Source organism: Maricaulis sp., assembly GCF_048268525.1.
In the GTDB taxonomy this organism is placed as follows: Bacteria; Pseudomonadota; Alphaproteobacteria; order Caulobacterales; family Maricaulaceae; genus Maricaulis.
Genome location: NZ_JBLWVH010000019.1, coordinates 1 through 57,671, shown reverse-complemented (window position 1 = coordinate 57,671; position 57,671 = coordinate 1). Strand labels below are relative to the sequence as shown.

The 57,671-nt window shown below is 63.8% G+C and carries 46 protein-coding genes; 19 read left to right on the top strand and 27 right to left on the bottom strand.

Annotation, left to right across the window (positions count from 1 at the left end; genetic code table 11):
- Positions 1-65 precede the first annotated feature (65 nt).
- The 6 genes from ACN0X9_RS10870 (at position 66) to ACN0X9_RS10845 (ending at position 11,348) form a co-directional block, all read left to right on the top strand.
- Positions 66-1,487: an NAD(P)-dependent oxidoreductase gene (locus tag ACN0X9_RS10870; RefSeq protein WP_417487621.1), complete on the top strand. Its 1,422-nt coding sequence runs from the start codon at positions 66-68 to the stop codon at positions 1,485-1,487.
- Positions 1,484-6,013 carry a glutamate synthase large subunit gene (gene gltB, locus ACN0X9_RS10865; RefSeq protein ID WP_417487620.1) on the top strand — a complete coding sequence of 1,510 codons (4,530 nt, stop codon included), beginning with the start codon at positions 1,484-1,486 and terminating at the stop codon, positions 6,011-6,013. Before ACN0X9_RS10870 ends, gltB begins: the two co-directional genes overlap by 4 nt.
- A 109-nt stretch (positions 6,014-6,122) precedes the next feature.
- Entirely contained in the window at positions 6,123-6,650 is a 528-nt protein-coding gene (gene ppa, locus ACN0X9_RS10860) for an inorganic diphosphatase (protein WP_417487619.1), read from the top strand.
- Between the two features lie 218 nt (positions 6,651-6,868).
- Positions 6,869-8,614, top strand: a complete 1,746-nt coding sequence (locus tag ACN0X9_RS10855) for a pyridoxal phosphate-dependent decarboxylase family protein (protein ID WP_417487618.1) — start codon at positions 6,869-6,871, stop codon at positions 8,612-8,614.
- 135 nt (positions 8,615-8,749) lie between these two features.
- On the top strand, positions 8,750-10,639 hold the full coding sequence (locus ACN0X9_RS10850) for a ribonucleoside triphosphate reductase (protein ID WP_417487617.1): 1,890 nt from the start codon (positions 8,750-8,752) through the stop codon (positions 10,637-10,639).
- On the top strand, positions 10,587-11,348 hold the full coding sequence (locus ACN0X9_RS10845) for an anaerobic ribonucleoside-triphosphate reductase activating protein (RefSeq protein ID WP_417487616.1): 762 nt from the start codon (positions 10,587-10,589) through the stop codon (positions 11,346-11,348). The genes ACN0X9_RS10850 and ACN0X9_RS10845 overlap by 53 nt, the downstream gene beginning before the upstream one ends.
- A gap of 48 nt (positions 11,349-11,396) precedes the next feature.
- On the opposite strand, the gene ACN0X9_RS10840 is transcribed toward ACN0X9_RS10845, so the two are convergent.
- The 6 genes from ACN0X9_RS10840 to ACN0X9_RS10815 all read right to left on the bottom strand — a co-directional run bounded on the left by ACN0X9_RS10840 (position 11,397) and on the right by ACN0X9_RS10815 (position 16,801).
- Positions 11,397-13,040 carry a phytoene desaturase family protein gene (locus ACN0X9_RS10840; protein WP_417487615.1) on the bottom strand — a complete coding sequence of 548 codons (1,644 nt, stop codon included), beginning with the start codon at positions 13,038-13,040 and terminating at the stop codon, positions 11,397-11,399.
- A gap of 69 nt (positions 13,041-13,109) precedes the next feature.
- A complete protein-coding gene (locus ACN0X9_RS10835) occupies positions 13,110-13,499 on the bottom strand; it encodes a phosphate acetyltransferase (RefSeq protein ID WP_417487614.1) in 390 nt (129 codons plus the stop codon).
- Positions 13,496-13,903, bottom strand: coding sequence for a MaoC family dehydratase (locus tag ACN0X9_RS10830; protein ID WP_417487613.1), 408 nt, complete (start codon positions 13,901-13,903; stop codon positions 13,496-13,498). The genes ACN0X9_RS10835 and ACN0X9_RS10830 overlap by 4 nt, the downstream gene beginning before the upstream one ends.
- The gene (locus tag ACN0X9_RS10825) at positions 13,900-15,405 is read right to left on the bottom strand and encodes an acyl-CoA synthetase (RefSeq protein WP_417487612.1); all 1,506 of its coding nucleotides are present in this window, start codon (positions 15,403-15,405) and stop codon (positions 13,900-13,902) included. Before ACN0X9_RS10825 ends, ACN0X9_RS10830 begins: the two co-directional genes overlap by 4 nt.
- The gene (locus ACN0X9_RS10820; protein ID WP_417487611.1) at positions 15,402-16,196 is read right to left on the bottom strand and encodes an enoyl-CoA hydratase/isomerase family protein; all 795 of its coding nucleotides are present in this window, start codon (positions 16,194-16,196) and stop codon (positions 15,402-15,404) included. The genes ACN0X9_RS10825 and ACN0X9_RS10820 overlap by 4 nt, the downstream gene beginning before the upstream one ends.
- Positions 16,193-16,801 carry a TetR/AcrR family transcriptional regulator gene (locus ACN0X9_RS10815; RefSeq protein ID WP_417487610.1) on the bottom strand — a complete coding sequence of 203 codons (609 nt, stop codon included), beginning with the start codon at positions 16,799-16,801 and terminating at the stop codon, positions 16,193-16,195. The genes ACN0X9_RS10820 and ACN0X9_RS10815 overlap by 4 nt, the downstream gene beginning before the upstream one ends.
- 82 nt (positions 16,802-16,883) lie before the next feature.
- On the opposite strand from ACN0X9_RS10815, the gene ACN0X9_RS10810 reads away from it, so the two are divergent.
- The 3 genes from ACN0X9_RS10810 to ACN0X9_RS10800 all read left to right on the top strand — a co-directional run bounded on the left by ACN0X9_RS10810 (position 16,884) and on the right by ACN0X9_RS10800 (position 21,150).
- The gene (locus ACN0X9_RS10810) at positions 16,884-17,795 is read left to right on the top strand and encodes an alpha/beta fold hydrolase (RefSeq protein ID WP_417487609.1); all 912 of its coding nucleotides are present in this window, start codon (positions 16,884-16,886) and stop codon (positions 17,793-17,795) included.
- Positions 17,792-20,089: a TonB-dependent receptor gene (locus ACN0X9_RS10805; RefSeq protein WP_417487608.1), complete on the top strand. Its 2,298-nt coding sequence runs from the start codon at positions 17,792-17,794 to the stop codon at positions 20,087-20,089. The genes ACN0X9_RS10810 and ACN0X9_RS10805 overlap by 4 nt, the downstream gene beginning before the upstream one ends.
- A 110-nt stretch (positions 20,090-20,199) precedes the next feature.
- Positions 20,200-21,150 carry an alpha/beta fold hydrolase gene (locus ACN0X9_RS10800; protein ID WP_417487607.1) on the top strand — a complete coding sequence of 317 codons (951 nt, stop codon included), beginning with the start codon at positions 20,200-20,202 and terminating at the stop codon, positions 21,148-21,150.
- A gap of 17 nt (positions 21,151-21,167) precedes the next feature.
- Here ACN0X9_RS10800 and ACN0X9_RS10795 read toward each other — a convergent pair whose 3' ends face one another.
- Complete coding sequence (locus ACN0X9_RS10795; protein WP_417487606.1) at positions 21,168-21,533, bottom strand: BlaI/MecI/CopY family transcriptional regulator; 366 nt, start codon at positions 21,531-21,533, stop codon at positions 21,168-21,170.
- Between the two features lie 125 nt (positions 21,534-21,658).
- Between ACN0X9_RS10795 and ACN0X9_RS10790 the strand changes: the two genes are divergently transcribed.
- From ACN0X9_RS10790 to ACN0X9_RS10775, 4 genes are all read left to right on the top strand, one after another.
- Complete coding sequence (locus ACN0X9_RS10790) at positions 21,659-21,988, top strand: DUF4212 domain-containing protein (protein WP_417487605.1); 330 nt, start codon at positions 21,659-21,661, stop codon at positions 21,986-21,988.
- A complete protein-coding gene (locus ACN0X9_RS10785) occupies positions 21,985-23,685 on the top strand; it encodes a sodium:solute symporter family protein (RefSeq protein ID WP_417487604.1) in 1,701 nt (566 codons plus the stop codon). Before ACN0X9_RS10790 ends, ACN0X9_RS10785 begins: the two co-directional genes overlap by 4 nt.
- A gap of 10 nt (positions 23,686-23,695) precedes the next feature.
- Positions 23,696-24,466, top strand: a complete 771-nt coding sequence (locus tag ACN0X9_RS10780) for a DUF1295 domain-containing protein (protein WP_417487603.1) — start codon at positions 23,696-23,698, stop codon at positions 24,464-24,466.
- A 90-nt stretch (positions 24,467-24,556) separates the two neighbouring features.
- Positions 24,557-27,079 carry a hypothetical protein gene (locus ACN0X9_RS10775; protein ID WP_417487602.1) on the top strand — a complete coding sequence of 841 codons (2,523 nt, stop codon included), beginning with the start codon at positions 24,557-24,559 and terminating at the stop codon, positions 27,077-27,079.
- Positions 27,080-27,454: 375 nt separating this feature from the next.
- Here ACN0X9_RS10775 and ACN0X9_RS10770 read toward each other — a convergent pair whose 3' ends face one another.
- The 4 genes from ACN0X9_RS10770 to ACN0X9_RS10755 all read right to left on the bottom strand — a co-directional run bounded on the left by ACN0X9_RS10770 (position 27,455) and on the right by ACN0X9_RS10755 (position 33,404).
- Positions 27,455-27,934, bottom strand: a complete 480-nt coding sequence (locus ACN0X9_RS10770; protein WP_417487601.1) for a GFA family protein — start codon at positions 27,932-27,934, stop codon at positions 27,455-27,457.
- Between the two features lie 55 nt (positions 27,935-27,989).
- Complete coding sequence (locus ACN0X9_RS10765) at positions 27,990-31,238, bottom strand: error-prone DNA polymerase (protein WP_417487600.1); 3,249 nt, start codon at positions 31,236-31,238, stop codon at positions 27,990-27,992.
- Positions 31,235-31,651 carry an endonuclease domain-containing protein gene (locus ACN0X9_RS10760; protein ID WP_417487599.1) on the bottom strand — a complete coding sequence of 139 codons (417 nt, stop codon included), beginning with the start codon at positions 31,649-31,651 and terminating at the stop codon, positions 31,235-31,237. The genes ACN0X9_RS10765 and ACN0X9_RS10760 overlap by 4 nt, the downstream gene beginning before the upstream one ends.
- 70 nt (positions 31,652-31,721) lie before the next feature.
- On the bottom strand, positions 31,722-33,404 hold the full coding sequence (locus tag ACN0X9_RS10755; protein ID WP_417487598.1) for a DNA polymerase Y family protein: 1,683 nt from the start codon (positions 33,402-33,404) through the stop codon (positions 31,722-31,724).
- 845 nt (positions 33,405-34,249) lie between these two features.
- Here ACN0X9_RS10755 and ACN0X9_RS10750 point away from each other — a divergent pair.
- A complete protein-coding gene (locus ACN0X9_RS10750) occupies positions 34,250-34,939 on the top strand; it encodes an SOS response-associated peptidase (protein ID WP_417487597.1) in 690 nt (229 codons plus the stop codon).
- A gap of 10 nt (positions 34,940-34,949) precedes the next feature.
- On the opposite strand, the gene ACN0X9_RS10745 is transcribed toward ACN0X9_RS10750, so the two are convergent.
- The 12 genes from ACN0X9_RS10745 to hppD form a co-directional block, all read right to left on the bottom strand.
- On the bottom strand, positions 34,950-35,702 hold the full coding sequence (locus ACN0X9_RS10745) for a hypothetical protein (RefSeq protein ID WP_417487596.1): 753 nt from the start codon (positions 35,700-35,702) through the stop codon (positions 34,950-34,952).
- Positions 35,699-36,451, bottom strand: a complete 753-nt coding sequence (locus ACN0X9_RS10740; RefSeq protein ID WP_417487595.1) for a hypothetical protein — start codon at positions 36,449-36,451, stop codon at positions 35,699-35,701. Before ACN0X9_RS10740 ends, ACN0X9_RS10745 begins: the two co-directional genes overlap by 4 nt.
- Complete coding sequence (locus ACN0X9_RS10735) at positions 36,448-37,176, bottom strand: hypothetical protein (protein WP_417487594.1); 729 nt, start codon at positions 37,174-37,176, stop codon at positions 36,448-36,450. Before ACN0X9_RS10735 ends, ACN0X9_RS10740 begins: the two co-directional genes overlap by 4 nt.
- On the bottom strand, positions 37,173-37,910 hold the full coding sequence (locus tag ACN0X9_RS10730; protein ID WP_417487593.1) for a hypothetical protein: 738 nt from the start codon (positions 37,908-37,910) through the stop codon (positions 37,173-37,175). Before ACN0X9_RS10730 ends, ACN0X9_RS10735 begins: the two co-directional genes overlap by 4 nt.
- Positions 37,907-38,338: a hypothetical protein gene (locus ACN0X9_RS10725; protein WP_417487592.1), complete on the bottom strand. Its 432-nt coding sequence runs from the start codon at positions 38,336-38,338 to the stop codon at positions 37,907-37,909. Before ACN0X9_RS10725 ends, ACN0X9_RS10730 begins: the two co-directional genes overlap by 4 nt.
- Positions 38,339-38,424: 86 nt before the next feature.
- Positions 38,425-39,417, bottom strand: a complete 993-nt coding sequence (locus ACN0X9_RS10720; RefSeq protein ID WP_417487591.1) for a PhoH family protein — start codon at positions 39,415-39,417, stop codon at positions 38,425-38,427.
- Positions 39,418-39,421: 4 nt separating this feature from the next.
- Positions 39,422-41,248, bottom strand: a complete 1,827-nt coding sequence (locus tag ACN0X9_RS10715) for a hypothetical protein (RefSeq protein WP_417487590.1) — start codon at positions 41,246-41,248, stop codon at positions 39,422-39,424.
- A 201-nt stretch (positions 41,249-41,449) separates the two neighbouring features.
- Entirely contained in the window at positions 41,450-41,980 is a 531-nt protein-coding gene (locus tag ACN0X9_RS10710; protein WP_417487589.1) for a DUF4199 domain-containing protein, read from the bottom strand.
- 103 nt (positions 41,981-42,083) lie between these two features.
- Entirely contained in the window at positions 42,084-42,566 is a 483-nt protein-coding gene (locus ACN0X9_RS10705) for a response regulator transcription factor (protein WP_417487588.1), read from the bottom strand.
- Positions 42,559-44,394 (bottom strand): tetratricopeptide repeat protein, encoded by a 1,836-nt coding sequence (locus tag ACN0X9_RS10700; protein ID WP_417487587.1) that lies wholly within the window; start codon positions 44,392-44,394, stop codon positions 42,559-42,561. Before ACN0X9_RS10700 ends, ACN0X9_RS10705 begins: the two co-directional genes overlap by 8 nt.
- A 162-nt stretch (positions 44,395-44,556) precedes the next feature.
- Positions 44,557-45,090: a VOC family protein gene (locus ACN0X9_RS10695; protein ID WP_011642275.1), complete on the bottom strand. Its 534-nt coding sequence runs from the start codon at positions 45,088-45,090 to the stop codon at positions 44,557-44,559.
- Positions 45,091-45,099: 9 nt separating this feature from the next.
- Positions 45,100-46,179, bottom strand: a complete 1,080-nt coding sequence (hppD, locus tag ACN0X9_RS10690) for a 4-hydroxyphenylpyruvate dioxygenase (protein WP_417487586.1) — start codon at positions 46,177-46,179, stop codon at positions 45,100-45,102.
- 140 nt (positions 46,180-46,319) lie between these two features.
- On the opposite strand from hppD, the gene ACN0X9_RS10685 reads away from it, so the two are divergent.
- From ACN0X9_RS10685 to typA, 3 genes are all read left to right on the top strand, one after another.
- On the top strand, positions 46,320-46,907 hold the full coding sequence (locus tag ACN0X9_RS10685; RefSeq protein WP_417487585.1) for a MarR family winged helix-turn-helix transcriptional regulator: 588 nt from the start codon (positions 46,320-46,322) through the stop codon (positions 46,905-46,907).
- A 76-nt stretch (positions 46,908-46,983) separates the two neighbouring features.
- The gene (locus ACN0X9_RS10680) at positions 46,984-48,240 is read left to right on the top strand and encodes a cache domain-containing protein (RefSeq protein ID WP_417487584.1); all 1,257 of its coding nucleotides are present in this window, start codon (positions 46,984-46,986) and stop codon (positions 48,238-48,240) included.
- A 111-nt stretch (positions 48,241-48,351) separates the two neighbouring features.
- A complete protein-coding gene (gene typA / locus ACN0X9_RS10675) occupies positions 48,352-50,178 on the top strand; it encodes a translational GTPase TypA (RefSeq protein ID WP_417487583.1) in 1,827 nt (608 codons plus the stop codon).
- Between the two features lie 186 nt (positions 50,179-50,364).
- Here typA and ACN0X9_RS10670 read toward each other — a convergent pair whose 3' ends face one another.
- Positions 50,365-50,814, bottom strand: a complete 450-nt coding sequence (locus ACN0X9_RS10670; protein WP_417487582.1) for a hypothetical protein — start codon at positions 50,812-50,814, stop codon at positions 50,365-50,367.
- 729 nt (positions 50,815-51,543) lie between these two features.
- On the opposite strand from ACN0X9_RS10670, the gene ACN0X9_RS10665 reads away from it, so the two are divergent.
- Positions 51,544-52,323, top strand: a complete 780-nt coding sequence (locus ACN0X9_RS10665; RefSeq protein ID WP_417487581.1) for an SDR family oxidoreductase — start codon at positions 51,544-51,546, stop codon at positions 52,321-52,323.
- A gap of 90 nt (positions 52,324-52,413) precedes the next feature.
- Entirely contained in the window at positions 52,414-52,773 is a 360-nt protein-coding gene (locus tag ACN0X9_RS10660) for a hypothetical protein (RefSeq protein WP_417487580.1), read from the top strand.
- 119 nt (positions 52,774-52,892) lie between these two features.
- Here the strand turns inward: ACN0X9_RS10660 and ACN0X9_RS10655 are convergent, their stop codons facing one another.
- From ACN0X9_RS10655 to ACN0X9_RS10645, 3 genes are all read right to left on the bottom strand, one after another.
- A complete protein-coding gene (locus tag ACN0X9_RS10655; protein ID WP_417487579.1) occupies positions 52,893-55,625 on the bottom strand; it encodes a M16 family metallopeptidase in 2,733 nt (910 codons plus the stop codon).
- 111 nt (positions 55,626-55,736) lie between these two features.
- Positions 55,737-56,084: a zinc ribbon domain-containing protein YjdM gene (locus tag ACN0X9_RS10650; RefSeq protein ID WP_417487578.1), complete on the bottom strand. Its 348-nt coding sequence runs from the start codon at positions 56,082-56,084 to the stop codon at positions 55,737-55,739.
- A 95-nt stretch (positions 56,085-56,179) separates the two neighbouring features.
- On the bottom strand, positions 56,180-57,671 hold a 1,492-nt coding region (locus ACN0X9_RS10645), incomplete at its 5' end, for a hypothetical protein (protein WP_417487577.1).

The following is a 57,671-nucleotide window of genomic DNA, read 5'->3' as shown; positions in this document are numbered from 1 at the left end:
CGACTTGTGCACTTGCGAAGTCTGTGCTGCATTGGCGAACTTTCGACTTTGCCAAGGGGGCCGGATTGCTCAGATTTGTGGACATAGACCAGACCTATCCGGAAAAGCGCTCGGAAACCGAACGGCGTGAGGATTTCAACGAAATCTATCGCGCCTTCACCACCGAAGCCGCTGCCGGACAGGCCTCGCGGTGTTCGCAATGCGGCGTCCCCTTCTGCCAGTCCGGTTGCCCATTGCAGAATAATATCCCCGACTGGCTGATGCTGGCCGGCGAGGACCGCCTCAAGGAGGCCTACGACGCCTCGGCCGCGACCTCGACCATGCCCGAGATTTGCGGTCGCATCTGTCCGCAGGACCGTCTGTGTGAGGGGTCCTGCGTCGTCGAGAAGTCCAAACATGGCGCCGTGACCATCGGCGCGGTCGAGCAATACATCACCGACACGGCGTGGAAAGAAGGTTGGGTCAAGCCGCTCAAGGTCGGGCCCGAGCGCGGGCAGAGTGTCGCCGTGATCGGCTCCGGCCCGGCTGGCTTGGCGGCGGCCGAGCGCCTGCGTGAAAGCGGGTTTGAAGTCACGGTCTATGAACGCGCGGACCGGGCCGGTGGCTTGTTGATGTACGGCATTCCCGGATTCAAATTGGAAAAACACGTGGTCCAGCGCCGTATCGATCGCCTGGCTCGCGGCGGTGTCGAGTTCAAGCTCAATTTTGAAGTCGGGCGGGATGCCACGCTGGCCGATATCCGCAACGAGCATCACGCGGTCCTGCTGGCGACCGGAGTCTACAATGCCCGTACCCTGACCTGTCCGGGCTCCGGCGATGGTGTTCTGGCTGCACTCGACTATCTGACCCGTTCCAATCGCGATGATCTGGGAGATCCCGCCGCCAATGACAGCGTGCTGGACGCCAAGGGAAAGCGTGTGGTCGTGGTCGGTGGCGGCGACACGGCCATGGATTGCGTGCGCACGGCCGTGCGTCAGGGTGCAACATCGGTAACCTGCCTCTATCGTCGTGACCGCGCTAACATGCCCGGCTCGGCCCGCGAAGTGAAACATGCGGAGGAAGAGGGGGTCGTCTTTGAATGGCTCTCCGCTCCCCTTGCGGTGCTGACCAAGGGCGAGGCGATTTCCGCCGTCCGGGTGCAAGGCATGCGTCTGGGTGCACCGGATGCATCCGGCCGCCGCGCGCCGGAAGCGGATCCGGGCAAGACCTGGGATGTCGAGGCCGACATGGTGATCTCGGCCCTCGGTTTCACACCGGAAGATCTGCCGGACCAGTTTGATGCGCCTGACCTGTCAGTTCATCGCGACGGTCGGGTCGAAGCGGATCCGGATACCCGCATGTCGAGCCTGGATGGTGTCTTCGTCGCCGGCGACCTCCATCGCGGTGCGTCCCTGGTGGTATGGGCGATCAAGGACGGGCTCGATGCCGCGCACTCAATTGAATCCTACCTCGACAATCGCATGCGTGTACTGGGAGCGGCCGAATGACGAACAAGACCTGGTCCGAAGCCGCCTACCGCCAGGGGCTGGAAACCCTAACCGATGCCGGGCTGATCGATCCGCGCGACGAGCGCGACGCTTGCGGTGTTGGCCTGATCGCCGACATGAAGGGGCGGGCCCGCCGCGATATTGTCGAGCTGGCCATTGATGCGCTGAAAGCCGTCTGGCACCGCGGTGCCGTCGATGCCGATGGCCTCACCGGGGATGGCGCTGGTCTGCGGGTCGGTGTGCCGCAGGAATTCTTCAAGGCTGCCGTCGCCCGCACCGGCCACGAGCCCGAGCGCGGCGACGTCATTGTCGGCATGGTCTTCCTGCCGCGCACCGATTTTGCCGCCCGCGAACGCGCTCGCGCGATCATCGAGGCGGAGATCCTGCGCGAGGGGTTTGCCTTTTACGGCTGGCGCCAGCCGCCGATCGACACCTCGGTGTTGGGCGACAAGGCCCGCGCCACCTTGCCGGAAATCGAACAGGTCCTGTTCCGCGATCCGCGCAGTCGCGACAGCGAGGCCGTCGAGCGCGTCCTCTATATCGTGCGTCGCCGGATCGAGCGGAGGGCCCGCGAGGAAAATCTGCGCGATCTCTATGTCTGCTCACTGTCCTCGCGCGACATCATCTACAAGGGCCTGTTCCGGGCCGAGGACATCGACGCCTTCTATACCGACTTGCAATCGCCGGATTTCATCTCGCCTTTCGCGATTTTTCACCAGCGCTATTCGACCAACACCTTCCCGGAATGGCGTTTGGCCCAGCCCTTCCGCATGCTCGCCCACAACGGTGAGATCAATACGATCCGCGGCAATATCAACTGGATGAGGAGCCATGAGGTTCACATCGCGGAGACGGCCTTTGCTGATGTTGAGCGCGATGTGAAACCGGTCATCCAGCCGGGCGCGTCGGACAGTGCGGCGCTGGATCAGACATTCGAGATCCTGGTCCGGGCCGGTCGGTCGGCCCCGATGACCAAGACGCTGTTGATTCCGGAGGCCTGGTCCAAGCGATCCGACGTCATGCCGGAAAGCTGGAGCCGGATGTATGAGTATTGCAATGCGGTGATGGAGCCCTGGGACGGTCCGGCCGCGATCGCCGCTTTCGATGGCCGATGGGCAATCGCCGGGCTGGATCGCAATGGGCTGCGCCCGATGCGCTATGCGTTGACCGATGACGAGATCTTTGTGGCCGGCTCCGAGACCGGCATGGCGCCGGTTGATCCGGTCACCGTTACAGAGCGAGGCTCGATCACGCCGGGCCGCCTGATCGCGCTCGACATTGTCGAGGGCAGGTTCTTCCGCGAGCAGGACATTCTCAACGAGCTCTCCGAACAGCATCCCTATACGCGCTGGCTGGGCGAGATGGAGGATATCGAACCTGTTGTCGGCCCGGGAGCCGAGGACCAGTTGTTCGATGATGCCGACCGCACGCGCCGTCAGGCGGCCGCTGGTTTCACCTTCGAGAATATCGAACTGGTCATCAAGGCGATGGCCGAGGACGGCAAGGAAGCGGTCGGCTCGATGGGCGATGACGCGCCGCTGGCTGTGCTGTCGGAAAGCTATCGCCCGCTTTCGCACTTCTTCCGCCAGAACTTCTCCCAGGTCACCAATCCGCCGATCGACCCCTTGCGCGAGGGCCGGGTGATGGGTCTGAAGACCCGTTTTCGCAATCTGGGCAATATCCTCGGTCAGGGTGAGGCGAGGGCCAGTGTGCTGGTGCTCGACAGCCCGATCCTGTCGAACGGGAGCTATGACCGATGGCGGGACCATATGGGTGGCGCCATCAAGGAAATCGACTGCCTTCTGCCGGTTGCCAGCGCGACTGGTGACGGCCAGACCCTGAGGGCTGCGATTGACGATGTGATCCGCGAATGTGTCGCCGCCGTTCGTGACGGCGCGGCCCACCTTGTGCTGACCGATCACCGTCAGGACAGCGAGAATGCGGCGCTGCCAATGGTACTGGTCGCCGGGGCCGTCCACTCCACCCTGACGCGCGAAGGCTTGCGCAATTTCTGCTCGCTCAATGTGCGGGCCGGTGAGTGTTTCGACGCTCACTATGCCGCCGTGTTGATCGGTCTCGGCGCGACTACCGTGAACCCCTATCTCGCCTTCGACACGGTCACCGCCGGCCGTGAGACCGTGGGCGGCGAAAGCTGGGCCCGCGAGCGGGCCGGTCGCCTCAAGTCAGCGCTGGACGGAGGGTTGTTGAAAATCCTCTCCAAGATGGGGATCTCGATCATTTCCTCCTATCGCGGCGGCTGTAATTTCGAAGTGCTTGGCCTGTCGCGTGCTCTGATCGAAGCTTATCTGCCGGGCGTGGTCAGCCGGATTTCGGGGATCGGCCTGCCCGGTCTGGAAGTGCGGACACTCGATCTTCACCGCAAGTCCTGGAACGGAGAGGCGCGACTGCCGATAGGCGGTTTCTACCGCCAACGCTCCAGCGGTGACCGCCATGCCCTCAACGCACCCGTGATCAGTGCCCTGCAGTCGGCGGTCCGTGACAATGACCCGGCGGCGTGGAAGCAGTACGGCGCGGCGATCAAGGATCAGGGTCCGATCCATTTGCGCGACCTGATGGACATGCGTCCGGTTGGCCCGACAGTAGGCCTGGACCGGGTCGAGTCGATCAATGGTATCCGACGCCGCTTCGTCACGCCGGGCATGTCGCTGGGGGCGTTGTCTCCCGAGGCGCACGGAGCACTGAATGTTGCCATGAACCGGATCGGTGCGAAATCCGTCTCCGGCGAGGGCGGCGAGGACCCGGCCCGCTACAAGCCGCTGCCCAATGGCGACAACATGAATTCCGCGGTCAAGCAGATCGCGTCCGGTCGTTTCGGCGTCACCGCCCAGTATCTGGGCCAGTGCCGCGAGATGGAGATCAAGGTCGCCCAGGGCGCCAAGCCCGGCGAGGGTGGCCAGCTGCCCGGCTTCAAGGTCACGGAATTCATCGCCCGCATGCGCCTGGCAACACCGGGCGTCAGCCTGATCTCGCCGCCGCCGCATCATGACATTTATTCGATCGAGGATCTGGCCCAGCTCATCTACGACCTCAAGCAGATCAACCCGACCGCCCGCGTCGGGGTGAAGCTGGTCGCGGCCGCTGGCGTCGGTGCGGTCGCTGCCGGTGTGGCCAAGGCCAATGCCGACATCATCAATATCTCCGGTTCGGTCGGCGGCACCGGGGCCGCGGCCCTGTCCTCGATCAAATTCGCCGGTGGCCCGCTGGAGCTCGGCCTCGCCGAAGCACACCAGATGCTGTCGCTCAACGGGCTGCGCGAACGCGTCACCCTGCGCGCCGATGGCGGCATCCGCACCGGCCGCGATATCGTCATCGCCGCCATGCTGGGCGCCGAGGAATTCGGTGTTGGCACGGCGTCATTGATCGCGCTGGGCTGCCTGATGGTACGCCAGTGCCACTCCAACACCTGCCCGGTCGGGGTCTGTACCCAGGACGATGACCTGCGCGCGCGTTTCGGGGGCATACCGGATCATGTGGTCAACCTGATGACCTTCCTGGCCCAGGATGTCCGCGAGATACTGGCTGGCCTGGGGGCCACCTCGCTGGAGGATGTCATCGGTCGGGCCGACCTGCTCGACCAGGTTTCGCGTGGCTCGCAGGCGCTGGACGATCTCGATCTGTCGGCGATCATGTCGCGCGCCGATGCTGTCGAACGTCCGGCCCGTTCGACCCGAAATCACCGAAATGACGTCGCTCCCGCGCTTGATGAACAGATCATCCAGGATGCCGCGCCAGCCTTCGATCGCGGCGAGAAGATGCAACTGGACTATGGCGTCAAGAACACCGATCGTGCTGTCGGCACACGGACCTCGTCACAGATTGTCGAGCGGTTCGGCCCGGATGGCCTGGACGTTGACCATCTCACCCTGCGCCTGCGCGGCTCGGCCGGCCAGTCGCTGGGGGCTTTCTCGGCCAAGGGGCTGCGGATCGAGCTCGACGGTGATGCCAATGACTATGTCGGCAAGGGGCTGTCGGGAGCCAGCATCATCGTGCGGCCCTATGGCGGCGCGACCGAGGCCAATGAGGAACATGCCATCATCGGCAATACCTGCCTTTACGGCGCCACGTCCGGACGCCTTCTGGCGGCGGGCAGGGCCGGTCAGCGCTTTGGCGTCCGCAATTCCGGCGCCGACGCGGTGATCGAGGGTTGTGGCACGAACGGGTGTGAGTACATGACCGGCGGTACCGCCGTGATCCTTGGTCCGGTCGGCGACAATTTCGCGGCCGGCATGACCGGCGGTGATGTCTTTGTCTATGATCCGGAACGTCGCCTCGATGCCCGCCTCAACCGCGAGACCGTATTGGCGTTCAATCTTGAAGGCGAGGGCGAACGCCGTTGCCTGTCGATGATCGAGACCCATGCCGCCGAGACCGGCTCGCGCATCGCCGCGCGCCTGCTGGCCGCCTGGCCGGCCGAGCGGGAGCACTTCGTCCACCTGCGCGGGGAAGAAGTGGTGAAACGCGAACGGGCGGCGCTTGCAGCCGCCAATGACAGCCAGACCGCATAAATCTGCGGGATGTCTGACCTTGAGAATTGATATTGCGGCGCAACACGGGCATTGGTCGCGCCAGCATTTGGGCGTATGACAGCGCCGCACCAGCCTCAAGGAGCACAAGATGCGGATCGACAAAATCTCCGCGGGCGAAAATCCGCCTGAAGACATCAATGTCATCATCGAGGTCCCGGTCGGCGGCCAGCCGGTCAAGTACGAGATGGACAAGGATGCGGGCACGCTTTTCGTCGATCGTTACCTGCACACGCCGATGAGCTATCCGTGCAATTACGGCTTCATGCCGCACACCCTGTCGGAAGATGGTGATCCGATCGACGTGATGATCGTCGGCCACACCACGCTGGTGCCGGGTTGCGTCGTGCGCGCCCGCCCGATCGGCGTTTTGCTGATGGAAGACGAAAGCGGCATGGACGAGAAGATCCTCGCCGTTCCGCACCCGAAATTGTCGCCGCTCTATGGCAAGGTCAACGAGCCGGACGACATCCCCGAACCGCAGCTGATGCGGATCAAGCACTTCTTCGAGCACTACAAGGATCTTGAGCCCAACAAGTGGGTCAAGGTCATCGGTTGGGGCGACGCCGCCAAGGCCCGCGAGCTGATCCTGGAATCGCTCGAGCGCGTGAAGGGGTAAGCACCTCGCGCCTACACGGATAGCAACAAACCCCGGACCGGTTGGTTCGGGGTTTTTTGTGTTGGGGGTGAGGTGCCGCGTCTTCGTAGGGCTCGAGTGGCCGCCGGACCGGGCCTCGGGTGTGCGGATATGCGCCTTGACTTTTATCAATAATCTTTGATTGGAGGGGTGCGGCGGATATTGCGTTGAGGCGTGTCCGGAGTGTTTTGGAGACAATCATGAGTGTTGGGTCCGGTTGCCTGGAAGGTGTCAATTTCCTTGGCCCGAAATCGGAGAATGCTGACTGGCTTCGCTCCGAATTTGATGGAGTGCTGGAGCAGTGGTTCGACTGGCGGCGCGCGCTGTTCAGCTCCGACCCATCGCCGGTTCCGGAAGCGTTGCGGTTGACGCCGGAGTTTCGCACCGAACAGGACGCGCTGTCTAAAAAGGTCAGGGAACTCAGCGACATGATGACGGGTGAGGTGCCGAAATACACCCCGCGCTATATCGGCCACATGGTGTCGGAGCTCTCAGTGCCCGCACTGCTCGGGCATTTCGTTGCCCTGTTGCACAACCCGAACAATACATCTCGGGATGTGGCGCGGGTGAGCGGCCGGGTCGAGGACGAGGCCATCTCGATGTTGGCCGGAATGGTCGGATTTGATCCGGCACAGGCACAGGGTCACTTTACCGGTGGCGGCACGCTGGCCAATTTCGAAAGCGTGTGGCGAGCCCGCTACCGGATGGACCATTTCCTGGCCCTGGGTCTGTGCATTGCCGAGAAAACCGGTGAACCGTTTGACCCTGTCGAATTTGCTCATCTTGGCTGGGATGCCTACCAGGCCTTGGTCGCGGCGCACGACGTCAGCGATGCCGAGTTGCGGAACGCCAGTGGCGTGTTGGGCAATCCGTTTCAGGTCGCGGCAAGGGTTTCCCGCGCGTCGGGCCGCGAGTGGGCCGGCCCGGTTCTGCTGGTTCCCGGCAACAAGCATTTTTCATGGCAAAAAGCCGCGAATGTGTTCGGCTTGGGAGAGGAGGCTTTCTGGGCGGTCGCGCTCGATCGGCAGGGCCGGTTGGACCCGTCCGCCTTGGCGGAGGCGATCGAGCGCGCCTTTGCGGATGGCCGCCCGGTTCTGGCCGTCGTCAGCGTTGCGGGAACGACTGAAGCGGGCGAGATCGACCCGGTCGATGAAGTCTGTGACAGGCTCGATGCCTGGCGACGTCGCGGGCGGGATATCTGGCATCATGTCGACGCCGCATGGGGCGGCTTTTTGTGCTCAATGCTTGGCGGTGATGCGAGCCGGGTGCTCAGTGGGCATGCCGGCAAGGCGCTGGCGGCTATCCGGCGCGCCAATTCGGTCACGCTCGACCCGCACAAGCTTGGTTACGTTCCCTATGCCTGCGGTGCGTTTCTGGTGCGTGACAAAGTCAGCTATGCCAACTCGATATTCTCCGCGCCCTATATCGACCGGGCTGCGCCAGATGATCGATGGATGGTGACACTGGAAGGGTCGCGCAGTGGGTCCGGTGCGGCGGCGGTCTGGCTGACCGGCAAGACGCTGACCTTCGGAGCGGACCGCTTTGGTGAAATCATGGCGGGGACGCTCGAAAGCCGGGCCTATTTCAAGCAAGCCCTCCTGTCCGGCTCGGAGCTGGTCCGGATTCTGGAGCCGACTGACTCAAATATCCTTTGCTTCTCGCTGGCCAGGGAAGGGGAGGGCCTTGCTGCGTCGAACGCTCGAACCAGACGGGTTTTCGAAGCGTTCGCCGCGGATCCTGAGTTCTCGGTGTCCAGGACCGAACTGTCGGTTACCAATTATGGATCACTGATTGATGCTCATCTCGAGCAGTACGGGGGTCAGGCGGACAGTCAGTCCCTCGTCCTGATCCGCTGCGTTTTCATGAACCCGTTCTGGCGTGACCCAGGCGTTCGCGCGGCCTTGATGCCACGCTTCCTCGAGCGCCTCGAAATGCACATGAATTGATAAATGTCAAGGTATACGCGGTGCGTCTCAGGGCCGCGCGTCAAGGCGCCACGCTGACGGCTCCCCCTTTCAGGCACAATATGTTGTGGTAGTTTCGATTAACGGGACAATATGTCGATGCCTTGGGAGAGCGGAATGAAGTTGGAGCAATTGGACTGGCGTCAGGCCGACAGGTTGGAACAGGCGGTTCCCGCGCAGATCGATGTGAAGTCGACCATTGAGGAATATGTCCAGCGAGAGGACTGGCGCATCAAGGCCAACGCCAATCAGGGTTATTCCCTGGGCGGCCTGATCCTGAACACGTCAGGGAAGGTCACGGCCAATTACTGGCTCGACCATGTCTATCCGCCGGCCGTCGGCATCGCACACCGGAATGCGGACATGCACGTCCATGACCTCGACATGCTCGCGGGGTATTGCGCCGGTTGGTCCCTGCGCAACCTTCTCGTGGAAGGCTTCAACGGCGTGCCCGGAAAAATCGAGGCCGCCCCGCCCCGGCACTTCACCAGTGCACTTGGTCAGATCGTCAATTTTCTGGGAGCCCTGCAGAATGAATGGGCCGGCGCCCAGGCGCTGTCCTCGTTCGACACCTATCTCGCTCCCTTCCTGCGCCTTGACGGCCTGAGCTATGAAGACGTGGTCCAGGCGATGCAGGAATTTGTCTTCAATCTGAACGTTCCCTCGCGCTGGGGAACGCAGACTCCCTTTACCAATCTGACCTTTGACTGGGTCTGCCCGGAAGACCTGCGGGACGATGTTGCCATCATCGGAGGAGAGCCGGTCGACTTCACTTATGGCGAGCTGCAAGCGGAAATGGATATCATCAACCGCGCCTTCATCGAAGTCATGACACGTGGCGATGCGCGCGGCCGCGTCTTCACCTTCCCGATTCCGACCTACAACATCACCGAAGACTTCCCATGGGAGTCCGAGAATGCGCGTCGTCTGTTCGACATGACCGCCAAGTATGGCCTCCCATACTTCCAGAATTTCATCAATTCCGAGCTCAAACCCAACCAGATCCGGTCCATGTGCTGCCGCCTGCAGCTGGACCTTCGCGAGTTGTTGAAGCGCGGCAATGGATTGTTCGGTTCGGCCGAGCAGACCGGGTCGATCGGTGTGGTGACCATCAATTGTGCACGGCTGGGCTATCGCTTTGCCGGTGATGAGGCGGGTTTGATGGACGAACTCGACCGCCTTCTCGACCTTGGCCGCGACAGTCTCGAGATCAAGCGGGGGCTGATCCAGTCGTTGATGGATGAAGGGCTGTTCCCGTATTCCAAGCGGTACCTGGGGAGCTTGCGCAATCATTTCTCTACGCTCGGTGTGAACGGCGTCAACGAAATGATCCGAAATTTCACGCGGGACGAAGCGGACATCACGACGCCGTTCGGGGAGGCCTTTGCCGTGCGCCTGCTCGACCACGTCCGGGCCCGGATGCTCGAATTCCAGGACGAAACCGGCCACATGTACAATCTGGAAGCGACGCCAGCGGAGGGAACGACCTACCGGTTTGCCAAGGAAGATGCCAAGCGCTTCCCGGACATCCTGCAGGCGGGCACGGCGGCCTCGCCCTACTACACCAATTCCAGCCAGTTGCCGGTCGGATTCACCGACGACCCGTTCGAGGCGCTTGCGCGGCAGGATGCCTTGCAGACCCGCTATACCGGCGGAACGGTGCTGCATCTCTACATGAGCGAAAGGCTGTCGAGCCCCGAGGCCTGTGCCGCGCTGGTGCGACGGTCGCTGGAAACCTTCCACCTGCCCTACATCACAGTGACGCCAACATTTTCAATCTGCCCGCATCATGGCTATCTGGCCGGGGAAGAGCATTTCTGTCCAACGTGTGATGAAGAGGCGAAACTGGCCGGCCGTTATGATCCAGACAACCGCCAGGCGTGCGAAGTCTGGACCCGTGTGATGGGCTATCACCGTCCGGTGGAGGCCTTCAATCCGGGCAAGAAGTCGGAGCATGAAGAGCGCCAGCACTTCACTGAGCGTCGGGCGTCGCGCCGTGCCGCATGAGGGGTTGACCGCCATTCGGGTGGGAGGCTTCCAGCCGTTCACCACCCTGGACTATCCGGGTCACATGGCGGCCGTGATCTTTTTGCAAGGGTGTCCGCTGCGTTGTGTCTATTGCCACAACCGGGACCTTCTTCCGGTGCGCGCGGACACCGAGATTGACGGTCGCGAGATCGAGGCCCGACTGGAGCAACGCCGTGGCTTGTTGCAAGCCGTGGTGTTCTCCGGCGGGGAGCCGCTTGTTCAATCAGGGCTGGGTGCTGCGATGGACCATGTCCGGTCTCTTGGGTTCAAGGTCGGCCTGCACACATCCGGCATATCGCCGGAGCGGTTCGGGCGCCTGCGTGGCCGTGTTGACTGGGTCGGCTTTGATATAAAGGCGCCGTTTGGAATGTATGAGGGTGTGACGGGAGTTGGTCAGGCCGGGGCGCAGGCGCAGAAGAGTCTCGCGATGCTCGCATCCTGGGGCATTCCCTATGAAGTCCGGGTGACCATTTGGCCGGATTTGCTCGACGCTTCGGCAGTCAGGGAGATCGCGGCCAAGGCGGAGCGTATCGGTTGCCAGGATTTCGCATTGCAGGAATGTCGTGATCCGGCGAACGGGCAAGCGATGGGTGGCGAGGTTTTCCAGGACAACCGCCTGCTGGCCGAACTGGCACAAGCCTTTCCGGGGTTCACCGTCCGACGGGCCAACCATGCGCGCGCGGCATGATGATGGATCTTGAGACTGCGGCCGACAGGGCCGATGCGGGTTTGGTCTCTATCGCATCCGCTTGCCGAAATCCTTCAGGATCTCGCGGGCTGCATTGTGGCCCGGTGCGCCGGTGACGCCGCCACCGGGATGGGTGCCGGCGCCGCATTGGTAGAGGTTCCTGATCGGGCAGCGATGATCGGCATGGCCCAGAACCGGGCGGGCCGAAAAGAGTTGGTCGAGGCTGAGGGCGCCGTGGAAGATGTCGCCGCCGACAAGGCCGAATGTGCGTTCCAGGTCTTTCGGGGTCAGGGCCTGGTATCCCAGCACGCTGTCGGCAAAGCCCGGCGCCCATTTGTCGACGGCATTGATCATCACCCGGGCGACCTCGTCACGATAATCGTCCCAGTCACGGCCGCCGGACAATTCCGGAGCCACATGCTGGCAGAACAGGCTGGCGACATGTTTTCCTTCGGGCGCCAGCGTCGGGTCCAGCGTTGACGGGATCAACATCTCGATGATCGGCTCGTTCGACCAACCCTGGCGGCGGGCATCGGCGTAGGCCTGTTCCATGTAAGCCAGGGACGGCGCCATGATGATGCCGGCCGTCAGATGATCACCACGGCCGGGCAGGGCGGTGAAGTCCGGCAGGCGGTCGAGCGCGATGTTCATCCGGAACGTGCCGGAGCCGCACTTGTAATGGCGGATGCGCTCATTGAAATCGGGTGGCAAGGCAGTCGGGTCGATCAGCGAGCCAAACAGGAGTTTGGGGTTCAGGTTCGACACCACGGCGCGGGCCGATAGCGTTTCGCCACCCGCCAGCACGACGGTGCCAGCGCCGCCATCTCTCACCAGAACTTCGTCAACGGCGCAGCCGGTGCGGATCTCGACGCCGCGCGTTTCGCAACAGCGCGCCATCGCCTGGGTAATGGCGCCCATGCCGCCAATGGCGTGGCCCCAGGCGCCCTTCTTGCCATTCACCTCGCCGAACAGGTGATGCAGAAGGACATAAGCGCTACCCGGCGTGTAGGGGCTGGCGAAATTGCCGACAATGCTGTCGAAACCGAACAGCGCCTTGATGGCGTCACTCTCGAACCAGCCATCGAGCCAGTCGCCAGCCGACTTGGAGAACAGGTCCAGCAGGTCGCGTCTCGCGGTGATCGACATGCTGCCCAGCCGGCCGCTCAGATTGGCGGCCTTCAGGAGTTCGGGGATGGCACCCAACCAGCCGCCCTCGGACAGGTTGGGCGGGGTTTCCAGAACCAGCGCGCGCAGCGTGTCCGCAACCACTTCGAGACGTTCGCTGTACTCTTGCAGTCGGTCGGCATCGCTGGTGGAAAACTTGCTTACCTGATCGGCGGTCAGCCCCTCTCCGGCGAGCAGGTAACCATCCGCCAGCGGCAGGAAATTTCCGATCTTCCGTTCGACGATCTCCAGACCATGACCGTGCAGATCGAGATCGGCGATGACTTTCGGATTGAGCAGGGAGACCGTGTAGCTGGCCACCGAATTGCGGAAACCGGGATGGAATTCTTCGGTGACAGCCGCACCGCCGACGACATCCCGGCGTTCCAGAACCGTGACCTTCAACCCGGCTTTGGCGAGATAGGCGGCGCAGACGAGGCCGTTATGGCCGCCGCCAATGATCAGGATATCGCGGTCCGGTCGGGATCGATGCGCGCTGTGACGGGGCGATGCGGTGCGGGCTGTCATGGTGAACGAGTTTTGCTGCGAAGGCGGAAAAGCGCAATGCTTCGTGCAGGTTGTGCCCTTCAGGCTTGCTCAGGCAGGCAAGTCGAAAGCTCCGGTAACATCTTTTGCCAGTACGAGGGCGCGACCGTTCGCGATTTCGAGACCGTCATGGGTCGTGCAACGCGTTGCGAGATCGACCAGATGTTTGTCCGGTCGCAGGCGGGTGATCTCCACGCTGGCGACCAATGTTTCGCCCAGCGGCGCCCGGGCCAGAAAACGGGTTTCCTGTTTCAGGTAGTTGGTGCCACGTCCCGGCAGGTCGACGCCCAGAAGATGCGAGAACATGCCATTGATCAACGCCTCGGGGACGCAGTCGTCCTTGAGCGCCCCACCGGTCAGCGCCAATAGCGCACTGGCATCGCGAGACGTGAAGCAACGTTGGGTGCTCGCGACCTGGCCGATGGAAAGGGGGAGGGTCAAATCTCGATCTCCGTCGCGCCGATACAGGTGATTTCATTGTCGCTGAGACGCGTGACTTTCAGTGAGATTTCGAGCCGGCGGGCGGTGTCAGGACCCGTTGTGCCAACTGTTTCGACTTCGAAACGAAGCGCTTCACCAACCGGGCTGGGGGCCGGGTATTGCGTGTGCTGGCTGAGCTGCCGGGCGCCGGGATAGAGGTCATCGACGAGCCGTCTCAGCACCGCACACAATAGCGCGCCATGAGCGACGGTCCGCCCGAAGTGTGTCCGGGCTGCGAAGTCCGGGTCGCAATGGATCGGGTTGTCGTCGCCTGACAATCGGGCGAAGGCGTCGAAATCGGCCTGGCTGAATGTCTTGTCCAGGTGCGCACGAGAGGCAGGTGGCTGCGGGCCGGCCGTGCTCATGCCGCAGCTTCCGGCAATGGCAGGAGATGTTTCTGGACCTTCCCAGCGGCGGTTCGTGGAAAGTCGGTCGCGCGACGGAAGTGGCGCGGCACCTTGTAGCCGGCCAGGCGTTCGCGGCACCAGGCGAGCAGCGAGGCATCGGTTACTTCCTGGCCATCACGCAGGATGAGGTGGGCGCAGCCAACCTCGCCCCATTTGTCGTCGGCGACGCCTGTGACCGCGGATTCCAGCACTGCCGGGTGTTCGTCGAGTACGTTCTCGACCTCGGCTGGATAAACGTTCTCGCCGCCAGAGATATACATCTCCTTGATCCGGCCCGCGATATAGCAATAGCCATCCTCGTCGATACGGCCCAGATCGCCGCTCTTGAGCCAGCCATCGGCAGTGAAGAGTCGGGCGGTCTCGTCGTCGCGCTGCCAGTAGCCGGGTGTGAGTCCGGGCCCGAAGAACTGGACTTCGCCGGTCTGCCCGCCGCCCAGCGGTTCGCCGGCAGGTGTTGCAATGCGGGCCTCGATCAGCAATTGCGGTTTGCCCACAGACCCGATTTTTTCGAGCGCGTGATCGCGGTCCATCAAAAAAGCTGTCGGGCCGGTCTCGGTCATGCCGAAGCCATTGCAGACGACAGCGCCGCGCGCTGCGAAAGTTTCGATCAGCACGTCCGGCATGGGCGCGCCGCCGCAGGCCCAGTGACGCAGACGGGTGAGATCGGCGGTGGCGAATTTCGGGTGCAGCGACAGCTCGCGATAAACGGCCGGGACGCACAGCATCACATCGAGCTGACCGTCGTCGATCAGCCCCAGCACCGTGCCCGCGTCGAAACCGGGCAGGAGGTGGTTGAGGCCGCCCGCCATCAGGACGGGCAGGGTGTGCAGATTGATACCCGCGGTGTGAAAGAGGGGCAGGAAATTGACCGTCGCCTCACCGTCGCGCAGGTCGATCGCCTGGGAAATGTTGACATAATTGACCAAGGCCATGCGGTAGGTCTGGATCACGCCCTTGGGCCGCCCCGTGGTGCCGGAGGTGTAGATCAGATACCAGGGCTGGTCGCCCGGCCAGGCCTGGCGTCCCGGATGGGGCGGTGCCGCATTGCGGGCGGCGGGCCATTCGCTTTCCAGATCAACGAAGATGAGCGGGATTGATTGCGCTGCCGCTTCGGCCTTGTGCCGGTCCTCGGCGCCGACGAGCAGGCAGGTCGGCGCGCAATCGGCAAGCAGCTCGGCCAGCTCCCGCGCGGGCATGCGCCAGTTCAGCGGCGCGAGAATGGCGCCCAGCTTGGCGCAGGCGAACAGGGCCTCGAAAAACTCTACCCGGTTACGACACAGGATCGCGACCCGGTCGCCTTCGCCGACGCCGCGGTCGGCAAGGATGGTGGCGGCGCGGGCGCTTCGGTCGTCCAGTTGGGCAAAGCTGATGGTCTCGCCGGTCTCGACGACGTGGAAGGCCGGTCGATCCGGCGTCAGCGCGCCACGCCGGGCGGTGATGTCGGTGATGACGTCCATCATCCGGCGACCTCCCGTGGCGCCAGAAAGGCAGCCATCCGCTGACGGGTTTCCGGCCGGACCAGCATGCGCTTGAAGCTGTCCAGCTCGCGCGCAAGCCGTTCGGCCAGGGGTGGGGACGCGTCGGCGGCATCCAGAAGCTGGCGACTGGTCAGGGCGGTGTGCGGGTCATGGGCGGACAATTCGTCGATCAGCGCAGCGAGTTGGTCACTGAATTCGTGGCCGTCACAGATGCGGTCAACGACGCCCATCGTCAGTGCGGTGTCGGCGTCGACACGGGTGTCGAGCGCCAGCCAGCTGGCTGCGTGTCCCGCACCGATCCGGCCGGGCAGGAGGGCTGTCCAGCCACCATCGGGCGCAAAGCCCATCTTCGCGTAGTAGGGCTGGATGAAGGCGTCGCGGCTCATCAGGGCGATGTCGCAGGCAAGCATCAGGCCGATCGCGCCACCGGTCAGCGGACCGTTGACCGCGGCAATGGTCGGGCAGGGCAGTTCGCGCAACGCGAGGATGGCGCGGTTTAATATCGAGACGACCGTGTCGCCGAAGGCTTCCAGTGTCGCGACATCACCGGCGCGGGCATGAAATTCGCGGATGTCCCCACCCGAAGAGAAGGCGCGACCGGCACCGGTCAGGACGACGGCCCGCGCTGTCCGGCAGTCAGCGATCGCCTCGCACAGGGCGTGCAACAAGGCCGGTTCCAGTGCATTGCCATGGCCGGGGCGGGTCAGCGTGATGCGCGCGACATCACCGTCGCGGCTGACATGGACCGGCGAAGGCGGCGCGCCCGCAGTCATGATTTCAGGCCATGGGCGATCAGGTCGGACACCACGCGGGCGACGTCTTCCGGATCGCGGTCGCGCTCCCAGATGCCGAAGCGCAGCCCCATGAACACGCTCATGCCGATCAGGGCCCAGGCACGGGTTCCCTGATCGCCCGCCGCGATCTCGCCGCGCGCTGCGGCGTCTTCCAGATTGCGCTGATAGCGCTCCATGAAAACGTCGTAGTGGGCCTTGTAGGCGTCTGGCGCGACGAATTGGGATTCTTCGATGATCCGGTAGAGATTCGGGTGGGCGCGGGCGAATTCGATATAGGCGACCAGGCCGCGATGCTCGGTTTCCAGCCGGTCCGGCGCGTCTTTGACCCGCTCGGCGATCCAGCCCCGGGTCATCTCGCCCATATGGGCGACGAGGGCGCGGAAAATCTCGTCCTTGGAGTCGAAATAGACGTAGAAGGTTCCCAGCGCCACCGAGGCTCGACGCGTGATGTCGCCGATCGAAGTGGCATGGAAACCATTCTCCCCGAAAGCGCCTTCCGCGGCTTCCAGCAGCTTGCTCTGGGTCCTCAGACCACGGGCGGTTTTGGGTCGTTTGTCGACCGTATTGGATTCTGAAGTTGACATATGATTCAGTTTTCACAAAATGGACGGTAAATCAATATGGCACGATCCGACAGAAATTGGACGGCCGAGGGGAGATCAGATCGTGGCCGATGCACAGCCGCACAGTACGGACCAGGGTGGGCACAACGTGCGACACCTGACGCTGCGCGACGGCACGGTGATGTCCTATCGGGATTCCGGATGTGGGCCGGTCTTGCTGCTGGTTCACGGGTGGGCCGCATCCAGCGACTTTTTCGGCAAGATCGCAGCGGCACTTTCGAGCGATTTCCGTGTTTTGGTTCCGGATCTCCGTGGGCATGGCGATACGCCGACCGGCGCCGCTCCGACCACTATTGGTGATCTGGCGGACGATCTCGCGGAGCTGCTGAAACACGAAGATCTGACACGGATCGTGGTGCTGGGCTGGTCAATGGGCGCAACCGTCCTGTGGTCGATGATCCAGCGGCATGGTCACGACCGGCTCGCCGGTATGGTGATTGAGGACATGAGCCCGCGCATCCTCAATGACGACAGCTGGTCGCTGGGCATGTCGAGCGGCATGGATGCCGACGCGTCCAAGCGTGCGACCGACGCCATGCAGGCCGACTGGCCCGCTTATGCCGCGGCTTTTGCACCGCGAATGTTCGCCCGTGACCGGGCAGCGCGTGAGCCACAGATCGTGGCCGACGCCCTCAATCTTCTTCGTGCACGCGATGCCGATGCCATGGCCGACCTCTGGTCGTCGATGGCGCAGCAGGACCTGCGTACGGAACTTCCGGGAATGGCCATCCCGGCGCTGATCGCTTTTGGCGAACGCAGCGATGCCTACGGCCCGGAGACGAGCCGCTACCTCGTCGAAACCCTGCCCGCTGCCACGGCGCACGGGTTCGCCCACTCCGGGCATGCGCCACATCTCGAACAGCCGGAAGAGTTTGTTGATGTGGTCAGAAACTTCGCCCGCCAGGCCCTGGCGACGGCGACAACCCATGTAACCTCTGAGGGGAGTATCTCATGAAAAAACTCAAGACCCTGACCGGCACCGCGCTATTGCTGAGCACGGTTGCCGCTTCAGCCCTGGTCGCGGCTCCCGCCGTCGCCCAGGACAATGGCGCGTCGGAAGGCCGTGACGTTATCACCGTCACCGCCCGCCGCCGCGAGGAAACGCTGCAGGACGTGCCGCTGTCGGTCACGGCCATGAGCGGTGAAGACCTCGAGCGCATGGGCGCGCTGGACATTGTCGCCATCGCCGACACCACGCCGAACATCACGCTGGAAGTGTCTCGCGGCACCAATTCAACCCTGTCGGCCTTCATCCGCGGCGTTGGCCAGCAGGACCCGGTTGCCGGTTTCGAAGCCGGTGTCGGCATCTATGTCGACGACGTCTATCTCAATCGCCCGCAAGGTGCGGTGCTCGACATCTATGACGTCGACCGGATCGAAGTCCTGCGCGGCCCGCAAGGCACGCTCTATGGTCGCAACACCATTGGTGGTGCGGTCAAATACGTCACCCGTCGCATCGATGCCGACGAGCCGACCCTGTCTGCCCGGGTCGGCGTTGGCAGCTATGGCCAGTTCGATACTGTCCTGTCCGGTACAGCGCCGCTGTCCGATACCTTCCGCGTTGGCGGCACGCTCGGCCGTTTCACCCGCGACGGCTATGGCGAGAACCTGACCACGGGCGAAGACAATTACGACAAGAACGTCTTCGGCTACCGCGTCTCCGCTGAATGGGAGCCGACCGACACCTTCTTCGTGCGCCTCGCCTATGACAGTGTCGCCGATACGTCGAACGCGCGCGGCGGTCACCGCCTGACCCCGGGGGCCCTGTCCGGTGCTCCGGTGCTGGACGATGTCCACGACACCCGCGCCGGCCTGAATGTCGTCGACCAGGATGTTGAAGGTGACGGCCTTGCCCTGACGATGGAATGGGAGGTCAACGACAACTGGACCGTCCGCAACATTCTCGCCGACCGTAATGATACCTCGGTCACGCCGATTGACTTTGACAACCTGCCGTCCGGCGACCTCGATGTTCCGGCCATCTACGAGAACGAGCAGTTCTCCGAAGAATTCCAGCTGCTCTACTCCGGTGAGCGCCTGAACGGCCTGGTCGGTTATTACTATCTCGACGCCAGTGCCCTGACCGTCTTTGACGTGCTGCTGGACAATGTCCTGGCCGGCCTCAACGCCCAGACCTTCGGCGAAGTCGACACCAAGACCTGGTCGGTCTTTGCCAACTTCACCTATGATCTGACCGACGAGTTCTCGCTGACCCTTGGCGGTCGCTATACCGAGGATGAGCGCACTTCCACCGTGCTGCGCCGCACCTATCTGGGTGGCTTCTCGGATTTCTTCGGCGGCTCGGGCTTCTCGATCGCCACGACGTCGGATTTCACCGGTACCAATTCCTGGGATGATTTCTCGCCGACGGCTTCGCTTGCCTGGCAGCCGAACGCCGCCAACAATTTCTACCTGACCTATTCCCAGGGCTTCAAGGGTGGTGGTTTCGACCCGCGCGCCCAGACCACCGGCGCCCCGGACTTCGACCAGAACGGCACCGTCGAAGCTGATGAAATCTACCAGTTCATGAGCTTTGATCCGGAAACGGTCGACAGCATCGAGATCGGCTGGAAATATCAGGGCAATGGATATCGCCACAGCCTGGCCGTCTTCAATATGGACTATACCGACATCCAGGTTCCCGGCTCGGTCGGCATCGACACTGACAATGACGGTGTCAACGACACCTTCACCGGCGTGACCACCAATGCTGGCGCCGCTACCATTCGCGGTATCGAATATGAAGGCTCGCTGGATCTCGGTCAGGACGTGTTTGCCCAAGGCGACATCATGACCCTCGGTTGGGCCATCGGCCTGCTGGACGGCGAATACGACCAGTTCATCAATGCTTTCGGCGTTGATGTCTCGGACCAGGTCGTGATCCAGAATACGCCCGACACCACGGCTTCAGCGACGCTGACCTACGTCACGCCGCTGCACGGCGGTGACCTGTCGGTGATCAATACGATCAGCCACCGGGGTGACTCCAGCCAATTCGAATTCCCCTTCCCGCTGCTTGACCAGGGTGCCTACACCCTGTGGAACGCGTCGATGGTCTGGGAAGGCGAAGATGGCCACTGGCAGTTCGGCCTGCACGGTCGCAACCTGACCGACGAAGAGTATCGGGTCTCCGGCTATGACTTCGTCAACAACACCACCCTGGCCCCGGAACTGGGTCTGGAAGGCACGCTGGTCGGTTACTACGGCCCGCCGCGTACCGTGACCGCGACGATCGCCTGGCGCTACTAGGCGCCGCTTGCGACGGGCGGGCACCTCCCCCGCCCGTCACATCCGGACTATGCTTGCGGCGGCGCCCTGACGGGTGTCGCCGCGCTCATTTTCATGCTCAGGGGTTTGTCATGCGCTTTCTGATTGCCGTTTTCCTCGGTCTCGCGCTTCTGGCCGGGATCGTTGTCTATTTCCTCAATCGGCCCGCGACCGGCTCCGAAACGCCCCCGGAAGGCGTGTTGGCCGGCACGGTGGACTCGCGCTGGTGGACCGATGCCGACCGGTTGGTCGATGTTGACGGTGTCCGCACTCGCGTCCGGATCGAGGGCGCTGATGACGCGCCGGTCCTGGTCATGGTGCACGGGTTTTCCCATTCGCTGGAGAGCTGGGACGTTTGGGCGGACGCGCTGTCAGCCAACTATCGCGTCGTCCGTATGGACCTCCCCGGTCACGGTCTCACCGGTCCTGACCCGCAGGCCCGTTATTCGGTGCCGGAGACCGTCGATTTCCTGGATGGGCTGATGGGGGCCCTTGAGATCGAACAGGCGACCTTGGTCGGCAATTCCCTGGGTGGCCTGGTCGCCTGGCGTCAGGCTGCCGCGAACCCGGACAAGGTCGAGCGACTGGTCTTGCTCTCTCCGGGCGGTTTCTCGATCAATGGCGTGACGGAAAACCCGGTCCCGGTCCCTATGGGCGTTCAGTTCTATCTGACCCAGGCGCCGCAACCGATCATCACGGCCGCAACCGGTGCACTCTATGGCGATCCGGCCGCGATGCCGGAAGGTACCGCTGAACGGGTGCTTGAGCTGATGCGTGGAGAGGGCGTGGCCCAGGCCATGGTCGAGCGGTTGCGGGTGTTCACTTTGCCCGAACCAAGCGCCGATCTCGCGCAGGTCCAAGCGCCGACACTGATCATGTGGGGCGAGGCCGATGTCATCATCCCGCCGGCACACGGGCCGCAATTCGCCGCGGCGATCCCTGACGCCCGGCTGATCACCTATCCCGGTCTGGGACATGTGGTGCACGAGGAGGCGCCGGCATCGACGCTGGCCGACCTGCGGGAGTTCCTGGCGGAAGACTAGATTTCTGACTTGGGGATTCAGGCCTTGCGGCGCTGTGCGATCTCTTTTTGCAGGTCGGCCCAGTCCTGCGGGTCCACGTCGCTCTCGCGCAAGACCACGACACCGAGCCCGCTGTCCGAGGCCGGCGGGTCGCCACACAAGAGTCGGCCCAGCGCGTGGGTGCGGGCGGTTTCGCTATTCAGGCGTGGACGATAGACAATGGAGCGGCCGTCCTGCTGGCGCTCGACTGCGCCCTTGCGGCGCAGGCCACGGAGCACAGCGAGCGTGGTGTCCGCCGGCTGACGTGTGGCCACGGCAAGCTCGCTGACAGACGCGCCGCCGCGATCCCAAAGGATGCGCATCGTGGCATTCTCGTCGTCGGTGAGGCGGTCTTGCTGGCTCATTGTCGTCATCCTCCCACAGATTCGTCCTGGCCTGAATTGTGACAGGTCTGGTGTGTTAAGGATTTGTTTGCAAAGCTCGCGCCGAAGATCGCCACCAAAGTCATGCGATCAGTCTGGGGGAGCACATGGCGCAAGACAAGTCATCCGCGCGCAAGGCCTATTGGCGTGCCAATCTTGGCCTTATGGGCATATTGCTGGCGATCTGGTTTACCGTATCCTTCGGCTTCGGCATCCTCTTGCGTCCCTGGCTGGACCAGGTCTCGCTGGGTGGCGCACCGCTGGGTTTCTGGTTCGCCCAGCAAGGCTCCATCCTCACCTTCATCGCGCTGATCTTCTATTATGCCTGGGCCATGAACCGGTTGGAAGCACGTTTCGCCGACCGGCTCGGCAGTGACGACATGCCGGCTCAGGATATAGCCGTCGCGGATGACGTCTCCCAGGAGGACGCGTCATGAGCGTGACCCTGTTCTGGACCGGTTTCTTCGTCATCACATCCTTCGCGCTTTATATCGGGATCGCGATCGCCTCCCGCGTCGGCTCGACCGATGAGTTCTACGTCGCCGGACACCACGTCCCGCCGGTCTTCAACGGGATGGCCACCGCCGCCGACTGGATGAGCGCCGCCTCCTTCCTGTCGATGGCCGGCCTGATCGCCTTCTCCGGCTATGACGGCTCGGTCTTCCTGATGGGCTGGACCGGCGGCTATGTGCTGCTGGCCCTCCTGCTCGCGCCCTATCTCAGGCGTTTCGGCAAGTTCACCGTGCCGGACTTCATCGGTGACCGATACTATTCCGACACGGCCCGCGTGGTCGCGGTGATCTGTGCGATTTTTGTCTCCTTCACCTATATCGCCGGACAGATGCAGGGCGTCGGCATCGCGTTTTCGCGCTTTTTGGAAATCCCGATCGAGGCCGGCGTAATTATCGGCGGGCTGGTCGTTCTGATGTACGCCACGCTCGGCGGAATGAAGGGCATCACCTACACCCAGGTCGCCCAGTATTGCGTGATGATCTTCGCCTTCATGACGCCGGCAATCTTCATCTCGCTGCAGCTGACCGGTTCGCCCGTGCCCCAGTTCGGCCTTGTCGGCAATGTCGCCGACGGCACGCCGCTCCTGGTGAAGTTGGACGGCATGCTGACCGAGCTCGGTTTTGCGCCCTATACCGACGGATCGAAGTCGACCTTTGACGTATTCGCCATCACCCTGGCCCTGATGGCGGGAACCGCCGGTCTGCCGCATGTCATCGTGCGCTTCTTCACCGTTCCCAAGGCGGCCGATGCGCGCAAGTCGGCGGGCTGGGCGCTTCTCTTCATCGGCATTCTTTACCTGACGGCTCCGGCCGTGGCGGTCTTTGCCCGGACCAACTTCATCGAGACGGTGAATGAGAGCGTCTACGACGCCGGCACCACCGCCTTGGTCGAGGGCGAAAGTGAGACGCCGGACTGGTTCCATCGTTGGGAAAACACCGGGCTGCTGGCCTTCGAGGACCGCAATGGCGATGGCCGTATCCAGTACCGCGCCGACCCGGAGGTCAACGAGGTCACCACGCTCAATCGCGACATCTTCGTGCTGGCCAATCCGGAGATCGCCGACCTGCCCGGCTGGGTGATCGGCCTGGTTGTGGCCGGCGGTATCGCCGCCGCCCTGTCGACGGCAGCCGGCCTGTTACTGGTCATCTCCTCCTCGATCTCGCACGATCTGTGTCGCAAGGTCCTGTTCAAATCGATGAGTGACCGCCAGGAACTCCTGATCGCCCGGCTGTCGGCGACCGGGGCCGTGCTGATCGCCATCCTCGCCGGCATCTACCCGCCGGGCTTTGTCGCCTCGGTCGTGGCGCTGGCCTTCGGGCTCGCAGCCGCCAGTTTCTTCCCCGCCATCCTGCTCGGCATTTTCTGGCAGCGCATGAGCAAGGAGGGCGCGATCGCCGGCATGGTGACGGGGCTTGGCGTCACCGGCGCCTATATCCTTACCTACAAGATCTTCGGCTGGATCCCCAATGATGCCGAACACTGGTTCCTCGGTGTCTCGCCGGAAGGTTTCGGCACGATCGGCATGGTGATCAGTTTTGTCGTCTCGGTGACCGTCTCGCTGCTGACCCCCGCCCCGCCGGCCGAGGTCCGCGAGCTGGTCGAACGCATCCGCGCGCCCTAGGTTTGACAGCATGATCCCCTATCTTCTCAATCTCGCTCTCATCCTCGGCGTGATGGTGTTCGCCTGGCCCTTCAGCGTGCCGCGCAAGGACCCGTCCTATATCGACGCGATCTGGCCCTTGGGGTTTTTGGTGCTGGCGCTGGCCTCTCTCCTGTTTGCAGGAGCCGATGGGGCGACCTGGTATGTCGCCCTGGTGGCAATCTGGGCCCTGCGTCTGGGGCATCATCTCTTTACCCGCTGGCAGGCGGAGGGCGCGGACAAGCGCTATCAAAAACTCCTGCAGCGCTCGCCGCCGGGCAAGGAAGCCATCTTCATGCTGGCCACCGTCTTCCTGCTGCAGGGCGTGCTGTTATGGGTGACGGCCCTGCCCATCCAGCATGCGGTGATGGAGGGGGCCAGTTTTGCCGCGCCTGCTGCCATCGCCGGTATCGCTCTCTTCGTCATCGGTCTTGCCTTTGAAGTGATCGGCGACCGCCAGCTCGCCGCCTTCAAGGCCGACCCGGCCACCAAGGGCCAGGTCATGGACACCGGTCTGTGGCGCTATACCCGCCATCCCAACTATTTCGGCAATGCCGTCCTGTTCTGGGGGCTGTGGCTGATCGCCGTCGCCGATGGCGATGGCTGGTGGACGATCATCGGCCCGCTCTTCCTCACCTTCACCCTGACCCGCTGGACCGGTGCCAAAATTCTCGAGCAAGGCCTGCACGAATGCCGCCCCGGCTATGCCGACTATGTGGCAAGGACGTCGGGCTTTGTGCCTTGGTGGCCGAAGCGGGGGTGAGGGGGGCGACCCGGACATCATCTGAACCTCGCCATATTCTCGACTGGATCGACAGCTTATCCTTGCTGCCGGGAGTTGCAGGGGGTGTTCATGCGTTTGATTCTACTTGCGGCAACGACAGCCGTTTTCGCGGCGGGCAGTGGTTGGGCGCAATCGGTGTCAGGGTCTGAACGGTTTGATGAGTATTGGCGCGATTCAAACGGGTCCGGGAGCGCGCTTTATGAATGCCGATTGTATGCCGATGACCTGACGCCGGAAGAGGATCAGATATGCCGAGAGCATGAGGCTGCCTACGAGACGCGTGTTGCAGACGGGCCGACTGATCTCGCCTTCTACTTCCAGGAATCCATCATGGGTGGCGGGGGCGAAGCCGCGATCGTCGGGCGATTTGCGGACCAGCTCGACATCTCTGTCGAGGCGGCTGGATTGGCGGTCGAGCTCCTGATCGAGACAGGTCGTTTTCAGGGCGATTGCGGTCATACCTATTTCGGTTGCGCTTGGCCTGCGGATAGTGTCCTGCCAGCGCTCTGGGAGCGGGTTCCGGAGCTGCCAGAAGCGCCATTGCTCTTTGCGGCCTTTGGTCGACAGCACTCATTCAAGCTCAATTGGGTGCGAATGAGCGGGCGCTGGGCGGCGGCGGATTCGACGCTGGAATTCCTTCGGGACGAATACAGCTACACTCAGGATTTCCGCATTCTGGTCGCGCTGGATGAGAACGCACTTGATCTTGAATTCCTGCAGTCTGTTTTCACGCGGCCGCCCGGCGATGTCAGTGAGGTTGATCAATTTGCCTATCTGACCTGGTTGCTGGAGCCCGCGCCGGTGAGGCCTGTTGGGCGCGACGAGCGTCTGGTCTTGACGGCGCTTGTCATGCGTAGCGCGGTCCGCGTCGGACAGCATGAACGTGCCTTCCGGATGTATACCGCGTTGAGTTCGGCCGAGCGGCGCCAACTCTGGTCCCTGACGACCGTGTCACCTGTGGGTGCCAATGAGTCACTGAAGGCACGCCAGCAAACCTATAAGTTGATGGTCTGGCTCGCGGCTGCCGCGATCGAACAGGCGCGGCCGGATGTGGCGGCTGACTTGCTTGAACAAGCGGACGATATCGCCGTCTTTACCGAGGAGGATGAGGCAATCGCCGAAGCCTACGCGTCAACGCAACGTTATCCGAACCGGCGAACCCGGATCGCAAGCCACGCTGATGCGGCGCTTGGGACCATGTTGCAGGAGGCCATGTCTCCGCAATTCTCGCCGAGTGAGCGCTATAATCTCTTTGTGCTGGGCGGGCCGACGCGCGATCTCATGCACCCCGACGAACGCGGCATGGCCCGAGCGACGGCGGGTTGGCTCTGGCTGATCCCGAGCGCGCCCCCTGTTTTTGGTGATATCGCGCTCGATCTGCTGGAGGGCGCCGAAGATACCGAAGCCCTGGCGGCACATCTGGTTCGCGCTGACGATGCCTCGGGCAGCGGCTGGAATCAGGACGTAGAACTGGATCTGGACATCCCCGGCTTTCTCGCTTTGCGAGCGGCTGCCGAGTCCTCCCAAACTCCGGTCGCTGTCGAAGGAAACACGGAATTCGTGCCGCAACCTCGCTTCACGGTCTTCGAGGAATTGCCACTGCCAGAGGGAGTCGGCACGGAGCCTGCAGTCATGTTCCCGGAGCCAGCAATAGTCCCGGATGGGGTCGTCTTGCCGGTCAGTGAATGGCAGGTTGTCCGGCTGGAACCGCGTGGTGAGGTCTGGGACCTGGTCTACACCTCCACCGAACTCGACCCGACGGGTGAGGTCTCAGCGGGCGGGTATTGGTACGTCCAGAGCGAACCGGGTGGCACCGATTGGCAGCAGCCGGTCTATCTCGGTCTGCAACCGATGTTCCCCTACGTCATCCTGCCAGGGTCGAGTCTGCCCATGATCGTCGATGGTCGCCTTCAGCTGGCCGTCGTGGTCCGTCAGCTGGACCCGGCCAGCATTACCTTCCCGCCGATCGGCCTGGCGCTGAAGCGGGAGGAGGACGGTCTTTACATCACGGCGCCGCTCGCCGTTCTGACCCGGGACCAGGATGAGGACGGGCTAACAGATATATTTGAGCATCGGATCGGGCTGGACATGACGAACCCCGACACTGATGGCGACGGACTTGATGATGGTATCGACGGATTGCCGCTCACGCCCTTTGATCCGGCGCGTATGCATGAGGCCGAGCTGATCCGCCTCATGATCGGCGAAGTCTTTGGCCATGATGCGGCCGCCATCCGGGTTCCGGTCCATGAACCGGGCGCCGGGCTTGAGGAGATCATCGGGAATGCTATGGCGGGGCGTTCGGTGCCACCCTCGAGACGATCCACACTGATTTTGAAGGGTGATCCGGATTTGTTTGCAGGGGTGATCAGTGATCAGCGTCTGATTGTCCTCGATGACGCCGCGGAAGCCCGGATGAGTCCCGAATATGGCATCACCTATCCACTGGGCTTCTCGACGATCCTGCCGAACAGGGACCGCAGTCAGGTCTATGTTGTCTGGAGCGCCGGATGGACGGGTGGGGAATTCTATATTCGTCGTGATGATGACGGCGCCTATGAGGTGACTGTTACGAGTTCATGGATCACCTGATCAGGACGGGTGCTCGATTTCTGCGGCACAAGAAGGGTTTCGATCTTGGTTGAAGGCGCGACCCGGCGCTCACTCCACCATTCATCGCTTGCCGAGATGTCGCCGTATCCGGTTTTCCAGGTCAAGGGCCGCAAAGCGGCCGCTGCGCGGTTTCACCCTTGAGCTGGAAAACCGGATGCGGCTTGCTGGCTGACAAGCGATCAATGGATGACTGCGCGCGGTTGCGCCCGGATTGGACCGCCCGCAATGAAAACCCCGGCGCTTCGGACGGATGTCCGGCTGCGGCCCGCCCTGCATGATGCGGGGACAGGGGATGACGGGGCTTGGGTCGGCATCGGGGCGTGTGGGGAAGCGCCTGTTTTGCGCCTCGACCTTCTACCCAGTTCTTCCCGGCCCGGCCGCGTACGTCGCCAGCAGGTCACCGAATTCCTCCATTGGCGGGAAAGCCTCATAGCTGTGCGGGGCGGTGGTCGTGACGCCTTCGAGACGGTCCTTGGTGCAGGTTTCCAGGAAGGGCGTAAAGCCGGACGGGTCATCCAGCATGGGGGTGCGGATATTGACGAAATCCATGCCGGTGGGGCGAGTGAAGACCCAGCTCAGGCAGTGCGGGCAGTGAAAATGGGCAATGTCTGCGCCGTGAAGGCCGCCGATCACAGTTTCGCCTTCGGTGACCTCAAAGCGATCCGCGGCGACGGCCACGGTCAGCGAATAGGGGCCGCCGCTCATGCGTTGGCAGCCGCGGCAATGACAGGCGGCGGTGAAGAGGGCCGGCGTGGTCATCCGGAAGCGCAACTGGCCGCAGCGACAGCCGCCCTCATGATCCTGTCCCTCTCGAGCTTTGCTTGCCTGTGTCATGCGTCGCTCCTGTGTGTTTCGCTTGGGTGGGTTTTGGCTGATCCGGTCGCTTCCCTCAATGAAAATCCCGGCTTTTCGGCAAGATGTCCTCCAGCCGTTCGCCCTGCATGACGCGGCGGTAGAGGGCGACGGTTCTGGGGTCGGCATTGGGGCGGGCGATTTCGTCGGCGTGGGCGACGGCTTCGGCGAATTCGGCGCCGTCAGCGAGCGCGGCAAGGCGCCAGGAGTGGTCGACCAGTCGGTTGGCGACGACATGGATGACGCGGCCCTCCTTCTGCACCCGCCCGGTTACACCCATCAGCTTGGATGACATCACCAGGCGGCGATGGCGTTCGAAACAGCTGGGCCAGACGATCACATTGGCAATGCCGGTCTCGTCCTCGAGCGTCGCGAAGATGACGCCCGAGGCCGAGCCAGGGCGTTGCCGCACCAGGACCAACCCGGCCAGGGTGACCCAGCGGCCGTCGCGCATCTCACTGAGGGCTGCGCAGGTCGCATGGCCGGTCTCGGTCAGTTCGCCGCGGAAGAAGCTCAGTGGGTGTGCCTTCAGGGAGAGGCGCAGGGTGGCGTAATCCTGCGCGACCTGTTCGCCACCGGTCAGCTCGGGCAAGGCGACGGGATGTTCGGCGCCCCAGCTGTCGGCATGCTGGAAGAGGGGGAGTGGCTTGCCGGCTTCTGCGAGGGCGGTCCAGCTCGCCTTGCGCCGGTCCATGGCCAGCGACCCGGCGGCATCAGCATTGGCCAACCGGTCCAGCGAGCCCTTGTCCAGCCGGGCCCGGCGGGCGAGATCGGCCAGGCTTTCAAAAGGCCCTTCGGCCTGGCGGGCGGCGACCAGGCGGGCGGCGGCGGGCTCCTTCATGCCCTTGATCTGGCGCAGGCCCAGCCGCACGGCAAAGCGCATGCCCTTGCCGTCGCGGCGGGGAATGTCGGTCTCCTCCAGCGTCGCATCCCAGTCGGAATGATTGATGTCGGGCGGGCGCACCTCGACATCGTGCTCGCGGGCGTCGCGGACCAGTTGGGCGGGCGCATAAAACCCCATCGGCTGGCTGTTCAGCATGGCGGTGAGGAAGACGTCGGGATAATAATGCTTGAGCCAGCACGAGACCCAGACGATCAGGGCGAAACTGGCGGCGTGGCTTTCGGGGAAACCGTATTCTCCGAACCCTTCCAGCTGTTTGAAGCAACGCTCGGCGAAGTCCGGCTCATAGCCGTTGGCGATCATGCCGTTCATCAGCTTCTGCCCCATTTCGTGGATCGAGCCGGATCGACGGAAGGCGGCCATGGAGCGGCGCAGCCGGTCTGCCTCGGACGGGGTGAAGCCGGCGGCGACGATGGCAATCCGCATGGCCTGCTCCTGGAACAAGGGAACGCCAAGTGTCTTGCCGAGTACGTCCTTCAGCGCCTGTGATGGATATTCCACCACTTCCTCGCCGCGCCGCCGGCGCAGATAGGGATGGACCATATCGCCCTGGATCGGGCCGGGCCGGACGATCGCGACCTCGATCACCAGATCATAGAAATTGCGCGGCCTCAGGCGCGGCAGCATGGTCATCTGGGCCCGGCTCTCGATCTGGAAGACGCCGACCGTGTCGGCCCGGCAGATCATGTCATAGACGGACGGGTCCTCGGCCGGGATGGTGGCCATGGTCAGATGGCGGCCATGATGGGTGGCCAGCAGGTCGAAGGCGCGGGCGACACAGGTCAGCATGCCCAGACCCAGCACATCGACCTTCATCAGGCCGAGCGCGTCGATATCCTCCTTGTCCCATTCCAGCATGGTGCGTTCGGGCATGGCGGCATTGTGCAGCGGCACGATCTCGTCGAGCCGGGCGCGGGTCATCACGAAACCGCCGGGATGCTGGGCGAGATGGCGTGGAAACCCCATCAGCTCGCGGGCATAGCGCAGTGTCATGGCCAGGGCCGGACTGTCCGGATCGAGGCCGAGCTCGTCGCGGATACGGGTCTCCTGCAAATCATCGCTGGACCAGCCCCACAGGCTTTTTGACAGGGCCGAGATCACATCGCCGGACAGGCCGAACACCTTGCCGACCTCGCGGATGGCCCCGCGCGGACGATAGCAATTCACCGTCGCCGTCATGGCGGCGCGGCGGCGTCCGTATTTCTCATAGACATACTGGATCACCTCTTCGCGGCGATTGTGCTCGAAATCGACATCGATATCGGGCGGCTCGCCGCGTTCGGCCGAGACGAAACGCTCGAACAGGAGATCGATCCGGTCCGGGTCGACCTCGGTGATGCCGATGGCAAAACAGACCGCCGAATTGGCTGCCGAGCCGCGCCCCTGGCACAGGATCCCGCGCGAACGGGCAAAGCGGATCACGTCCTGCACGGTGAGGAAATAGGAGGGGTAATCGAGCTGTTCGATCAGGTCGAGTTCGGTGGCGACAGCTTTCGCGATCTTGTCGGGCGCGCCGGCGGGATAGCGGTTTTCCAGGCCTTCGGCGGCAAGGCGGCGCAGGGTCTCGTTCGGTGTTTCATTCTCGCCGATCACCTCGTCGGGATAATTATAGACCAGCTCGTCGAGCGAGAAGGTGAGGCGGCGGGCAATCGCGACCGTGCGGGCAACGGCGTCTTCATAGCCATCGAACAGGCGATAAATCTCGGCGGCGGGTTTGAGATGGCGTTCGGCATTGGCGGCGAGGTGAAAACCGGCCTCGGTGATGCGGACATGTTCGCGGATACAGGTGACGACATCGGCCAAGGGCTTGCGGCCCGGCGCGTGATAGCGGGCATCGGTGCTGGCAATCGTGGTCAGGCCCCAGTCATCGGCCAGCGCGGAGAGGCGGTGCAGGCGTTCGCCATCGCGGCCGTCAAACCAGCGTGTCAGGACGAGATGGGTCTCGCCTTTCAGCGTCGGCAAGAGCGCCGTGACCCGGTCCTGCCAGGCCCGGTCCGGCTCGCGCGGCGGGATGATCAGCAGGACCTGTCCGGACGAGGCGTTCGCGACCTCCTCGACGTGCAGGTCGCAATCGCCTTTCGTGGCCGCGAAATTGGCATCGGTCAGCAGGCGGGTCAGGCGGGCATAAGCCGCCAGATTGGTCGGATAGGCGGCAATTTCCAGCCCGCAACGCGTGACCAGGCGGGTGCCGACCAGCAGCGCAATGCCGGCCTCCTTCGCGGCCAGATGGGCGCGGACCATGCCGGCAAAGGAGTTGCGGTCGGCCAGCCCGATGGCGGTCAGACCCAACGCTTTTGCCTGGGCCACCATTTCATCGGGATGCGAGGCCCCGGTCAGAAAGGTGAAATTGCTGGCCGTCAGCAATTCGGCAAAGGCATGCGTCAATGATCTTCCCCTGCAAGGCGGGGGAAGTGGCCCGGAGCGCAGCGACGGGTCGATGGGGGTGCGTCAGCCAGCGCGCGCTGAATCTCCGCCAGCACCCGATCAAAGTCCTGAAACACGGCGTTATTGTCGACACGCAGCACTGTCCAGCCCTGCGCGATCAGCCAGTCCGTCCGCTGCGCATCATAAAGCGCCTGCCCGGGGCTTTGGTGTGACGGGCCATCAACCTCCACGACAAGGCGCGCCGAGAGGCAGGCGAAATCGACGATATAGCGTCCCAGCGGGTGCTGGCGCCGAAAGCGGAACCCGTCGAGGCGGCGGGCGCGCAGGCCCTGCCAGAGGCGGACTTCGCTGGCCGTCATGTTCCGGCGCAGGTGGCGGGCCTGTTGGGTGGCGCGTTCGCGGTCTTCTCGCATGTTCGTCTCCTGTCTGACCTCCCCCTCCGTCTCGCTGCGCTCGACACCTCCCCCGCCTTGCAGGGGAGGGTCATGACGCGCCATGGACGAACCATTGGGGGCGGGTGGTTTCGAGGCCGTAGAGGCCGTCGCGATAGAGCCAGAAGCGGCGGCCCTCGCGGGTTTCGACGCGGAAATAGTCGCGGGTGCGGGCTGGTCGGTCAGCCTGCCAGATGCCCTCGCGCCACCAGTCCGGGGCGAGGCGTTCGGGGCCTTCGGCACGGTCGACCTGGTGGCGGACCCGGCGCCAGACAAAGCTGCGCGGCGGGCCGTCGGGGATCTCGGCGACGGCTTCGGCCGGTTCCGGTCGGGCGAGGATGAGGAGGGGACGATTGGGCGGCGGCAGGAGGGCGGATTGGGGCTCGGCCTCGGCGACGGCCAGCATGGGCGTGCGGCGCGCGGTGGCAGGCGTGGGCGTGACATTCATGGCCGGGCGCCAGAGGGCGGCACGGTCGGGCTGGTGACTGGCCCGGCGGGCGGCGCGCCGGACCTTGTCCTCGCCCAGGCGCACGACGAGACGATCGGTCAGGCGGGCCAGATCGGTCTCTTCGATGCGGCCATCATCAACCAGCCCGTCCTGACGCTCGCCGAGGCGCTGGGTGGCGCGGGCGGTCAGCTCGATCATCTCGATGCCGAAACCGATATCGATCTCGGCGCGGTCGAGCTTCTCATTGAACAGGCGGGCGAGATGACCGGCCTCGCGGGCCGGGGCGGCGGTGCCCAGGGTGAGAAGGTGGGTCTTGCCGTCGACGCGGAAGAGGTGGAGGTCGAGCCGGGTGACGCCGCGGCCGGCCGCTTCCAGCGCCTCGCACAGGCCTTCGGCCGTGTCCTTCACCCCCTGTTTCAACCCGTCCAGCAGGAGGAGGGCGTCTACATAGCGGGTGCGGGCGCGAAAGGGCGTGACCGCTTGCAGCGGATTGAGGACTTCGCGGGTCCGGCCACTCGCCTGGTCGAGCCGGTCGACCAGGGCGCGACCGAAGCGGCGCGACAGGCTGGCCCTTGGCATGTCGATGATGTCGCCGACGCGCTTGAGCCCGAAACGGCGCAATGTGGCGGCCGTCTCGCCAATGCGCAGGGCGGCGACCGGCAGCGGGGTGAGGGCGGACGGGATGTCGTCGGCAATGTTCATCCCGTCGACCCGGTTTGGTGCCGCATGGCGGGCCAGCCCCCAGGCGAGGCCGAGGGTCGGCGCGATGGCACCGTGGGCGGCATGCCCCTGGCGGGCGAGCGCCTGCAGGGTCTCGGTGAGGAGCCTCTGCTCGCCGCCGAACAGGTGGGCGCAGCCGGTGATTTCCAGCAGGATGCCATCCTCGCCGGGCTGGCCGGGATCGGGGGCGGTCCAGGGTGACCAGCGACCACAGCCGCGGGCCAGTGCCGCCAGCCGCCGGATATCGCCGGTCGGATCGGCCGGGCGCAGTTGCAGGCCCGGTTCCAGCGCCTTGGCGTCGGAGACCGCTTGATTCACTTGAAGCCCGCGGCGGGCGGCTTCGGTATCGAGCGCATAGAGACGCTCGCCACCGGTCGTGGTGTGGACCAGGGCGAAGGGGGCGGTCCGGTCAGGGTCCGGCTTGGCGGCCGCGCTATCCGGTGAGGCGGATGACCTGTCCGGCCAGCGCGGCGGCGACGCCGGACCGGGTTTCGGACTGGATATCGCGCTTTGGCGATGCCGGTCGGTCGGCCAGCGGGGCAGGCTCAAGGACATGAAACGACGCATGTTTCCACTCGATCTCGTATTCCTGTGGCGGGCCGCCCCTGACCCGTTCCAGAGCGGCATGAAACCGCGGTTCTCCCAATCCCGGCAGCCCTCGTGCGCCGATCCACGCCCGTGCCGGGGACGGGCGGGCGGCGATGCGCCAGCGACTGAGCGCGGCGCTGGGGGCAAGCCCCTCATGCGGCCGCAACACCAGGGCCAGCGCCCCGGCTCGCCGTGCGGCCTGGTCGAGCCGGCGGGTGGCGACGAGGTCATAGCGGGCCGAGGGACCAGTCTCACCGATCACCACGGCCCCGGTCTTCAGACCCTCTTCCAGCGTCCACAGCGTGTCGGTCTCGCTGCCCGTTTCGACCAGGATGAGCCGGGCCGGATCGAGCCCCCATTGCGCCAGCGCCGGCGGGTAAGGACGGCCGAAATCCTGACCCGTCCCCATGGCGCGCCGGACCCACAACACCGGTCGCTCCTGCTCGCGGCGGCGCAGATGGGTCGCCATCAGCCCGGCCTGGAAAGCCAGCGCCGCCGGCGTGTCGAGATAGCCGGCCGGGCAGATCTCGTGCAGGCCGGGCGCCAGCTGCAACGGGTCGGCACCGATCCGCGCCGCATCGCACGGGGTGGCGATCTCCGCTGGCTTGACGGGCGATGCGACGGGGTCTGTTTCGCCCATATCCAGGGCCCGTATCTGACGGCGCAGCTCGGCAAGCTGCTGCCGCCGGTCAGGACGTGACGGCACAGTCATCAGGTTTGGCTCTCACTTGATGTTCTTCTTATGTTCTCATTTGAGGAAAAAGAGTCAAGCGGCGAATCCGGGCGGTTTCGCACGGGCCGATAATCGCGCTAGTCTGATCGCCATGTGCGGACGCTATGCCCTTGGAAAGCTTGAGTGGTGGATCCTGCAGGAGACGTTCAAGCTCCAGCAGGGCGCGCTCAATATGGAGCCGCGCTGGAATATCGCGCCGACCCAGAGGGCGCCGATCATCCGGCGTGAGGATGGCCGTACCGAGGCGGTGATGGCGCGCTGGGGCCTGGTGCCCTATTTCTGGCAAAAGCCGCTGAAGGAGATGAAATACTCCACCTTCAACGCCAAGTCGGAAACGGCGGCCTCGGCGCCCAGTTTCCGGGTCCCGTTCCAGAAGCGACGTTGCATCATCCCGGCGGTCGGCTTTTACGAATGGACCGGGCCGAAGGGCGCCAAACAGCCGCATTTCATCACGGTGAAGGATCAGGACTGGTTCGGCTTTGCCGGCCTGTGGGACCGGGCCCAGGTCGAGGGCGAGACGGTCGAGAGCTTCACCATTCTCACCACCCAGCCGAATGAGGCCATGGCCGCCATCCACACTCGCATGCCGGTCATTCTGGGCCCTGAAGACTTTGAAGCCTGGACCGATACCGACAATCTGGAAGTGGAAAGCCTGCTCAAGGGACTTCCGTCGGACGCCATGCTCATCCGCGAGGCCAACAAGGCGGTCGGCAATGTCCGCATCGACGAGGAATGGCTGATCGAGCCGGGCGATGGCCCGCAGCGGGTCGGACTGATCTAGGGCGACAGGATCATGGCATGGTCTCCGCTTGGTCATGTGTGAGACCGAGTTCGTCCTTCATGGCGGTATGCAGGTCGGCAATGGCCTGGTCGATGAAATGACCGACGAAACCCGACAGGCCCTGGGTGACCCTGATATTGCCCATAAAATGGGCCAGGAAGGGGCGAGACGCGCGCATGGCGTCGAGATCGCAAACCGCCTGCAGCCGCCAGCCACTGCTAGTCCCCGGCGCTTCAACGCGTTGGAACCAGACCATGTCCGGGAACAGCTCGGTGAGGTCGTCGACATCATGGAGGTTCAGGCGCAGCCATTCCCGCGCCGCTTCCTTCTTGGCGACGAATTGCATCGCGGCCAGACGCAGCGCTTCATTGTCGATGGCCGCAAGGGCGCCGGACCCGACGAAGGCCTCGGTCGTCGGGCTTGCATCGGGCATGCTGGCGATGGAGCCGGAATTCGCGATCGCCCGGCATTGCTCCGGGCTCAGGCTTCCGGTGCCGATCGGGGCGATGATGATCGGCTGCGCGGCATTCAGGGCCTGGATATGGTGCTCGATATAAGACCGGTCCCGCGCCTCGATGAGGCCGCGGATTTCGGTTTCCGCCCGCGCCAGCGTATCCAGCGCCCGCACCCGCTCGGACCGGGTCTGCGCGAACTGGCTGATCTGGAAGGCCAGCAGCACACCGGCCACCACGATCACGAATTCGATGCCGACGGCCAGCCAGTTCTGGTCTTTCAGGGCGCGGGTGATACGGGCCAGGATCATTCGCCCAGCTCCGCATTGATAAGGGCAAGCAGGGCGCGGGCCTCGTCCTCCCGGGCCAGAATGCTGGAGGTCTGGAACTGCCCGGTTTCCCGACTGGTTCGCAGATAGGCGAGGATGGCAGGATCGTTGCGGGCGGCGTCGAGCACGGTGTCGACGTCATGGTCGGAGAATAACGAAAACCCGTGCTCGAACAGTACTGGCAGGGCCGCGCTGCGAATGTCCCGGAAGGTGTCCAGATTCCTCTGGAAATCGTCATAACCGGCATAATAGCGCTGGATGGAAGAGCGCAGCTCGCCGGCCCCGATCAGGCGCAGGCTGCCGCCATTGACCAGGCTTTGATATCCCGTACGTCGCCCGGTGACGCCGCGGATCAGATTGACCCGCGCCAGAAGCATCGGCAGGTCGACCTCGGTCACGATGGGCAGGAGCGTCGCGTCAATCGCGCCGCCAGGCGCCGTCGACATCGATCGCAATCCGGCCCCGTCATTGGCCTCGGTTAGCAGGTATTCCGCCGCGGCGAGACGCCAGAGGCTGGCATCCCGGGTCAGTTCAATGGCCGTGATGTCGGCCCGGATATCATCGCGAACCTCATGCAATTGCCGCGTGATCACGTCCTGCTCGGCGCGGTCCGAATTCCAGACCGTGACCTGGAAGCCGATGACAACGCCCATGATGACAATCACGAATTCGATACCCACGGCGAGCCAGTTCTGGTCCTTCAGGGCGCGGGCGATGCGGGAGAGGATCATGGCGCGTTTGCCTCCGGGGCTTCGTCGGTTTCCATCGCCGCCAGCACGGCCTGCGCCCGTTCCAGCGTGCCCTCATGCCAGACGCGATTGACGAAATTCGCGCGGGTGGTGAGGCGGGCGGCGGTATAGACTTCGGCCGATTGGCGGATTTCCGCGAGCGCCGCATAGAGGTGCGGCGGCAAGCTGTCGGGGTCATCGGAGGTGTAGGTCTGCACGTCCAGCAGGATGCCGGCATTGTCGGTGATCAGCCGCGCCAGCGAGGCATAGGCCAGCTCCTGGCGACGCACCTGCTCGTCAAACTCGACCAGGGCTTCACGCAGGGCTTCAGACCGGATCAGGCGCATCTCGCCGGAGGCGACCAGTTCGGCATAGGTCGCCGAGCGGCCATTGGGGACCGGCGTGCCGATGGCGTTTTGCAAGTCGGCGAAGAATTCAAGATCGCTGACCTCGCTCTGGTCCCGGCGCAGTAAGGCCTCGAAGGCTTGGGCGGCCTCGATCCGGGCATCCAGCTGTTCGATGACGGTGGCGGTGCGCGTTTCGATCTCGGTGAAGTCGGTGTGCAGGCGCTCCAGGATCAGGGCTTCGCGCTGATGTTCGATCCGGGTCTCGTTCCAGGCGGAAATCTGGAAGCCGATCACCACGCCGGCCAGAACGATGATGAACTCGACGATGACGGCGAACCAGTTCTGGGTCCGCAGCGCCTGGGTGATGGAGGAGAGGATCAAGGCGTCGCCTCCGGGGCGGGCACGGGCGAGGGCTGGCCCAATTCTTCCGCCAGTGAGGTGCGAAGCTGGTCGACCTCGTTCTTCAGCACGCGCAGAAATAGGGCGGCCGAGCGGTTCAGATAGATTGCAAAGGCCAGATTGTTGGCCAGCTCGATATCGTCCGGGGTGAAACTGTCAGCCAGGTTGACCGAGTCCACGCCCAGACCATCCATCGTGACGCGAAGATGGGGACGCAGTGTGGCAACGATACCGACCTGCTGGTCCTTGATCTGGTCGATGACGCCGTGGGCATCGGCCTCGACCAGCGGCAGGTTGGCGAGTTCTGCGCGCAGAGCCTCATTGCGGATGAGGCCGAGCCGGCCGCTGGAGATCAGCTCGTGCAGCGCCGCCGACTGGATCTGGACTTCCGAAACACGCGTGATGGCCAGAAGCGCGAACGTATCGCGCGCCATCGTTTCGCGGTCGCCGGCATCGAAGGCGGCCAGAAAGCGTTCCGCCTGCTCGCGCGCATCATCAAGATCGCCGTTGGCATCGTCCAGCTCGTCGCTGATAACCTCGAACTCACTGAAGAGCCGTTCCAGATAAGCCTGTTCCAGCCCCCGTTCCTGACGCGCCTCATTCCAGGCCGAGACCTGGAAACCGACCACCACACCGGCGATGACGATGATGAATTCCAGCGCGACGGCGAGCCAGTTCTGGTCACGCAGGGCCTTGGTGATACGGGCGAGGATCATGTGTCGGCCTCACCATCCGGCTCCGGTCGATGAATGCGCTTGGCGCGGACGACGAAGAAAAAGCCGAGCGAGCCGATATAGGTGACGACCAGAAGGGCGGAGATCATGACCGGCATATTCCCCATGCCCGCACCGCCCGGCCCGGCCGGGCCAAGCCAGGCGAGGTCGGCGGACTGGCTGGCGGTTTGGTGGATATGCACGCCCAGGGCAGCAAAGTCGGAAAAGGCAAAGAGGACGCCGGATCCCGTCATCACCGCTCCGATCGTGTAGAGCAGGAGAAAAAGGGCCGCGACCCAGCGCTCCATTCGGTGGGCGAGGAAGAAGGACGCCGTCAGCATGGCGAAGACCAGCGCCATGAAATTGGAAAAGATGAAATTGGCGGTGTTGAGATATTCCGAGAACAGCAGCGCCAGTTCGAAATCAGACATTGTCACCGCCTCCCCAGCCGGTTGAGCGGTATCCAAGCCTGATTTTCGGATTGGCTAAAGGGGAAACCGGACCGATTGCGTCCCGCTCAGGCCGGGCCGGAGGTATTGTCTTGCGCGTAGAGCGCTTCCAGCGTTGCGACGACCGGATCGCGAACGATCTGGGCAGCGCTGAAATGGAAGACGCGGGCAATATCGGACCCTTCGACCAGGTCGATCAGGTGGGCGAGACCGGACGGGCCTTCATCCTTCAGCTCGACATGGCTCGGATCACCGGTCAGCACGATGCGCGAATTCTGACCGAGGCGGGTGACCGCCATCCGGGTCCTTTGAATATTCATGTTCTGCGCTTCATCGACAATGACATAGGCATTCTGGAAAGTCCGGCCGCGCATCCGCCCGACAGGCAGGATTTCGAGACGGCGGGCCTCTTTCAGCCGTTGCAGCTCTTCCGGGCCGACCAGGTCGGTCAGCTCGTCCTCGATGGCGGCGAACTGGCCATCATAAGCGGTATCAGTCCGTGTCTGCGCCGTGACCACCTCACCGCGCTCGAAGACATGCGGGCGGGCGATGACGAGATGACGGTACTTGCCGTCCTCCAGCAGGTTCAGGCCGGCGGCGAGCGCCAGATGGGTCTTGCCGGTCCCGGTCGGGCCGGCGCCGATGATGACCGGCGGCGCCTTGGCCAAAAGAGCACTCATGAAGGCGTGCTGCATGACGGTCTTGGGGCGCACGGCATTGCGCAGACCGGGCACACGGAAGGCCAGTCCGCGTTCCAGGGCTTGCCGCAGGCTGGCTGCAATGGCGTCGGCTGCCCAGATATGGTCCGGCGAGGCGCCGTCCTGACTGGCTTCGGCGGCCGTCTGGACGAATTCCTGCAGCATCAGGACCGCCGCTTCATCACCCGTCAGCTCCAGCCGGGTGCCGGTCAGGCGCAGGGTTGCATGATAGGGCGCCAGCTCGGGCACGAGCCGGGCCAGCACATCGGCGCCACCGGTCCGGATCTGCGCGGCGAAGGCGTTGGACAGGTCCAGCGAGGCGTGGAAGGGCTGGTCAGGGTCGGCGGTCGGTCTGGTTGTCATTGTCTCACCCATCCTTCAGCGCGAATTCGAGACCGTAGAGCGGTGGCCAGGGGAAGCCGGCCGCCTCCATCTGGGCCTGAAAATTCGGCGTGGCTTCGATATCGAACGGGGCCCCGCACTTGCAGCTCACGACGGCCATCATCAGCGGCAGACCGCGGGTGGGCCGGGCGTCGATCAGTGCCGCCGCGGCGTTGGCGCCCTCCCGGTTGCCGATCAGCGCATTGACTATGAGGCGGGTGCGAAGCGGCAGATCGGGATTGGCCAAGGTTTCCGCGGCGAGCCGGTTGGCGGTTTCGCGGTCACCGAAATAGGACGCCTGGGAAATCTCGAAGAGGCGGGCGTTGACCGGATCGTCTTCACGCCAGGCAGCAAGATCAGCCTCGCTGGTGCGGCGACCGAGAGCCAGATTCAGGTTGGGTCGAAGGAAGGGGTCCACATAATTGTTGGCTTCCAGCAGCTCGACATGCGCCACGGCTTCCTCCGCGCGTCCGGCGTGCATCATGATGGTCGCTGTCAGCAGCCGGGTCTGGTGAGCCAGCGGATCGCACCTCAGAAGCCGGAGGTCATTGTCGATAAAGTCGTCGAACCGGCTGGCCAGAAAGGCCAGATTGGTTGCCCAGTTGCTGTCCAGGCAGCGTTCCTGATCGAAAATCTGGTCGGTGACCGCCGCCGCGTCTGTCCAGTCGTCGGAGAAGAAAATCTGCTCGCCGCGAGCCAGCAACAAACGATCCGGATCGTCGGCATTGGCGTTCGCTGCCGCGATCAGGCGTTCAGCCTCGGCAGCGAGCTCGGCATACTCCGCTTCTTGGAAGATGCCGGGGTCGACCAACAGGTCGACCATCGTGTGGGCGTAGTAGTCAGCTTGGAGCAGATAGGCCTGGGACAGGGTCGGGTCGAGCTCGGTGGCCTGCTCGAAATAGGGTTCCGCCTCGATCATGCGGGAGGAGTCTGTAAAGTGATGTCGGGCCATGATTTCATAGCCGCGCTGATAGGCGATGAAGGCCTCGACATTGCGACTGCCGGACTGCCGCAACCGCTCGCGCAAGCGGTCGTCCAGCGCCACGCCCATCAGGGCGGCGATATTCTCGGCGATGTCTTCCTGGATGCCGAACACATCGTCCAGCACGCGGTCATAGGTGCCCGACCATAGATGGGCATCATCCGAGGCGCGGATCAGTTGTACGGTCACGCGTACCTGGTTGCCCGAGCGCCGGACGGATCCTTCGACGACATGGGCGACACCAAGTTGGGCCGCGATCTCGCCGATCGAGGGCAGGTTATCGCCGCGGAACTGGAAGGCCGACGTGCGCGACGTCACCAGCAGGTCGGGCAGTGCGGCCAGAGAATTGAGGATTTCCTCGGTCAGCCCGTCGGCGAAGAAGCGGTCTTCCTCGGACGTCGACCAGGCGGCAAAGGGGATGACCGCGACCGAGCGGGCGTCGAGCGGCACGGTCGCCGTTGTGGCGGCTGTCGGGGCCTGTCGGGACGGCATGAATTGCGATCCGATGACCAGCGCGGCGACCAGTGCCAGCCCGCCCATTATGGCGAAATCAATCCGCCGACCGGTCTGCGGCGCAATACTTTCGCCCTCCGGCACGGCGGCGGTCGGCCTCATGCCCTCGGGTGTCATCTCGAAGGCCCAGGCGAGCAGCACGGCGACGGGGAAGCCCAGGCCCAGAAGGACGATGACCAGCGTATCGGTCCAGCCGGGCAGACCCAGCGGCGTTTCGATCAGGGTGGTCACCTGCATCAACAACCAACCGACCACCAGATAGGCAGCGGCGACGCGGAAGACATTGCGACGGCGAAGTTCTGTGAGGAATTGGTTCATGCGTCGCCCATCGCTTTCGCGATATCCAATGCACTGGGCAAGCTGTTGATCATGATGGCGCAATCCCCCCTGGATTGAGCCGCACACTGCACCAAAACCCCTGATTACAAAAGCGGGACCACGATACTTGCCGTCCCGGATTGCAGGGCGGGCGCCCGTCAGGGCTGACGGACGCCCGGTTTGCGCTCGCGAGAGGCCGGGTCAGGCGCGGTGCGGCAGGAGTTTGCGGTTGCGCAACAGGGCCGCGGAGATCAGGCTGACCAGCACGCCGATCGGGAAGATCTCGATGAAGGTCATCGGCAGGCGGAACCACCAATTGCCGTACAGCTCCATCATGGCGGTCATCTCGTCGCGGACGGCAGCCAGTTCCGCAGCGGTTGCGCCGGCGGCTTCGCGGGCGGCGAGCTGGCCGTTGAGATAAGCCTCCATGAAGGCGCGGTCGGTGGCGTTGAAATAGATCTCCCAGGCGACGACGTAGAAAACACCGGCCAGGGCGGCAACGCCGAGGCCCAGGGCCAGGGCCGGCCAGAAGCGGATCACGCCGCCCAGATTGATGTCGCGATGGCGCTTGATGGCGATGAAGATGATGGACAGCGACAGCAACATGCCCAGATAGCCGATGGCTTCCGAGCCAACGCCGTCAGACCCGGCCAGCAATGTCATGCCGAGGATCAGGAACAGGGCGACAAGGCTGCCGGCGATGCAGCCGAAAACGAGAATGATGCGGGTCATGATGTCGATATCGCCCGGTCGGGCGCCTCCGTGTTTGATGGACCGGTCCAGCCTGCCGGTCCCGCGCCGCGCGTCGTCACCCCGATGGGTGATTGTGACGAAATCACCCGTTTGACCGGGTCTGGGGGGCGGTGGCATCGCCCGCCGCCGGGATCAGGCGCAGGTCGCGGGCAGTCTCGATCGCCTGGATGCGGCTGGTGACGTCGAGCTTGTCGAACAGGCGGGCGATATGGGTCTTCACCGTGTTGGGCGAGACGCCGAGCGTGCGGGCGAGTTCCTTGTTGCCATCACCGCTGACGAGCGCCTCCAGCACGTCCAGCTCGCGCGGCGTGATGGCAAGGGACTTCAGCGCCGCCTCATTGCGCACGAAGGGCGCGGGCGGCGCCTGGCGCGTGAGCCGCATCCCGACCCAGACACCCAAGCCGACGCAGCCCAGACCAACCAGACCAACCAGCAGCTCGATGCCGATGGCCCGGGTCCAGAAACGATATTGCAGCCATTCCAGCACGAAGACAGCGAGTGCCAGCGCGACGGCATAGAGGAGGATGGGGCGCCAGACGCCGCGTATGCGGTTCGGCTCAGTCACAGGCGAAGTCGTCGGTGCCGACCGGCCGGCATTGCGGCGGGAAGCCGTGCGCGCGCCAGAAGTCGAGAAGGCCCGACTGGCGAATTCTGTTCCGGAAGGTGTCGGACTGTCGCCACGCGCGCAATTCCGGGTACCAATAGATGAAGGGAATGGCATCGCTGCCTGTCGGATCGAGAGGCAGCAGTAATTGTTCGACGCTCAGGGTCGCCTCATTGCCAATGCTGGCGGCATGGCGCCAGGCGTCGGCACCCAGTGCGGAATGGTCTTCGTCCAGATTGAGGTAGGCTTGGTAGATTTCGCCGGCGCGCGAATAGCGCGGCAGGACGGACGACATGTTGAGGCCATTGGTGAAGGTGATCTCTTCCCCGAAGCGGGCCAGCATTCCGAAATTCAGCCATTCGCCTGTGGCGAGACCGGCTGACAGGGTCTGCCTGAATGCCGCGAACGCCTCATCGGTTCGTCCCATTGCATAAAGCGTCTCATAGCCGTTTTCGACGCACGGCGAATAACGGGGTTCGTGCAACTGGCAGGTCTGAAAATCGGCCAGCGCCCGGTCCAGATAGCCGATGTCCATATAGACCAACCCACGCCAATTGCGCGCCGATCCGTCATGAGGGTCGATTTCGAGCGCGCGGTCATACTGGGCGATGATGCCAGCGTAATCCGCCCGTGACCCCAAGCGCCGGGATTCCATCGCCTGGGAATTGGCGAGCACGGCGAGGGCGGTCGCGTTGTTCGGGTCGATGGCGAGCGCGTTTCGCGCGAACCGGCCTGCTTCATCGTTCAGGGCCTCCCAAGTGTGGTCGGTTTCCATGAACTCGTCGAGCAAGAGCGTTGCCGCGGCGCGAACGGCATGGGCCTGAGCAAAGTCCGGATCCCGGGCAATCGCCTGGTCCAGCAATTCCATGGCCCGGTCGAGCTCGCGTCGGCCCAGATAGAGGGCCCGCGCCTCCAGATAGAGGGAATAGGCGTCGACATCATCGGTAACAGCCGCAACCGTGACGACCGGCGCAGGGGCGGTCTCATCCAGGAATTCGCGCAGCGCCGCAACGATGGCCGTCGCGATTTCATCCTGTACTGCGAAGATCGCGCCGGCGGTGAGCGGACGGTCATAGGTCTGCGACCACAAATGCCGGTCGTCAGGCGCATCGATCAGCTGGGCGGTTATGCGCACCGTCTCGCCATCGCGGCGGACGGATCCTTCCAGGACATGGCGGACCCCCAGACCTTCAGCAATTTGCGGGATGGAATAGGTCTCGCCGCGATACTGGAAGGCCGAGGTGCGCGAGGCGACATCCAGCCCGTCAATGCGCACCAGGACATTGAGGATTTCCTCGGCAATCCCGTCGGAGAAATATTGCTGGTCGCCGTCCGGGGAGAGATCGGCGAAAGGCAGGACCGCGATCGAGGAATCGGAGACTTCTGGCGTGTCCGGCAGGGGTGCGGCGATCGCCATCTCCGGCCCGGCATTATTCGCCGCCCCGCCAGGAGCGGTGAGCAGTTGCGCGCCACCAATGCCCAGGACGACCAGGACTGCGGCGATCAGCACATAATCACCGGGACCGAGCGGCTTGAACCCGCCCGGGTCGTCAACGGCCCCGGTCTTCTTCATGCCGTCGGGCGTCAGCTCGAACGCCCAGGCGATGAAGGCCACGACCGGAAAACCGGCGACAAGAATGACCAGCGCCAGACTGTCGGCCCAGTCGGGCAGGCCGGCGGCGGTGCCGATGGTGGCGACGACCTGCATGATCAGCCAGGCGACCACCAGATAGGCGGCGGCGACGCGAAACACGCTGCGGCGGCGCAATTCGGCAATCAATCCCAACATCTGTTCCGATTTCCCCCGGCGCTTGCGTCGCATCCTGACCATATTGGCAGAATAGGCAAGCTGACGCGGGACCCGGTCGAGCCGGGGCATCGGGCAAAGAAAACGCCCCGTCCGGGCAGACGGGGCGAGAGGTCATGACAGGTCCAGCGGGTTTGGGGGATGCTAGTCCTGCTCGTGGAGCCAGGCTGCGTGCTTGGGCGCGCGCTTGGTTTGGCTCCATTCCTCGATCATCGCCGGGGCGACGCGTTTCAGTTCAGCCATCTGCTCGTCGGTGCCGGTGTTGGCGGCGAGTTCCAGACGGTGGCCATTCGGGTCGAAGAAGTAGATCGACTTGAAGATGCCGTGATTGACCGGGCCGAGCACATCCAGGCCTTGCGCCTCGATATGGGCCTTGGAGGCCAAAAGTGCGTCCATGTCCTCGACTTCGAAAGCGATGTGCTGGACCCATTCCGGTGTATTGCCGTCGCGGCCCATTTCCGGCGAGTTGGGCAGTTCGAAAAAGGCCAGGACATTGCCCATGCCGGCGTCGAGGAAGACGTGCATGTAGGGGTCGGGCGCCTTGGTCGAGGGGACTTCATTCTCGGCAATGGCGAGCTTGAAATCCATGCCCATGACACGCTGGTAGAACTCGACCGTCTCTTTCGCGTCCTTGCAGCGATAGGCGACGTGGTGGATGCGCTTGATGTTGACGGACATGATGTCCTCCTACTCGGCTGCGTTGATGACGCCGCGTTCGATCTGGTCGCGCTCGATCGACTCGAACAGGGCCTTGAAATTGCCCTCGCCGAAGCCCTCATCTTCCTTGCGCTGGATGAATTCGAAGAAGATCGGACCGATCGCCTTGCCCGAGAATATCTGCAGCAGCAGACGCGGCTGGCCGCCTTCGGTGGTGCCGTCGAGCAGGATGCCGCGCTTTTTGAACTCTTCGGTTGGCTCGCCATGGCCCGGCAGGCGGTCTTCCAGCATGTCGTAATAGGTGGCCGGCGGTGCGGTCATGAATTCGGTTCCGGCCTTTTTCAGGCGGTCCCAGCATTCAATCAGATTGTCGCAGGAGAAGGCGATGTGCTGGATGCCTTCACCCTTGTACTCGCGCAGATATTCCTCGATCTGGCCGACCGCTTCGGATTTCTCTTCGTTCAGCGGGATGCGGATCAGGCCGTCCGGCGCCGTCATGGCGCGCGAGACCAGGCCGGTATATTCGCCCTTGATGTCGAAATAGCGGATCTCGCGGAAATTGAAGAGGTCCTCGTAATACTTGGCCCAATAGTCCATCCGGCCCTTGTAGACATTGTGGGTCAGGTGATCGATCACGTTGAAGCCACAGCCTTCGGGGTGGATGTCGACGCCGTCGAGATAGACGAAATCGATGTCATAGATCGACTTGCCGTCCTCGAAGCGGTCGATCAGGTAGACCGATGCGCCACCAATACCCTTGACCGCCGGGATGACGAGTTCGGAAATGCCCGGCTCGGTCATGACCGGTTCGGCGCCGCGCTCGAGGCATTCGTCGTAGGCCAGTGCCGCGTCCTTGACGCGGAAACCCATGCCGCAGGCCGACGGGCCATGTTCCTTGGCGAAGAAGGAGGCTTGGGTGTCGGGCTCGTAATTGATCAGGAAGTTGATCCCGCCCTGGCGCCACAGCTCAACATCCTTGGAGCGGTGATTGGCAATGTGGGAAAAGCCCATCGCCTGGAACACCGGCTCGATCACGCCCCGTTCCGGCGCGGTGAACTCAACAAACTCGAAACCGCAAAGTCCCATCGGGTTTTCAAACAGGTCGGCCATGTCGTGTCTCCAGCAAGGGTGGGGGTACGCCAGCGTGACGCATCCGGCGTCGCAGCGGCGGCGTGCCGTTGTCGATTGGGGCGTTGACTAGCTCGTTTGTTGCTATTGCGTCAAGTTGTGATTGCAACTATTAAGGCCGCATGAGCACGACCGAAACCCAATCCCGACGTCAACCCGAGGCCGAAGGCTCCTTGCCGGACAATTTCCCGGCCGGGGATCCGATGTCTGTGGCTGAAGCGGCCGCCGGGCCGACCCTCGATCCGGCGGGTGACGGAGTGCCGGATGTTATCCGGCTCAATGAATACTGGCCCTACCAGGTCACCGTCCTCGCCGATCGGGTCGCCCGTCTGACCTCGGCCATCGTCAAGCGCGAGGCAGGCCTGAACCTGTCGCAATGGCGGGTGCTGGCGGCGATTGCCGAAGCGCCCGGACGGACAGCGGTCGAGGTCGTTACCGTGACGCCGATGGACAAGGGCATCGTGTCCCGCGCAACCAAGGCGCTGCTGGAGGCCGGTCTGGTCGTGCGGCGGGCGTCCCAGGCGGATGGCCGTGTCAGCCATCTGTACCTGACCGGAAAGGGCAAGGGCGTGTATGCACGCCTGCGCCAGTCGGTGGAGGCCGTGCCGCTGTCGGGAAACCGGATGATGGATTCAGGTGAGCAGGCGGCTTTCTGTTCGCTTGTGCGACGTCTGGCCAATTCGCTGCCCGAGGCGGAACGGCAGGGCTGATGGCCGTTCATCAAATATCACCGGATATTAGTTTTTGACGGTGTATAGGGGGCGGTGGAAGAAAAAGGTCCCTGACGTGCGTCTGGCAGTCATCATTCTCGTTCATGTCCTCCTGTCGGCGACCTTCGCCGCGATCTCGGGGCTGGCTGCGCATAACGTCCTGATGACCTCGCTGTCGGCGGCACGGGCCGAGATGCTGCAATCCTATATCCGGGTGAGGGCGGACCGCGAGCAGACGCTGTTTGACGAAGCCCGTGTCCTGGCCGAGGCCGCCGAAGCCGCTTTCCTGCGTCGTCACAGCCTGATCGAGGCGGACGACATCCTCGACGAATTCAACGCCCTGTTCCCCGATTTCGGTGACGGCACCCGGCGGTCGCACCCCGATCTCTTCGACGGCCGTGTCCTGCCCGGAGCCGACTATGTGTTCGGGATCGGCGCCTTCCTGGGCGACGGGATGTCCATGACCCCCGAGGAGCAGCGACGCTACATGGCCGGCTTCCATGTGGTCCGGGCATTCGGCGAAGCCCATCTGGGCGAGTTCTCCAGCCTCTACTATTTCACGCCTGACCGCCGCGTCGTGATTTTTGCGCCCGACCGCGAGGACCGGCTCGCATTCTACCGATATGAGGCGCCGGCTGATTTCAACCTTCAGGCCGATGAGGATCCGCGTCTGTTCAGCCAGGACACAAATCCCGAAAGCGCGATGCAGTGCACCCGCCTGTCCCGTTTCGTCTACTCGGATGGAGGTGAGCGTTCGGCCACGGCGTGTCGCAAACCGATCCGGGTCGATGGCGAACTGATGGGGGCATTCGGCACCTCGATCGACATGACCGAGCATCTGGCGTCGTCGCTCGAGGCGCCGCCGGCGGGCGGTGTCAATCTTGTATTCGACCGCGACGGCGCTGTGATCGCCCGCGGCCAGACCCTGCAGCAGGCTCGCGCGATCGGTATCGACCCGGTTGAGATCATGGCCCTGCTGCGCGACGATCCGCGACCACGCGGCGTGGTCGGAACGCCCCGGAGCGAGTTCCTGGTTGCGTTCAGCCGGATTGCCGGCCCGGAATGGTATTTCGTCTCGGTCAGCCATCTGGCCGGGGTCAAGGAAACGGCCAATCGCTGGGGCTGGCGCCTGGGATATTTCATCTTTGTGATCTCGCTGGTGATCACGGGAATACGCGGTCTGCTGCGGCGTACCGACCTGATGCGGAACCTCTTCGAGCCATCGACGCCGAAGCCATCGGCCCGCCACTACGTCCCGGTCTCGACCTACGGGCCGACCGGCCCGACCCGGCAACCGCCCCCGCAAGACCCGGAACCGCCAACCGGTTCCTGACCGGGCCGGGCGGCCATCTTCGACTTTCACGGCCATCGCACGGAATAAGCACTGGCCAGCCACGCCCTCGCAGCGTATGAGGGCGCGCCTTTTCACGACAGGAATGACATCATGAGCGCGTCCCTCGACAAGCTGCGCAATATCGCCATCGTGGCGCACGTTGACCACGGCAAGACCACGCTGGTCGACCAGCTGCTGCAACAGTCCGGAACGCTGGGCGAGCGGGCCAATGTGTCCGAGCGGATGATGGATTCCAACGATCTGGAAAAAGAGCGCGGGATCACCATCCTGGCCAAGAACACCGCCGTCACCTGGAATGACTGGAACATCAACATCGTCGACACCCCCGGCCACGCCGATTTCGGCGGCGAGGTCGAGCGCGTCCTGTCGATGGTCGATGGTGTTCTCCTTCTCGTTGATGCGGTCGACGGCCCGATGCCGCAGACCTCGTTTGTGACCAAGAAGGCGCTGGCCCGCGGCCTCAAGCCGATCGTGGTGATCAACAAGGCCGACCGTCCTTCCGCCCGCCCCGACTGGGTGGTCGACCAGACCTTCGACCTGTTTGACCGTCTCGGCGCCAATGAGGAACAGCTCGACTTCCCGGTCGTCTACGCCTCTGCCCTTCAGGGCTGGGCCGCCAATGAGGCCGGCGTGATCGGCACCGACATGAATCCGCTGTTCGAGATGATCACCGCCCACACGCCGCGCCCTGACGTCGATCTCGACGGCCCGCTGCAGCTGCAGGTCTCGGCGCTGGATTATTCCTCCTTCACCGGCGTGATCGGCATTGGCCGCGTCGCCCGTGGACGCCTGGCCCGCAACCAGCCTGTCACCGTGGCCAAGGCCGATGGCCGTCAGGTCAAGGGCAAGGTCCAGCAGATCTTCGGCTTTCACGGCCTCGAGCGGGTCGAGCTGGAAAGCGCCCAGGCCGGCGATATCATCACCTTCACCGGCATCGACAATCTGAAAATCTCCGACACGCTGTGTGACCCCGACAATGTCGAGGCGCTGCCGCTGCTGTCCGTCGACGAGCCGACCCTGTCGATGACCTTCCAGGTCAATGACAGCCCGTTTGCCGGCCGCGAAGGCAAGTTCGTGACCTCGCGCAATTTGAAAGAACGCCTCGAGCGCGAGCTGATCCACAATGTGGCGCTGAAGGTCGAGCAGCAGGACAATCCGGACAAGTTCACCGTCTCCGGACGCGGCGAGCTTCACCTCTCCATCCTGATCGAGACCATGCGCCGCGAAGGCTTCGAGCTGGCCGTCGGCCGTCCGCGCGTGGTCATCAAGGAGATCGATGGCGAACAGTGCGAGCCCTATGAGAGCCTGACCGTCGACCTTGAGGAAGACCATCAGGGCGGCGTCATGGAAAAGCTCGGCCAGCGCAAGGCCGAGATGAAGAACATGGTGCCGGACGGGCATGGCCGGGTCCGCATCGACTATGTCATCCCGACCCGCGGCCTGATCGGTTTCCGCTCCGAATTCCTGACCCTGACCTCAGGCACCGGCCTGATGTTCCACACCTTCGATCACTATGCCCCGAAGACCGGCGGCGAGATCGGCCAGCGTCACCACGGCGCCATGGTCTCGATGATCGACGGCAAGGTGCTGGGCTTTGCCCTGTTCAACCTGCAGGAGCGCGGCAAGCTCTTCGTCGGACACGCTGTCGAGGTCTATGAAGGCATGATCATCGGCGTCAATTCCCGCGATGACGACATGATCGTCAATCCGACCAAGGGCAAGAAGCTGACAAACATGCGGGCCTCGGGCACGGACGAGAACATCGTCCTGACCACCCCGATCAAGCTGACCCTGGAATACGCGCTGGAATTCATCAATGACGACGAACTCGTCGAAGTGACCCCCCAGACCATCCGCATCCGCAAGACCTTCCTGAAAGAGCACGAGCGCAAGAAAGCGTCGCGCGCCAAGGAGTAGGCATCAAACACCTTGTCATCCCCGTCGGATGTCCGGCGGAGGCCGGACGCAGGACGGGACCTAACTCTTTGTTGCCACATGGGTCCCTGACTTTCGCCCCGCCTACGCGGGGCGGGAACCTGCGCCCGCATAGGCGGGTGGCAGGGATGACAAATTTGGCGCACGGCCGACTCCCGAGCTCCTCCCTCACGTCCCCACATAAAGCTTCCGCTTGCCGGACTCGGCCTGTTTCTTCGCCTGCTTGAGCAGCTTGTGATATTCGTCGGGATCGCGGGCCAAGGCGTTGGGCTCCATGCCTTCGCCGAACTCGCCGTCGAGCATGCGGGCGATGTCGCGCAGGGTCTGCACCATGTCGAGGCGGACACTGTCATCATCGGCGCGGAAATACGCGTTCATCTCATCCACCGCTTTGCCCAGCCAGCTGGCCTTGAGCCGGTCCAGCAGAATTTCGGCCGTGGCGATGGCGGCCTTGCTGTCGCCCTTGTCGAGTTGCTGGTTCATGGCGTCGTGGATGGCCTTCAGGGCCAGGCATTCATAATGCACGCAATCGCCGATCAGCGCGCCTTGCGTGGTGGTGAGATCGGGGTTTTTCGGGGTGATCGGCGTTTGCGGATCGATCGAACGGGTGCGGGACATGGCAGTCTCCAATTTCTGGCAGGGTTTCAAACAGGGTGAGGGGTCCGCACGCTTTCGCGCCGGAGAGATGGGAGGGAGCGGGATGTCGGCCGGAGCCGATAAAGCGCTGTTTTAATAACGGTAGGCTTCGACAAGCATCCCGCTCACGGAGATTTCCCGGACGCTCTCGCCCCCGATTCCAATGCGCCAGGTACTGAGGGTCGGTCGTTTAGTGCCCCTGGACCTGATCGCACGCCCTGCCGGAGTATCGGGATGTCATCCCCGACACGCGGACAGGCTCCGCAAGTTTCCGGGCACAAGTGACAGGGCCCGTGCCTCCCATCCCGAAAACCGAAGGCATTATGTGTCGGCGCATAAGGGGTGGGGATAAGTTTGGCCGATTTTTTTGATAGAGCGCCCTTTCCCTCTCCCTCGGGAGAGGGTCAGGGTGAGGGGTAAATCCCGGTGAGTGCGACAGGAATCCCCCTCATCCGGCCTCCGGCCACCTTCTCCCAAGGGAGAAGGAAAGGGGCGCGCAGCGGGGATAAGGTCTGAGTTCAGGGATGTTTTTCCTGGCCGCAGCCCCACGAAAGCGGTGCGCAAAGCCGGGACCGACCGGCCCCTCCGGCCAGCGATGAGACTCCCTTCACCGGTGAATGCCGTTCATTCCGTACCCAACCCTCGACAGCGCCGCTCCCGCCCGCTACGCATCCTGTAACAAAACACAAACCCAAGCGGGAGGTCCGTACCATGTTTGATAATCTGTTTTCCCTTGAGGGCCGTGTGGCCCTGATCACCGGTGGCTCGCGCGGCATTGGCGAGATGATTGCCGAGGGCTATGTGCGGGCCGGGGCCAAGGTCTACATCACCGCGCGCAAGGCGCCGGAATGCCTGGCCACGGCCGAGCGTCTGTCGGAATTCGGCACCTGTATCGCCCTGCCGGGGGACGCTTCGGGAGCCGACGGGGCCAAGGCGCTGGCGGCCAAATTCCTGACACATGAGAGCAAGCTCGACATTCTGGTCAACAATGCCGGCGCAGCCTGGGGTGCGCCGCTGGACGAGTTTCCCGAGAGCGGCTGGGACAAGGTCATGGACCTCAATGTCAAGACGCCTTTCTTCCTGATCCAGGCCCTGCACGGCGCTCTCAAGGCAGCCGCTTCGCCGCAACAGCCGGCCAAGGTGATCAATATCGCCTCGATCGACGGGTTGTCGGTCAACATGATGGAGACTTACTCCTATGCCGCCTCCAAGTCGGGAATCATCCATCTGACCAAGCGCCTGGGCCTGGAAATGGCCAAGGAGAATATCAATGTCACAGCGATCGCGCCGGGGGCCTTCGCGTCCAGCATGAACAAGGTCGCCCGCGATCATGCCGACATGGTGTCACAAGGCGTTCCCTCCGGCCGGGTCGGTGAACCGTCGGACATGGCCGGTGCGGCGATCTTCCTGGCCTCGCGGGCGGGGGACTATGTGGTCGGCTCGACCGTGGTGGTCGATGGCGGCGTGGCCCAGGCACGCGGGGCGTTCTAGAAAACCGTTCGCCCTTTTCCAACTAGGGTCTTTACCTCGTCTCGCTGATTGGTTGATATTTGCCACCGTATCGAGAAAGGGGAGAGGGCGATGCGTATTTTGCGAATATGGGCGTTGATGGCATGTGTGGGGCTGGTTGCGGCCTGCAGTGCAGTGACAGGCGGGCCGCTTGTCCGGCCCGGTGAACCGACAGGGGCAATCGAGATCGCCAATGGCTCGCGGCATACGCTGACGGCCGTCCTGATCTCGGACTGCTCGGCAATGAGCTATGGACTCAACCGTTTGCCCAATGGCGTGACCATTCCGCCGGGCCGGTCCTACCGGTTCACGGTTTCGGCCGGATGCTGGGATGTCGATGCCGGTCTGGCCTATGGCACGACACTGCATGAAGCTCGGTTCCGCACTCAGGTCCACGCCGGGCGGCTGACCCGGCATGTTATCCGCGGCTGAGGCTCCGATGCCTGGCGCAGTCGCGCCAAGGCAGATGGATGCCAGGCAAAAAGAACGGGCGCCGGAGTTTCCTCCGGCGCCCGCTTTTGTTTCAGCGCTGTGTCGCTGCCTGTCGGAGCTTATTGCTCCAGGCGGCGCACTTCCACTTCACCCATATCGAGCTCACGGATGCCGGCTTCAATCTCGGCGGCGTCGCCGATGATCAGCCAGACCAGCTGTTCCGGGTGCACGACTTCCTGGGCTGCGGCGCGGACCGTTTCCAGATCGAGCGCGTGGTAGCGCTCGGTGATCGTGGCCGGATAGTTCCAGTCGCGACCCAGATTGGCGCTGTTGGCCAGCGAGTTGCGAACCGCAGCCGAGGTCTCGAACTGGCCCGGCAGGGAGCGGGTCGAGTTGTTGACCGAGCGCTGTAGCTCCTCGGCGGTGGCCGGGTTGGTCGAGGTGAACTCGTCAAACTCGCGCAGGAGTTCGGCGAGCGAGTCCGAGGTGCGGTCGGTCTGGACCGGTGCATAGACCAGCCAGGGCCGCTGGCCGCGGGCACCCCAGAGCAGGGTCCGGGCACCGTAGGACCAACCCTTGTCCTCACGCAGGTTCATGTTGACCCGAGCCGTGAAGGAGCCGCCGATGGCGTCATTCATGGCCGAGTAGACTTCCGGATTGTCGACCGAACCGGACGGGCCGATCAGGCCGGCCAGGATCAGCGATTGCGGCGAGTTCGGACGATCGATGATGATCACCCGGGCCTCGTCGGCATTGCTGGCCTCGGTCAGGTTCTTGGTCGGCAGCGGCGCGTCGGGTGCGCGCCAGCCACGGAAGGCCCGCTCGAGGATCGGCGTCACCTCGTCCAGCGTCGTATCGCCGACGATGAACAGGGTGGCATTGTCCGGACGCAACCAGGCTTGCTGGTGGGCCAGCAGGTCGGCACGGCTGAAGCCGGTGACAGCTTCCGGCGTGCCCGATCCGGTGAAGGGCACCGAATAGGCGTGGCCCTCGCCGAACATTTCCGGCGGCAGCATGCGCAGGGCGATGGCGATCGGATTGGCCATCTCCTGCTGGATGCCGTTCAGCGTCTGGGCGCGGACACGGTCGATGTCCTCATCCCGGAAGCTGGGATCGGTGATGACCGTGGCCATCAGCTCGACCGACGGACGCAGGTTCGAAGTGAGGGCCGACAGGGTCACCGAGGAGGTGTCCAGGCCAGCACCCGTGTTGAGATTGGCGCCCAGGCTTTCGGCCCGTGCGGCAATGTCAGTGGCATCCATCCGGCCGGCACCTTCATCCAGCATGTTCATGGTGAAGCTGGCGAGACCGAGCTGACCGCCTTCGACACTGTCGGCTGCGTAGCCGGCATCAAAGACCATCTGCATCTCGACCACCGGGACGGCGTCACGGCGCACGAAGACAATGTCGACACCGTTGGAGAGCTGTGCGGTTTCAACCGACGGCCAGACCAGTTCCGGGGTCGAATCCACGACCGGCAGGGCCGAGCGGTCGGCATCGGTTTCAACGCTGGCATACTGGCCAAACGGCAGCACGGTGATTTCGTGCGAGCCGGTGGTCAGCCATTCATTGGCCGTTGCCGTGACCTGGTCGGCGTCGGCATTGTTGAGACGCTCCAGCTGGGTGCGCCAGAAGCCGGGATCACCGGCATAGAGCGCGCCTTCGGCGAGGGTGACGGCCTTGCCGCCAAAGCCACCGATTTGCCCGAGACCGCGCACGACACCGGCATTGATGCGGGTGCGGGCGGCGGCCAGCTCGTCCTCGGTCGGGCCTTCGGCGAGCAGTTCGGCGACGATCTCGTCGATCCGGGCCGAGGCCGCTTCCACGTCCTCGCCCGGGTTGAGCGTCACTTCGATATGGAACTGGCTGGCCAGCTGGTGGGCTTCGACATAGGCGAAGGCGCTGGTGGCAACCTGGCGACCAAAGACGAAGTCCTGGTACAGGCGCGAGGTGCGACCGCCGCCAAGGACGGTGGCGAAGAGTTGCAGGTCATTGCGCTCGGCGGTGATCCGGCCCGGCACGACCCAGGTGCGGTAGATGCGCGATTGCGGCACGTCATCATAGAGCACTTCGGTGGTGTCGTAGCGGCGTTCCGGGATCCACTCATTGATGCGGTTCAGCGGCGGGCCGACCGGGGCGTCACCGAAATAGCGCTCGACCAGCGGACGGGCTTCTTCGGCATTGATGTCACCGGCCAGAACGAGGACGGCATTGGTGGCGCCGTAATACTGCAGGAACCACTCACGCACATCGTCCAGCGAGGCGGCGTCCAGATCGTCCATCGAACCGATGGTCGAGTGGGCGTAGGGATGGCCTTCCGGGAACAGGGCGCGCAGCTGCGAATACTCGACCATGCCGTAAGGCTGGTTGTCGCCCTGGCGCTTTTCGTTCTGGACCACGCCGCGTTGTTCATCGAGACGGTCCTGGTCAATCGCGCCGAGCATGTGGGTCATCCGGTCCGATTCCATCCACAGCGCCATTTCCAGCGCCGGTGTCGGCACGGTCTGGAAATAATTGGTGCGGTCAAACCAGGTGGTGCCGTTCATGCCGGTCGCACCGACCTGTTCGAACGGACCGAAATACTCGTCATTATAATTTTCCGACCCGTTGAACATCAGGTGTTCGAACAGGTGGGCAAAGCCGGTGCGGCCTTCCGGCTCGGCGCCGGAGCCGACGCCATACCAGATCGAGACGGCCACGATCGGTGCCTTGCGGTCCTCGTGGACCACGACGGTCAGCCCGTTTTCCAGCTCGAATTGTTCAAACGGAATATCGACGTTCGGGACCTGGGCGCTGGTCAGACCTGTAAAGGACAGGGCCGCCGCGAAGGTCGCCGCGAGTAAGCGGTGCATGAGTCTCTCCCACCTCAGCGTTGATTGATGGAACAGACATAGTTCGTTGCCGACGCAGGTGAACTAAATTTCCGGTAATCTTCGGTCTGTGGCAGGCGGGTCCCGGCCGGATCAGGCCTTTTTCACGAACTCGGTCTTCAGGCCCATCTGGCCGACGCCGTCGATACGGCAGTCGATGTCATGGTCGCCATCGACGAGGCGGATATTCTTGACCTTGGTGCCGACTTTCACGACCTGGCTGGTGCCCTTGATCTTGAGGTCCTTGATCACCGTCACCGTGTCGCCGTCCGCGAGCTCTGCGCCATTGGCGTCGCGCCAGACCTTGCCGGCTTCGCCATCGCCGGCAGAAGCGGCTGTGTCCGGGGACCATTCATGCGCGCATTCCGGACAGACCAGCAAGGCGCCGTCCTCATAAGTCCATTGGCAGGCGCATTTCGGGCAGGCGGGCAGTTCGCTCATGGGGGGAATCATTCGTGTCGGCCGGGCAGGGGCGTGGGCTGGTCAATTGACGCCCCCGGGCCGGTCCCGTCCAGTGCGATCCCTGACTTTTGCCGCTAGTCCGGGGCCGGAATTGCAGGGGCGCAACTGTCCAGGTCCAGCTCCCGGCACACGATCCCGTAGAGCCTGTCACGACTGGCGTCTTCTTCGAGCGGCACGGTGAGGTCCTCGAGCAACTCTCTGGCCGCATCGTCAGTGGCAGAACCAGGGGTGTCGTCGATCATGAAGACAAAGCCCGCCTCCTTGTCGAAATCGGAGAGGGTGGTGAGGTGGTGGCAGATGCCCGCCTGCAGCGCTGCGACCCCCTGATAAGGCGCGGTCAGCCCGGCTTTCACCTGGCACACGGCATGCGCCTCCCCATCTTCCACAAGCGCCGTGGCCGCTGGTGTTTCGGCCGTGGCTTCCGGTGTTTCGGGTGCCGTCTCGGGTGTCTCCGGCGTTGCGGCCGGAGCGGTACCGACCACGCGGAGGGTGACCAGAAGCGGGCGCAGGTCCTCGTCTCGCAGCAGGAGTTGGTAGCGCCCGGTCTTGGCCTCCCCGGGATTGGCGACGACCAGAAACTCACCGGCGCCGGAATCGCCGATCGAAAGGGTCAGCCCATCCGGCGCCGACCCGATCCACTGCGCGGTGTAGGGGGCATTGCCGCCATCGACATCGAGTGTCAGGCGATGGGTTGTGCTGTCGCCAAGGTCGATATTGACCGGAGGACGGCGCAGGACAATGACATCGCTGGTCAGGCCGGCAGCCATGTCGACACAGCGCGAGGTGTCACTTGCTGCCGTGTCGATCTGCATCGAGTCGAGCAGGGCTGTAACGGTCCCGGCCAATTCGGTGACAGGCTCGAGCGCGGTACGGGTGGCGGCATTCCAGCGTGCCAACGGTCCGTCAAGCGGGTTGGAAGCGCTGCCCCTCTCTTCGTAGTCCGGATCCGGCAGCGTGAAGAGGTCGGGGCGTTGGCTCATCTGACCGGCGAGGGTCAGGACGGACTGGTTGGCAGCCTGGATGGAGCTTTCCAGCGAAACATCGACGCGGTGCAGGCGCAATTGTACCGCTAGGTCGACATCGACCAGGCTGGACATCAGATGATCGCCGGCCAGCCGGGTTGCGCTGCGGGCCCGGCGAACAGCATCCCGCAATGCCACAAGATCATTGATCGAACTGCGGATTTCCTCGAACCGCTCGACCAGCGGGCGGCTGGCGTCGGCGTGGGCGGGGGCCGTTGCCAGTCGCTCCTGGAGCGCCGCGACCTGGGTTTCGAAACGCGTGAAGGGTTCACCGGCCAGCGCGGTCGCCCGGTCCAGGCTCTGCGACGACGCACGAAACAGGCAATTGGCGGCGCGCTGGCCGTCCAGATAGATCGGCACCCGGGCTGGCGGCGCCACGATCGGGGAAAGGGTCGTCGAAGTGCCGGCCACCAGGCCCAGCGCGGTGGTCGCGCCTTCCGAGCCATCCGCCAGGGCGGTGGCGACAGCACCGAGCGAACCGACCAGCGTCGCGGGCCGAAAACCCCGGCGCCGGGCGCCAGTGGGCGGGTCGGCGCGGCCGGCG

What these genes read in the sequence shown, in the direction of transcription:
- gltB (WP_417487620.1), top strand. Translation starts at nt 1,484, where the DNA reads ATGACGAACAAGACCTGGTCCGAAGCCGCCTACCGCCAGGGGCTGGAA.
- ppa (WP_417487619.1), top strand. Translation starts at nt 6,123, where the DNA reads ATGCGGATCGACAAAATCTCCGCGGGCGAAAATCCGCCTGAAGACATC.
- ACN0X9_RS10855 (WP_417487618.1), top strand. Translation starts at nt 6,869, where the DNA reads ATGAGTGTTGGGTCCGGTTGCCTGGAAGGTGTCAATTTCCTTGGCCCG.
- ACN0X9_RS10850 (WP_417487617.1), top strand. Translation starts at nt 8,750, where the DNA reads ATGAAGTTGGAGCAATTGGACTGGCGTCAGGCCGACAGGTTGGAACAG.
- ACN0X9_RS10845 (WP_417487616.1), top strand. Translation starts at nt 10,587, where the DNA reads ATGAAGAGCGCCAGCACTTCACTGAGCGTCGGGCGTCGCGCCGTGCCG.
- ACN0X9_RS10840 (WP_417487615.1), bottom strand. Translation starts at nt 13,040, where the DNA reads ATGACAGCCCGCACCGCATCGCCCCGTCACAGCGCGCATCGATCCCGA.
- ACN0X9_RS10830 (WP_417487613.1), bottom strand. Translation starts at nt 13,903, where the DNA reads ATGAGCACGGCCGGCCCGCAGCCACCTGCCTCTCGTGCGCACCTGGAC.
- ACN0X9_RS10825 (WP_417487612.1), bottom strand. Translation starts at nt 15,405, where the DNA reads ATGATGGACGTCATCACCGACATCACCGCCCGGCGTGGCGCGCTGACG.
- ACN0X9_RS10820 (WP_417487611.1), bottom strand. Translation starts at nt 16,196, where the DNA reads ATGACTGCGGGCGCGCCGCCTTCGCCGGTCCATGTCAGCCGCGACGGT.
- ACN0X9_RS10815 (WP_417487610.1), bottom strand. Translation starts at nt 16,801, where the DNA reads ATGTCAACTTCAGAATCCAATACGGTCGACAAACGACCCAAAACCGCC.
- ACN0X9_RS10805 (WP_417487608.1), top strand. Translation starts at nt 17,792, where the DNA reads ATGAAAAAACTCAAGACCCTGACCGGCACCGCGCTATTGCTGAGCACG.
- ACN0X9_RS10800 (WP_417487607.1), top strand. Translation starts at nt 20,200, where the DNA reads ATGCGCTTTCTGATTGCCGTTTTCCTCGGTCTCGCGCTTCTGGCCGGG.
- ACN0X9_RS10795 (WP_417487606.1), bottom strand. Translation starts at nt 21,533, where the DNA reads ATGAGCCAGCAAGACCGCCTCACCGACGACGAGAATGCCACGATGCGC.
- ACN0X9_RS10790 (WP_417487605.1), top strand. Translation starts at nt 21,659, where the DNA reads ATGGCGCAAGACAAGTCATCCGCGCGCAAGGCCTATTGGCGTGCCAAT.
- ACN0X9_RS10785 (WP_417487604.1), top strand. Translation starts at nt 21,985, where the DNA reads ATGAGCGTGACCCTGTTCTGGACCGGTTTCTTCGTCATCACATCCTTC.
- ACN0X9_RS10780 (WP_417487603.1), top strand. Translation starts at nt 23,696, where the DNA reads ATGATCCCCTATCTTCTCAATCTCGCTCTCATCCTCGGCGTGATGGTG.
- ACN0X9_RS10775 (WP_417487602.1), top strand. Translation starts at nt 24,557, where the DNA reads ATGCGTTTGATTCTACTTGCGGCAACGACAGCCGTTTTCGCGGCGGGC.
- ACN0X9_RS10770 (WP_417487601.1), bottom strand. Translation starts at nt 27,934, where the DNA reads ATGACACAGGCAAGCAAAGCTCGAGAGGGACAGGATCATGAGGGCGGC.
- ACN0X9_RS10760 (WP_417487599.1), bottom strand. Translation starts at nt 31,651, where the DNA reads ATGCGAGAAGACCGCGAACGCGCCACCCAACAGGCCCGCCACCTGCGC.
- ACN0X9_RS10755 (WP_417487598.1), bottom strand. Translation starts at nt 33,404, where the DNA reads ATGCGTCGTTTCATGTCCTTGAGCCTGCCCCGCTGGCCGACCGACCGG.
- ACN0X9_RS10750 (WP_417487597.1), top strand. Translation starts at nt 34,250, where the DNA reads ATGTGCGGACGCTATGCCCTTGGAAAGCTTGAGTGGTGGATCCTGCAG.
- ACN0X9_RS10745 (WP_417487596.1), bottom strand. Translation starts at nt 35,702, where the DNA reads ATGATCCTGGCCCGTATCACCCGCGCCCTGAAAGACCAGAACTGGCTG.
- ACN0X9_RS10740 (WP_417487595.1), bottom strand. Translation starts at nt 36,451, where the DNA reads ATGATCCTCTCCCGCATCGCCCGCGCCCTGAAGGACCAGAACTGGCTC.
- ACN0X9_RS10730 (WP_417487593.1), bottom strand. Translation starts at nt 37,910, where the DNA reads ATGATCCTCGCCCGTATCACCAAGGCCCTGCGTGACCAGAACTGGCTC.
- ACN0X9_RS10725 (WP_417487592.1), bottom strand. Translation starts at nt 38,338, where the DNA reads ATGTCTGATTTCGAACTGGCGCTGCTGTTCTCGGAATATCTCAACACC.
- ACN0X9_RS10720 (WP_417487591.1), bottom strand. Translation starts at nt 39,417, where the DNA reads ATGACAACCAGACCGACCGCCGACCCTGACCAGCCCTTCCACGCCTCG.
- ACN0X9_RS10715 (WP_417487590.1), bottom strand. Translation starts at nt 41,248, where the DNA reads ATGAACCAATTCCTCACAGAACTTCGCCGTCGCAATGTCTTCCGCGTC.
- ACN0X9_RS10710 (WP_417487589.1), bottom strand. Translation starts at nt 41,980, where the DNA reads ATGACCCGCATCATTCTCGTTTTCGGCTGCATCGCCGGCAGCCTTGTC.
- ACN0X9_RS10700 (WP_417487587.1), bottom strand. Translation starts at nt 44,394, where the DNA reads ATGTTGGGATTGATTGCCGAATTGCGCCGCCGCAGCGTGTTTCGCGTC.
- ACN0X9_RS10695 (WP_011642275.1), bottom strand. Translation starts at nt 45,090, where the DNA reads ATGTCCGTCAACATCAAGCGCATCCACCACGTCGCCTATCGCTGCAAG.
- hppD (WP_417487586.1), bottom strand. Translation starts at nt 46,179, where the DNA reads ATGGCCGACCTGTTTGAAAACCCGATGGGACTTTGCGGTTTCGAGTTT.
- ACN0X9_RS10685 (WP_417487585.1), top strand. Translation starts at nt 46,320, where the DNA reads ATGAGCACGACCGAAACCCAATCCCGACGTCAACCCGAGGCCGAAGGC.
- typA (WP_417487583.1), top strand. Translation starts at nt 48,352, where the DNA reads ATGAGCGCGTCCCTCGACAAGCTGCGCAATATCGCCATCGTGGCGCAC.
- ACN0X9_RS10670 (WP_417487582.1), bottom strand. Translation starts at nt 50,814, where the DNA reads ATGTCCCGCACCCGTTCGATCGATCCGCAAACGCCGATCACCCCGAAA.
- ACN0X9_RS10665 (WP_417487581.1), top strand. Translation starts at nt 51,544, where the DNA reads ATGTTTGATAATCTGTTTTCCCTTGAGGGCCGTGTGGCCCTGATCACC.
- ACN0X9_RS10660 (WP_417487580.1), top strand. Translation starts at nt 52,414, where the DNA reads ATGCGTATTTTGCGAATATGGGCGTTGATGGCATGTGTGGGGCTGGTT.
- ACN0X9_RS10655 (WP_417487579.1), bottom strand. Translation starts at nt 55,625, where the DNA reads ATGCACCGCTTACTCGCGGCGACCTTCGCGGCGGCCCTGTCCTTTACA.
- ACN0X9_RS10650 (WP_417487578.1), bottom strand. Translation starts at nt 56,084, where the DNA reads ATGAGCGAACTGCCCGCCTGCCCGAAATGCGCCTGCCAATGGACTTAT.